Raw genomic sequence first — 57,671 nt, forward strand, 5'->3', positions numbered from 1 at the left:
ATATCCAGGCCAGTTTTGAATTTGTTCTGAGCACGCATGCGTGCAGCAGATTCTGGGTTGATTGCATCCCAAGGGCTACCCGCATCGGTTTTCAGCGCTGTGATGCTATCGATATCTTGATTCAGTGTAGACATGGTTTTTCCTTCCATATTTTTTCAGCAAGTTTTGGTTGCTGCTTAAAAGTTTCGCAATCGATTCTATTGTGCTTGTTGATATAATTGAAATAAATGAACTTTATTTGCGCTATTTATTCTATGAATAATCGTGTGTTACCATTCTGTAACCACAGTATTGATGCGGCATTGATATGAATCTCGATAAGATCGATCTCAACCTTTTGGTATACCTTGATGTATTGCTGCGGGAGCGAAATGTTACTCGATCGGCCAGCCTGCTTGGGATTACGCAGCCAGCAATGAGTAATGGATTGCGGCGACTGCGTGAAACCTTTGGCGACCCGCTTCTGGTGCGGACAAGTGATGGAATGATCCCTACAGAAAGGGCGCAGACTCTGCAACCGTTACTCCGCCAGATACTGGCTTCTGTTGAGCAAGTGATAGAGCCAAGTAGTGACTTTGATGCACGTTCAAGTGATCGTGTATTCCGTATCATGACCAGTGATTATGGTGAAGCAACGCTGATTCCCAAGCTTTTGAACCGATTGCGTAAGGAAGCACCTGATGTGGTTTTGGATATACTCACACCCAGTGATATGAGCTTTCTTGAGGTTGAACAGGGGCTAGTTGATCTTGTCATAAATCGCTTCGACACGATGCCGCAGTCGTTTCATCAAAAGACATTATGGAGAGACAGCTTTTCCTGCCTTTTTTCGGTTGATAATCCTATTTCACGTGATTTCAGTTTGGATAGCTATCTTATGGCGCGACACGTTTGGGTGAGCAAAACTGGTATGGGGGCGGGGATGGGAATTACTCCGAAAGACACCAAGCGGCTCGGCTGGGTGGATGAAGCGTTAGAAGCGATTGGAGTAAAGCGACATATCTCTGTATTTACCCGTCACTATCAATCTGCAGCCTTGTTGGCTGAGCAGAAAGGACTGGTAGCGACTATCCCAACTAAGGCGGCTGCACAATCAGATAACCCTCGCCTGGTTATGAAGAAGCCACCATTCGATGTGCCAGACTTTGAACTGAAAATGGCCTGGAGTCCGTTGCTGCAACATAATGCTGCCCATAAGTGGATTCGAGGTGTGATTACTGAGGTTGCGCAGAGTAGTGGTGGATGATCTGTTAATCGTGAACTCGATCAGATCAATAATCAAAAGGTGAGATCTCGATAGGGTTATCCAGTACTTCACTGCACGCTGAGCAGTGTTTTTCTGTATGAGGTTGTTTCGAACCGCAATGATTGCAGCTTACTTTGAGTGAGCTTCGTGCTGTTCGAGCGTCAATCACCTTAGCCATTTCTGCTTTCAGATCATCAGATAGTTTCAGTTTGTTAGCTTCGATAATAGTCCACAATGACTCAGTGATAATTGAAAGGGTTTCGAGTTTAAGTTCAAGTGCATTGATGCGCGCGGCATTGATCTCAGATTCAAGTGTTGGATTTGATTGAACTGTTATTTCGTTTTGTGTTGTGTTCATCGCCGTTGGATATCATCAGTTGAGTTTGTGTGAGAATTTTAACGCTCAGTTCTCACATGCTAAAGGAAATAATAACGAATCTAATGTTTCGATGAGCGAGTGCGCAAAACACAGGAGCGGTGTATTGAAGGTGATCACATCACCTGCAGTTAATAAGCAATAAGGGGCTATTTTATTCCTTGGTTGCTGGCTCATTGCAGTTGTGACCACCCTCGGGCATTTGAGGGATCTATTTTCCCCGGTAGCTGGCAGGGCGCTTTTCAACAAAAGCGGTGACCGCTTCCATGTGATCTTCGGTGTTATGACAGATTCCCTGCATCAGGGCGCACTGCTCCAGAAATTCAGGTAGGTCCATTTTCTGCGCGGTTTTCAATAAGCGTTTGCTCATGCGCAGGGCTTGGGGAGGTTTGGCAGCCATCTGTTGTGCTAGCTCATTGGCTCGATGAAGTAACTCATCAGGTTCTACTACATCTAGAAGGATGCCAAGTTCCTTTGCTTCCTGTGCGCCAAATACACGGCCAGTTAATGTAAGTTCGGCAGCCCTCTGATAACCGATCAGCCTTTGAAGGAAATACGCACCGCCATCTCCGGGTATGATGCCCAGATTGACAAATGTTTCACCCATTTGTGCTTTGCTTGAACCGATGCGGATATCGCACATGCAAGTCAGATCAAATCCAGCGCCAATTGCTGCACCATTGACGGCTGCTATGACAGGTATATCAAGTTTAGTCAGTGCGAGCGGAATGCGTTGTATGCCCTGGCGGTATTTATTCTGGACAGTGTATACATCGCCTCCGAATGCGCCATCCTGATGCTCACCGTAGCGTTCGGTCATCTCTTTAATGTTTCCTCCGGCGGAAAAAGCACTGCCTTCGCCAGTGATGATCAGTACGGATACGTCTGGGCAATAATTAGCCCATTCACAGACCTGAAGAATATCATCGATTAGTGCGGTGCCTGTGAGGGCGTTACGAACATCGTGACGTTTGAAAGTGAGGGTTGCGATCCTATCGATCAGTGTGAGACTGCTATCAATCAGCTGGGGTAAAGCGGCTATATCCGTCATAAAGAAGTCCGACTCTTGTTCTTGTTAGAAATGGTTCTCTAAGAGAGTAGGTTCAGTCTACCAGAAACGAGTTAAGATATAAGGGAAAGTACCTATTATGCGTTAATGTGATACGCATAATAGGTAACAGAGATCAGGATTCAACAGGAAAATAGAGAGAGCCTTGTAACAGTAGTGCCTTGATAAGGAGTAGGTTCTCTTCAGATGGAAGGATATCTGAATGGTATACACCGGCACAGAGTTTCTCGGCAAGCTCGGTCTGTTCCGGGCTGCAGGCGCAGCCTTTGCCATCGGCGAAGAGGATGAAATGCTGATCATGCCGATGAAAGGCAAAGCGTGCACCTTCAGTTCTGCATAAGGGCACACCTGAACAAATCAGGTTTTCTATCTCGCCTTCATCGAGTTCAATACTTTGCTCGCCTGCCAGATCGGGGTATTTAGGTTCTGTCATGAACTGACCAAACCAGTGTGATAGCAGTTCCGGGCAGTCGATATACTCATGCAGAATCGATTGCACGCGTTGAATAGCGTCTTCAGTAATCTCGCCTGGGTTGCTCTGAATCGATAGATCGGGGTCGGAGTAACGATCTTCAGCGCTGGTGATACTATCAAGGTAGGTTGTGAAACCCGTCAGGATCTCCTGATGGGAGGGGGCGCGGAAGCCGATAGAGTAGGTCATGCAGTCATCACCAATTGCATAGCCATTATGACCAAGCCGTGGGGGGAGATAGAGCATATCGCCGGGTTGAAGGTCCCAGCTCTGTTCTGTATCCCACTCCGGTAGAATCATCACAGGTACATCTGGCCTGCGAGGAGAGTCTTCTCCATAGATTCCACCAACTTCCCAGCGGCGTGTGCCTGATGCCTGAATCAGGAAAACGTCATAATTATCGTAGTGAGGCCCAACACCACCGCCATCAGCAGCATAACTGACCATGAGGTCATCAAGGCGCCAGTTAGGTGCAAAACGAAACTGTTCTACCAGCTCGCTGGCTTCAGGAACCCAGTGATCGACAGCTTGCACAAGAAGCGTCCAGTGGGAGTCAGGAAGGGATGCAAATATATCCTCCTGCAGAGGACCATGCTTCAGTTGCCACTCTTTTCCATCAGGGGATTGTATGATCAGGCGGGATTCTACATCTTCTTCAAGAGCCATTCCTGCCAATTCATCAGCTGTAACAGGCGGTTGGAAGTCCGGAAAAGCATCTCTTATAAGCAGTGGTTTTTTTTGCCAGTAATCCCGGAGGAACTCTTCTACACTGATATCACCGAAAGGGGAGTTCACTAGTCAATAAACTCCAGTAGCTGTTCAATCGCTTCTTCCATTTCGGCATACACTTTGCGTTTGTCTCTCGCTGCTAAAGCAGCCAGCTTGTTATTGCCCACTTTTTTGATGCACTTCTGCAAGGTTGTAGCGCATTCCCGGATGCCTACAGCGTTGTAGCCCATCATCTTGGATTCGTTGTGCATCTTTGCAATACCGGATCGGAGGTCATCGGCTTGTTTCAGCAGGACTGCTAAATTCTCTTCCATCGTAATAGGCCTTGTCGAAGGTTATTTTTTAAGTTTATCTACGGTTTCTTCAACGGATGTCAGGATGCCGCGAAGCATATTAAGTTCAGTCCGTTCAGGGCGTGAGCGATTGAAAAAACGGCGCAGTTTGTCGAGTACTTTACCCTCATGTTGAGGGATGATGAAATCGGTCAATCGTAGTACCTTTTCAAGATGCTCGAAAAACAGAGTCATCTCTTTCTGGCGGGGGTACTCCTCCTGGATTTCAGGGTAGCTCTTGCCCTCAGCAGTCATGAATACTTCATAACAAAGTAACTGAATGGCTTGTGAGACATTCAATACAGGGTATTCAGGGTTTGCTGGAATATAAACATGGAAGTTGCACTGCTGCAGTTCATGGTTATGAAGCCCCATCGTTTCACGTCCAAAAACAAGTGCAACTGGGGCTGACTCGGCTTCAGCAACTATGCGCTCAGAGCCTTTGCGGGCATCCAGAAGCGGAAGGTCAAAAGTGCGCTTTGTTCTGGCGCTGGTACCAATCACCAGTTGGCAATCGCTAATCGCTTCTTCCAGGGTATTTACGACAATGGCGGACTCAAGAAGATCTTTGGCGCCCGCTGCGCGAGAATAGGCTTCTTCACTGGGGAACTCTTCAGGCTCTACCAGATAGAGCTGAGTTAGTCCCATATTTTTCATTGCACGTGCTGCTGCGCCGATATTGCCGGGATGGAAGGTGTTGATGAGTACAACTCTGATGTTCGAAAGCATATCTGATATATCTCATAAAGAATCGACGAATCGATTCAGGTCGTAAATAAAACGTTCTTTATGCCACAAATGAGGGGAGTGGTCTGAGTTCTCGTAGATATGAAGCTCTGAGCCTTTGATCGCCTGGTTGATCCACTGTTGAAGCTCCGCGCTGTAAAATTGGCTTTCGTCGCCGTAGATCAATAGTGTCGGAAGGCTAATCCCTTTGACAGTTTCACGATAATCCTGCTGTGTAATGCTATCCCAGCAGCGGGTAAGCAGTGCAGCAGGCTGTTTTTCAAGGTAGCTTCGCATCTGTTGGAAGCCTCGAGAGTTCTGCTCATAGTTTTCACGAGATCGACGGTTTTTACCAAACGCGATTAGCTCAAGAACCGCTTCAGCAAAGTTTTCAGTTAAGCGCCCAAGAAAAGCGTGATTGGTATCTGAACAGAAGTTGCTGTACACGCCGTGCTGCCAGTCAGAATCCGTTACAAGCTTTGGTGATTGATCGACTACACAGAGACCTTTCAGGCGCTGGCAACCATGGCGGCGGATATACTCCCAGGAGGTCAATGCTCCCATCGAGTGGCCAATCAGCACGGCGTCGTTGATATCAAGCTGTGCCAACATAGCGTCAAGGTCGTCCGCCATTGAGGGAAGGCTGATCTCGTTCTCTGCAGAATACTCATGGGCACCATGGCCGCGCGCATCCCAGCTTACGACACGATGATTTTCAGCAAGTTCCGATGCGAAAGGAAGCCATTCACGTACACTGGCCGTCCAGCCGTGAAGAAAAACCAGTGTGGTCGATCCTTCGCCTAGAGAGATGTAATGGATTTCTGTTCCGTCAGGTCGCTTGAAATGTTCCATGTGAGTATCAGTTCCAGTATATGAAAAACGGGGCTATAGCCCCGTTTCAGTTAGATTGCTCAAAACAGCAGAGGCTTAGATCTTTTTTGCCTGCGCAACTGCATTACCGATGTAGGTATGCGGAGTCAGCTCTTTAAGTGCTTGTTTAGCTTCTTCTGGCATATCGAGTGTATCTACGAAAGCCAGGATCGTTTCTTTGCTCATATCCTGACCGCGTGTCAGCGCTTTAAGCTTCTCGTATGGCTCTTCAATTGCGTAGCGGCGCATCACTGTCTGAATCGGCTCTGCCAGTACTTCCCAGGCATTTTCCAGATCTTCATTCAGTTGAGTCGGATTGAGTTCCAGCTTGCTAATACCTTTTAAGCTGGACTGATAGGCGATCAGGCTATAGCCAAAACCAACACCCATGTTTCGAAGTACAGTAGAATCTGTGAGGTCACGCTGCCAGCGGGAGATCGGGAGCTTCTGGGCCAGGTGACTCATGATTGCATTCGCAATACCCAGGTTGCCTTCGGAGTTTTCAAAATCGATCGGATTGACTTTATGAGGCATTGTAGAGGAGCCTACTTCGCCTGCAATCGTTTTCTGTTTGAAGTACGCCTGTGAGATGTAGCCCCAGATATCGCGGTCAAAATCGATCAGGATTGTGTTAAAGCGGGCCACCGCATCAAATAGCTCAGCAATATAATCGTGAGGCTCAATCTGAGTGGTGTACGGGTTCCAGGAGAGCCCCAGGCTTTCGACGAAATCTTTCGCATTAATCTCCCAATCAACATCAGGGTATGCAGAAAGGTGCGCATTATAGTTGCCAACCGCACCGTTGATCTTGCCTAGGAGCTCAACGCTCTCAAGCTGTTTGATCTGGCGCTGCATGCGATAAGCAACATTTGCCATCTCTTTACCTACGGTGGTAGGGGAGGCAGTTTGACCGTGTGTGCGTGACAGCATTGGCTGTTCAGCGAAATCACGACCCAGCTGGGCGATCTCGTCTGTAACCTGCTGCATCTGTGGCAGTACAACATCTAATCCATTTTTCAGCATCAATGCGTGAGAAAGGTTATTGATGTCTTCAGAGGTACATGCGAAATGAACAAACTCATTGATCGCCATCAGCTCGGCATTATCTTTGAATTTGTCTTTGATGAAATACTCAACCGCTTTCACATCGTGGTTGGTGGTGCGTTCAATATCTTTAACTGCCTGAGCGTCTGCAGGGCCAAAGTTGTCGACGATCGAGTTCAGCAGAGCGTTTGCATCGGTACTCAGTGCTGGTACTTCAGTGATCTGAGAGTGAGAAGCAAGTTTCTGTAGCCAGCGGACTTCAACTTCAACGCGGAAGCGGATCAGGCCATATTCACTAAAAACATCGCGCAGGTCAGCAGTTTTGCTGCCATAGCGGCCATCAACCGGAGAAACGGCAGTCAGTGCGGAAAGCTCCATGAATCGATCTCTACCTTTATTAGGTTAAAAATTAGGCGCGCATTATACCTGAGTGAGTCGCTTTTTCGAAGTTTTACCGGGAGGTTATCCCATGATTTTTTTTAGCGATGGACGAATGCGAGACTTGAAAAACAGCAGTTGCCAGCGCTTGCCACCCTTTTGACGCCAAAGCATCGCACTACGGATGCCTGCGAGCAGAAGCGCCCTGACTTTGGCTGCATTCTCACTATTTTGCAGATGGCGAGGATCACCGGTTACCTGAATGCGAAAGCTAAAGCTGCTGATGGTGTCCTGATAGAGGCTGGCAATGTTTGCGATAACATTGGGATGACAAAATGTTGCCGGGTTGCTCATTGCATCCGGGTCATCAGGATTAAAATAGCGTGCTTGTTCTGAAACCTGCTTTAGTCGTTGGGCAATGGTTTGTAGCATCTCGGGGTTAGCACTTAGCTTACGTTCCAGATGCATCATGCTGAGTGCATAGCGGACCACATCTTTATTATGTTCAGCGCGCGGTTTCTCGACCATATCCTTGAGATTCTGCAATCCCAGATGGAGATTGTAGGGCAGTTCATCGGAACCTCCATAGATATCCTCTGACGTCTCAGGATCAAGCTGCATGATGCTGAAGATACTGGTTTCAAATGTGTTCTGCGAAACCATGCCGCGAGTTGCGATCTGTTCTACCAGAGCGGCTGCCTGAAAAAGGCCAGCTAATCCTAATGTTTGTTCATCATGAGCACGGGACACAGCGACAACCTCAGTTACTTAATTCTTTATGCTTACCGGTTTTTTCAATAACACCGCCACCGAGACAGATATCTTTAGTGTAGATAACGACAGATTGCCCGGGGGTGATGGCGCGCTGTGGTTCGCTAAAACTAATGCGATACCCGCTTTCACCATGACGCTCAATAATGCAGCTCTGATCGCTCTGGCGATACCGTACTTTCGCCTTACATTTGAAAGGTAGTTCGGGCTCTTCACCGTTAATCCAGAACAGCTCGTCAGCTGTAAGCCAGTCAGTAAAGAGCAGGTCATGTTGTTTGCCCTGTACAGCGATCAGGACGTTGCGTTCAAGGTCCTTTCCGGCGACAAACCAGGGTTCTTCGGGATAGTTTTTCAAACCGCCGATCTGCAACCCCTGGCGCTGGCCGATGGTGTAATACATTAAGCCTGTATGTTCACCAATAACATCACCGTCAGGAGTTTCGATCTTGCCCGGCTGAGCAGGTAGATACTGCTTAAGGAAATCACTGAAGCGGCGCTCGCCAATGAAGCAGATTCCGGTACTGTCCTTTTTGTTATGAGTTACAAGATCGTGTTGTTCTGCCAGTTTCCGAACCTCGGGTTTCTCCAGCTCGCCTACAGGAAAGAGGGTTTTCTCAATCTCTTTCTGTCCAACCTGGTGTAGGAAATAGCTTTGATCTTTATTGTTATCTATTCCTTTGAGCAGACATGTTTTGCCTGATCTATCACCACGGCGTACATAGTGGCCAGTTGCGATCAGATCTGCCCCAAGCTCTAAAGCGTATTCGAGAAAGGCTTTAAACTTAATCTCCCGGTTGCAGAGGATGTCAGGATTAGGAGTTCTGCCAGCCTTGTACTCTTCGAGGAAATGCTCGAAGACATTATCCCAATACTCAGCAGCAAAGTTTGCGGTATGCAGATGGATACCCAGTTTGTCACACACCGCCTGGGCATCCGCCAGATCATCTTTGGCTGTACAGTATTCAGTGCCATCATCCTCATCCCAGTTTTTCATAAACAGGCCTTCCACCTGATAGCCTTGTTGTTGTAAAAGCAGGGCAGAAACGGATGAGTCAACGCCGCCGGACATGCCGACGATCACTTTGGTATCAGTATGATCTGTCATAGGAACTTGATTCAGTTTAAGTATTCGGTTATCAGATTGAGAGGATATTGCTTGCCGGCCAGATAATCATCAATACAGCGCAACACCATTGGGCTTCTTAATTTTTCCTGTTGTGCAGCGATCTCATCCCGGCTCATCCAGATCGCTTGAATGATCCCTTTATCAAGTTGGCGCGCACTTTCATGCCGAATCGCTTCAGCATAGAAACAGGCCCGATGGTATGTCGTGTTGTTCAGCGCTGATTTATAAATATAGAGCCCGACAAGATACTTGGGGTCTATATGCCAGGCAGTTTCCTCAAGTGTTTCGCGGCAGACGGCTGTGATGAAGGTTTCATCCTCTTCAATGTGTCCTGCAGGTTGATTCAGAACAATCTGCCCGGATGAGTGTTCTTCGACCAGTAAAAACTTGCCCTCTTTTTCAACAATGGCAGCAACAGTAGCGTGAGGGTGCCAGCTCATTCTAATCCTCTATATTTCGTGTGTTAGCAGGGTTTTGTGGCCAAAATTATAGCGGATAACCTTATCATTATCGCCGGTTTTTAGATAGCCGTTTACCGTCAGTGTGGTTGAATAAAGTCGCCAGAAAAGTGCTATGATCACGATGACTGTCAATGGAGTATTTGTGTGATGTCTGTAACTGAAATCTTTGTGCAAACAGATGACTTTGATATTGGTGATCTGTCGGAACGGGTCAGGGCAAATGATGCGACCAGTGGTGCAATAGTGACATTCACAGGAATTGTCAGAGAGCTGGAAAACGGTAACGCCTCGCTCGAGGCTTTATTTCTTGAGCATTATCCTGGAATGACAGAGAAAGCCTTGGCTGCTATCGCTGTAAAAGCGAGAGAGCGTTGGGAGCTGGGAAATATCGTCATCAGTCATCGAGTTGGGCGTTTGTCTCTCAATGAAAATATCGTTTTTGTAGGTGTCGGAAGTGCTCACCGCAATAACGCATTTGAAGCGGCTCAGTTCATTATGGATTATCTTAAAAAGGATGCGCCTTTCTGGAAAAAAGAGATCTCCTCTGAGGGTGAACTGTGGGTTGAGCAGAAGGCGAGTGACCTTAAAGCCGCAGATAAATGGTAGGTTTTAACGTTTTACATAATTACTCATGTATTAGTTGACTGGTAATGACTCTGTTACGGCCTAGCTCTTTTGCCTTATAAAGTGCTTGGTCAGCCGATTCCATAAGACCGTCGCTGCTTGTGTGTATTGGCTGCCACTGAGCAACACCAAATGTGGCAGTTACCTTAAACGTGCAGTTGCCGTTATTGAACTGTTTTTCAGCAAATGACTTTCTAATACGTTCTATGATCTTACTGGCTTCCAATTGGGTTGTATTTGGAAAGCAGATCACAAATTCATCCCCGCCAAAGCGGCCCGCAAAGTCAGTATCACGAGTTTTCTCGCGCAAGAGTTGGGCGAATGTTGCTAGAACTTTGTCCCCGGCTTGGTGACCTAATGAATCATTAATTCCCTTGAAATGATCCAGATCGCAGACACATAAGCTGATGTGGTTCTCGTGACTCCTGGCGTCAGCAATGGCGAGGTCAAGACTGCTGAAGAACTGCCTGCGATTAAGTAGGTCAGTTAGGGGATCATAGCTAGCAAAATAGTTTATCTCCTCTATCGCATCGTCGCGACTACTCATCACCTGGCGAATAAGTAGCAGCATTATGGTACCGAGCGAGAAAACGAAAAGAGTAAACAGCACGACGCCTTTGATGACCCAGGCTTCGTGTCGCTCGACGGCGTGAGCAGAATCCTGAGTAAAGCGCTGGAGTTCATCTCGTAAAGTGATTAACTCCTTAGTGAGGTCGCTTTCCTCTTTGCTTAATAATGCGATGAAGTCCGAAGAGACGGTTATTTGATTAGATTTGATTGTCTCAATCAATTGGATGACTTGAGTCTGGTAGTGGGAATGCTCGGTAATGACCTGTTCAAGCAGGTGTTTAACCCTGCTCATTTTTTGGCGGGTTATTTCTCGCTGGGAAGTTAGTAAAGGTGTGAGAAGCAGATTCAGGCCTTCAGAAGCTTCGTTGAATTTCTCACCAGTACGAATGAAACTTTCTTCGAGTATGGTTATGACCGATAGCTTGTGAGCATCTTTAATATTATGCAGCTTCTCGATCAATAATGTTTGTTCAAACTGTCGATCGATCAGGGGAAGAAGTTGTGCAGCGAGGGGAAGGTCCCGATTTGCAACCTCATAAAACTCCGCTTTCACCTGTTGCATCTGCCAATAGGCAAAACCACCATTGACCAGAATGAGAAGGGCTATTACGAAAGCCAGGCTGAAAATATAACGATTGCTCTTTCTATGTTGCTTTAACGTCATCCTGGATTCTATTTATTTGGGTTATTTAGTAACTAATTGAAACTAATAGTTTATTTTATTGCAAGCTGAAACGGGGAAGGCGGGTTGTTTATTAATTAAGAGCGTCTTGATGAATGTTGAAGGGATCGAGTCTCTGTTTAGCCGTCATCGCCAGTGCCGATGTTAATTTGCGGTACATGTCTGAATTTAACCCCCAAACATGCCAGTAAAGGGGAACTGCGATGTACCGGCCCGGTGTCATATCTACGATTTTACCTGTGTCAATTAACATCTCGCTCTGTTGGTCCGGTACCATTCCGCAGGCATGCCCCTGCACAATCAATTGGAGGAAGGATTCAGTTGATGGGATTCTGTGTTTGGGATAATCGTTGGGTTTAAGATCAAAAAATCGTGACAGGTACCGGTTTTGGAGTTCATCTTTATTGCTAAATTCTGCAACTGGCGCTTGTGTAAACCCTTTCTTAGTGATGCCGGACGGAAAGTATTTTTTGATATAAGCCGGGCTGGCAATGCAGCGATAGGGCATCACACCTAAAGGGATGCAGTTACACCCCTGCATGGCGCTGTTACTTGAGCTAATGCATCCGGCGACCTGACCGCTGCGAAGGAGGTGGTGAGTTTGGTCCTGATCCTCAACCTTAAGATCTAAGAGAATTTTGTTACGTTCAAGAAGTGGGGTAACGGCATCCAGAAACCAGGTGGCAAGACTGTCAGCGTTCAGGCCAATTGCTATCTGGGTATAGTTATTGACTGCCTGCTTAGTCAGGGATTGGTCGAGCTCTACTTGCAGGAGCATGACCTGTCGATAATGCTTGAGTAAAAGCTGGCCAGCATCAGTGGCTTGTGGTGGGTTGGTTCTGATGACTAAAACTTTCCCGATCTGTTCCTCGAGCTGTCTAAGTCTCTGTGATATTGCCGACTGGGTCACATGGAGCTTTCTGGCAGCCTTATCAAAGCTTTCCTCTTCGAGTACCGCAGCGAGAGTTTGAAGTTGTTTGTAATCCAGCATTTATTAGTTCTACTTATAATTCATTAATAATATTAGTTTTACTTTTTCTCTCGGTTTGCGCAATCTTTCAGCCGAAATTAAGTAGAGCGAAATACATGACTTCATTATTCACTTCAGCTTATCTGGTTGCATTACTGAAAGGGCTGGCTACCAGTGCCGGACTGATCGTGGCTATCGGTGCACAAAATGCATTTGTACTCGCGCAAGGATTGAAGCGCGAGCATCACTGGCCGGTTGCCTGGTTATGCTTTCTGTTTGATGCGGTACTGATTACGGCGGGGACTGTTGGCGTTGGTGCGCTGGTTTCGCAATCCGATTTTTTAATGACAAGTTTTCGTTGGTTGGGTGCTTGTTTCCTCTTTGCTTTTGGTCTCCGCTCGTTCTATGCATCATATTCCCCAAAGCGGATAGAGGAGAGTGAAGATCGGACACTCAGCTTAAAGGCTGCACTGGTAACAACAGCCGTTGTGACACTGTTTAATCCGCATGCATATCTGGATACGCTGGTACTGATCGGGAGCATTGGTGGGCAGTATGCAGAGACCGAACGATACTGGTTTACCGGTGGGGCTATCAGCTTTTCGTTTATCTGGTTTTTTGGGATTGCATATGGTGCTCGATATCTTCGCCCGGTTTTTCAGAGCAGGAATGCGTGGCGAATATTGGATTTGATGATTGGCGTGATGATGTGGGCCATCGCGGTAAGTTTGCTCTGGCCCAGGTTTTAGTGTCAGTGTTGAGGATCGAGATCTTTGGGTCTTTCATTGGGCCAGTGTTGGTGGCGGTTAAATCGCTTCTCCAGAATGCGGAATAGCAAAATCAGGAGGGCGCTGATAATCAGATAGATCACTCCGGCGGCAAGGAAGATCTCTAGGGGGGTGTAGGTTCTTGCGATAATTGTTCGTGCCATACCGGTGAGGTCAAGGAGTGTAATAGTACTGGCCAGGGCGCTTCCCTTAAGCATCAAAATAACTTCGTTACCGTATGATGGCATCATAATGCCGAAGGCTCTTGGTAGAATGATGCGTCTCAGCATTAGTGGATAGCTCATGCCGAGTGCCCGAGCAGCCTCAATTTCCCCTTTGGGAATAGACTGTATTGCCCCTCTAAGGAGCTCAGCAATGTAGGCCGCTGTATGAAGTGCGAATGTGATGATGGCACACCAGTAAGGTTCTCGCAGTATTGGCCATAATGCAGACTCTTTGATAATGCTGAACTGTGATGCACCGTAGTAGATCAGAAAGATCTGGATCAGCAGAGGTGTGCCTCTGAAAAAAAAGATATAAGCAAAGGGAATCGCTTGTATCCATGGTCGATCTGAAACGCGCATCAACGCCAGTGGGATCGCCAGCATCAAGCCTACAAAGCCGGAAAAAAGGACCAGCTCCAGTGTCAGCCAGGCGCCCTGAAGGAGGCGGGGGTAGTGTTCGAGGATAACATCCCATTCCCAGCTCATGAGCGTGCCCCCTGATAGCCTTGATTGGCTTTGCGTTCAAGCAGGTGTAGCCCCGCCATTGAGATAGATGTCATCAGCAGGTAAACCATGGCTGCTGCAAAATAGAAGGTGAACGGCTCTTTGGTATTGCCAACTGCAACGGAAGCTTGTCGCATCAGTTCATTCAGGCCGATCACAGAGACCAGTGCCGTATCCTTTAGAAGAACCAGGAAAAGGTTTCCCAGTCCTGGGAGAGCTAATCTCCAGACCTGAGGTAGGGTGATGCGTCTGAAAGTCTGGAAACGTGACATTCCCAAAGCCACGGCTGCTTCTCTTTGACCTTTAGGGATCTCTTGCATCGCGCTGCGGAACACCTCGGTAGCATACGCACCGAATGCAATGCTGAGAGCCGTGACACCCGCAACAAAAGGGCTTAACTCAATATACTCGTCATATCCAAACAGGCTCGCGATAGCCATCAATACAGCAGAAGAGCCGAAATAGATAGTCAAAACGAGCAGCAGTTCAGGCATACCCCGTACGAAGAGGGTATAGCTGTTTCCCAGCAGATTAGCTGTTTTGGATGAGGACAGCTTTGCCGAAGCGCCGATGATTCCAAACAGGAGCCCGACAAAGAGACTGCATACCGCTAACTGAATTGTGATCCAGGCGCCGCTTATTAAGAGGTGCCCAAAGCCCTGAAGATCCATAAAGGTTACCTGATAAAAGGGATCGCTTACTTAAGTCAACCGATCCCCTTTGAATGTCAGCTTAGTAGATAGAGAACGGGAAGTACTTAGCGTTAATTTTTTCGTATGTCCCGTTTTCAATAATCGCTTGAAGAGCCTGATTGATACGCTGTTTTAGCTGCTTGTCCTGTTTCCGGACAGCGATCGCTATCTTGTCATCAATATCAATTTTGTCACCACGAAATTCAAATGCCTGGCCCTCTTCAGATTGAAGCCAGTCGTATGCTGGAAGCTTATCAGACAGAATTGCATCAAGGCGGCCGCTGGATAGATCCAGGTAAGCATTATCCTGTGTATCGTAGAGTTTAACCGTCGCTACATCACCCAGGTGATCTTCAAGGTACTGTCCTGCGATTGTGGCACGTTGAGCGCCAATCACTTTGCCTTTAAGTGCTTTGGGATCAAAGGTACTCCCTTTACCACTGACAAATGTCAGAGAGTTTGAGTAGTAGTGGTCAGTGAAAGCTACGACGCGACTACGTTCAGGAGTGATCGACAGGCTGGCAATAATCGCATCATATTTTCGAGCCTTAAGGCCTGGAATAATTCCGTCCCAATCCTGGGCAACAATTTTGCAATCCGCCTTCATCTGTTCACAGAGCGCATTGGCGATATCTACATCAAAACCGGCTAGTTCACCGTCTGCATTAATCATATTGAAAGGAGCGTAGGCACCTTCAGTCGCAATGCGAATCTTATCGCCTGCTATAGCCGGTGTTACGATTGTCGCAGCAATCAATGTTGCAGCAGAGATAAATTTTTTAAAGCTCATCGATCTATCCTCGCGGAATAATTATTGTAGTTAAGTGCAAGTTAAAAGTGGGTACTTAAGAAAGCACGGCAGCGATCTGAGTCTGGATTGGTAAATACCTTTTCTGGTTCACCTATCTCCTCTATCTGGCCTTGATGCAGGAAAACGATCTGGCTGGAAACTTCACGTGCGAAACGCATCTCATGCGTTACGATCAGCATTGTTCTGCCTTCAGCGGCAAGATCACGCATGACGTTGAGTACTTCGTTGACTAATTCCGGATCGAGAGCTGAAGTCGGTTCATCAAAGAGCAGTACTCTTGGCTCCATAGCCAGGGTTCGAGCAATGGCGATACGTTGTTGCTGACCACCCGACAACTGGTTGGGGTAACTATCCTTTTTATCGAAAAGGCCAACTTTACGCAGATAGGATTCAGCTTTTTCACGCGCCGTTGCCTTATCCTGCTTAAGCACATGGACGGGAGCTTCCATAATGTTTTCAATCACGGTCATGTGTGGCCAGAGATTGAAGTTTTGGAAGACAAAACCGATAGAAGCACGCATTCTCTCTAGCTGTTTCTGATCAGCTGATTCAAGGTTACCCTCTTTGGAGGGCTTAAGTTTGAATGCCTCACCGGCAAAACTGATCTGTCCAGAGGAGGGGGCTTCGAGTAGGTTCAGGCAGCGAAGGAAAGTACTTTTTCCTGAGCCACTGGAGCCCAGGATAGAGATGACATCTCCTTCATGTGCTGTTAACGAGATCCCTTTCAAAACCTCGAGGGAACCGTAGCTTTTATGGAGATCACTTATTTCCAGTGCGACGGTAGCATCTGTCATAAAGGGCATTTCCCTGTGCTTCTGTTCGTAATAAAACGGCGCATTACAGCAAAAAGGAAAATGTAACGCAAACCTATCTTGAATGATTGTTCCGGTGTTTGCTGACCTCGCTAGAGGCCTTTATTTACATAGGTTGCAGCGAAATGGGTGATTATTCTGTATCTTCCAGCTGGGCGCTTTTATCTACTGTTTAGTGTGTGAAATTCAGTGGGATCAACTTTATTGAGTGGTGATCGATAATACTCAGAAAAAATTGATCCTCATTAACTTTAGCAGGCTAAATCAGATTAGAAAGATCGGAGGATGAGAGAGGTCTAACGCTCTGGATCGAATCGATAGCCCACGCCATGCACTGTTTTGATAATGCTCGGTTGTCTCGGATCTGTTTCAATCAACTTTCTGAGTTTTGATATGTGTTGATCGAGTGTACGGCTACTTGGCAGGTAATCACGTCCCCAACCTCGATTAAATAGCGTATCCCGGTCAACGACTTTACCGCTTTGTTCATAGAGAAGATGCAGAATCTTTACATCCCTTACGCTCAGTTCAAATGTTTCTGACAAGCGCTGAGCTCTGAGTTCATTTGTATATACTGTTAGATCACCGAGTTGGAACTGCTCCAGAGTGTTTTTTTCTGTGGCAATGATGGGTGAGGATATACGCCGGGTAACGGCTTTTATTCTTGCGATAACTTCGCGTGTTCCAAATGGTTTTTTAATATAATCATCTGCACCCAGTTCTAAACCGAGGACCTGATCGATCTCTTCAGATTTTGCGGTGATGAAGATCACCGGTACGGTTTCATCTAGCTGTCGAATTTTTCTGCAAACAGAATACCCATCCAGCTTAGGCATCATAATATCCAGCAGAATAAGATCGGGCTGAGCGGCACTATACAGTGTAACTGCCTGCTCACCATCCACGGCTTCGATACACTCGTACCCTTCATCGCTGAGGAGGTCAGAAAGGCCAAGGCGGATATTGAGATCATCTTCTGCGATCAGTACTTTCATGACAAAACACCTTTATCTTCATGGGGTGTATAAAGCTGCAGCAAAAAACAAGCACCCGTAGACGTGTTTTCCAGGCTTAAGTTCCCCCCATGTTTCTGGGCGAGTTCCCGAGCGATGCTTAAGCCGATACCGGTTCCGCTGATACCGTCGGTCAACCGGTTACTAGCTCTGTAGAAGGGTTCAAAAATGGCTTCACTCAGATCAGAGGGGATGCCCGGTCCATTGTCAGTGACCTGTATGTAGCTGTATTGACTCTCTTCCCAACAACGAATCACTATCTCGCCGCTCTCTGGAGCATATTTCTCACAGTTACTCAGCAGATTATTAAGAATCTGTTCGATGCAGTGCTCATCAATATACACGTCTGACTGGCAGAGGTTGTCAATCGTGACGGAGAGTCCTTTCTGCTGTAATGACGGTGTAAAAACTTCAACGGTATGAGACACAACATCGCATAGATGAGAGTGTGAATAGTTGAGAGAGCTCCTGTTTTTACCCAAACGGGAGAAGGTCAAAACATTATCGATCAGGCGGGTCAGGCGCTGACTCTCATTGTTGATGACTGTTATGTACCGAAACTCGGTACTGTCACGCTCGTCAACCTTTCCACTCAATAATTCAGCGTAGAGCCGAACATTGGTTAACGGTGTCTTCAGTTCATGTGAAACCTGATTAACAAAATTGACACGTTGTTCTGCCAGACGGGTTGAGCGGGTCTGTTCTCTGTATATCAACCAGCCCATAATGATTAGGGCGAGAAATGTAATGCCTAAAATAATCAGTTTCTCAAACCACTTCGCTCCGGATGCAAGTGGTGGGGCGAAATACTCTAACTTCCAGCTCCCAAGTGGGTGACTTAGCAGAGTGTTAGAGACGGGTGGATTGTCTGTGTTTTGTTCACTTCCCCAGGCGTAGAGGGTTTCACTTCGATTGTTAATCAGTGAGATCAACATATTATCGCTGGGATCAGTCTTGGCCGCGTAGGGGCTGTCAGGAAGTAAGTTGATCAGATCAGATAAAAGCCGGGATCGATTTAATACAAAGCCAATGGTGCTGCCATCAGCGCCACGACGCCAATAGATCTGATGAAGGTCGGTATTATTGAACCAGGCAATCCAGCCTGAACTTTGAAAAAAAACAGATTCTTGCTCTCTGATCTCTTCGGAGGCTGGTGCGTTTGACGGCTCGGGCTGATATGACTGAGGTGCTCGGGAAAGTGTCAGCTTTTCTTCAGAGGGTAACGAGTTGAGTCGTGAGCTAAAGGCATCAAGTGACGGTTGACGACCCACTGGAGTCAACGGCTTTGACTCTTCTGGTTCTAAGTTAAATAAATGGTCGTTTTGGCGAAGGGAAACTGTCTGGTCCAAGAAACTAAGTTCGCGTTGGGAGGCAGTTGTCCGTGAAGGATAAATAGTATCGCCATCCGGCGAGATTAAGAACACATGCTCCAGATAGGGACTACCACCCTTCAATTGCGTGATTTTATTAAGATCATACTGCTGGGTTTTGATGTTAATTAGCAGGTCGGATTGTTGATCGATTGCGTGCTCGAGTCGACGAAAATGGTTCTGAAACTGCTGGTCGATACTCTTCAGTTTTGATTCGGCTAGTGCTGAAAACTGAAGTTGTATAAGGGCTTGCTGGTGGGATTCTAGTTGTATTGAAAACCAGCCCAATAGTGAAAGAGGGAGAAGGATAAGGCTGATCAGCAAAAATATTGTTTTTTTCAAAACCGGTCCCGACTCTGGCCCCTGATCACAGGGGCCTGTTAGTGAACTATTAGTAACTTTGCTGAGTAGCTCGTTTGTACTGACGCTCTCTCAACTCTTTCCTTTTCTTGCTCCACTCTTGTTCATTTTCAAGTTCGTCTGCATCCTGCAATGCCTCCTCTCGCTGCTCGAGTAGTTTAGGAGAGGCTAGTGATTGTCCCAGTGTATCGAGGTATTGAGCACTTTTTTGCAGGATGTTTTTGGCGCCTTCAATGTCACCTTGGTCACGTTTTTTGACCGCTTCTTTGTTGTACTCATTCGCGACCTGTTCGGCTGCTGCTTCATAGGTCGTCATATCAACCGCTTGGTTTATGGCTTCCTCAGAGCGTGTAAAGTGAGCGATGGCGCTGTCAGTTATTCGATCATTTTGTTGATTGATGAGATCAATATAGTTAACTTCAACATCGACCAATGCTAAATCTGTCTGGTCCTGCTGTGAAGGGATCTCAACCTCAAGAATGATAAACTTTTCCTGTTTACTATAAAGCTGGTTTAATCGTGTCTGTACCTGATTCCCTCGAATATTGGCTTCACGGCCCAGAACACGTAGTGGTTTAACACCATCACGGCATTGGATTGTGATCTCAACTCCCTGTGCTACTACGGATAGAACATCACCGAATTCATATTGAAAAATGCGGCTCAGATCAGTGGCGTTCTCGACAAAAGCATGGTTTCCATCGCTGAAGCCTGCAAGCTGGGTCATAAGATCCTCATTGTAGCCAAGTCCAAGGCCAATGGTGGTGACACTGATACCCTCTTTAGCCAGTGACAATCCGAGCTGACCAAGGTCATGAGGGGTGCTGGGGCCTACATTTGCAAGCCCATCGGATAAAAGAATGACCCGGTTGACCTTATTGCGCTCAAGGAATTTACGCAGTTCGTAAGCTCCTTTACTGACACCGGCAAAGAGAGCCGTATTCCCATCTGCTTGGATACGTTCAATCGCACGGGCGATGCTCTGCCTGTCACGAACTTTTGTCGCTGGTACGACAACATTGACGCGGCTGTCATAACTAACCACTGAGATAATGTCATTATCATCCAGGCGATTGATAGCCATGATGGCAGCTTCCTTAGCACGAAACAGTTTCTCCCCCTGCATTGAACCTGATTTATCCAGCACGATTGCGATATTGGCAGCGATACGTTGCTGAACCTGTTCACGTCTGATCCCTTCCAGGGATATTTTGATGAAGGCTTTAGAGATGGTCTCTGCAGGCATAACGGGTGTGGCAAGATTAACTTTCAGATCAACCTGCTTGGCATACGAAAGGGGACTGATAAGTAGAATGAGTGCTATAGCGAGTACAAGTATGACAGCGTGATTTAGGCGGTTAATGTTCATAATAACTTTCCTTCAGCAAACCGGATGGGTTAATGCAAATTTAGGGGAATACCGCCTTGTAAAGGTGAGATAAGTTTATAAATGTTGTAAAAAAATTGTAAATTTGTACCACCCTGAAACTCGTCCCAGACTATCTTAACTCCTGACTGTTTAAAATGGAGTCAATAATCAGTGATATAGGTCAGTTACAATGGATCTGAAAAATTGAGAATAGAGGATAGTTGCGGTCATTATCACAATCAGGAGCATCACATGACGCTAACAAGTGAACTTATCTGGCAGGATCAACAGCATCAGGTTTTGTTTGAACTGATCGATGAGATTAAAGCAGATAATGTGGATGTTTCGATATTCGTACGGCTCAATGATTATGCTGAGCACCATTTCTGTCTGGAAGAGGCGTATATGAAAGCGTTAGATTATCCAGATTATGAAGCCCACCTCAGTGCTCACAACAAGTTCCGTAGTGAATTGCAGAAGATGCTGGATGATCATCACAATTACGATCAACAATTGAGAGATATGTTGTCTGATTTTTTAGGGGAGTGGTTGAAGCGGCATATCTTTGGTGTTGATAAAAAACTGGAAGCTTATATTCTAAATTCCTCAGTTAAATAAGTAGTTACTGATTCTTTGTCTACACTGTCAGTTCTGGCAGACGAAATAGTCTGTTACTTGTGTTGCGGCAGTTTTTGTTTTAATTTTCAATAATTCAGGGAATCAGTCGAGAGCTTATATGCCTTTAATCTGTATTAAGTCGTTACCGTTTGAAGATGAGTGTGACACGCCTGCGATTATCAAAGGGATCACTGAAGATGTGTCACGGGCCTCGGATATTGGCATTGAGCATATCACTGTTATCTGGGAATATATTCCGTCCAGGCACTATGCAGTTGCAGGGCTGATGCCCGCAACCCAGCCCCACTGTGGAAGTCATCCAATATTGGTGGATATCCACGCCCCCAGTTTCTATTCATCGAGTGGTATTGAGGTGATGATGGAAACCATTGCGTTTTCAATCTCAAAACGAACCGGTGTTTCCCATAGCAATATCTTTATCAACTACCGTAAAGTTAGCTCAGGTCACGTATTTGATCAGGGTAAAGTGATGCGCTGGAAATAAGCTGCTTTCTTGATAGAAGGTTTAGTCTAACCATTCTGTGTGAATCAAACGTTCTTACATATATATTTCATTGTGCTTATAAAAGAATAGTTGCTGCTGATGGTCTGACAAGCACAGGGTTGGCTATTCATTGTGGTTGATATGCTACAGAGATCTGCCTGCTCTGTAGCGTATCAGTTATTTTCAGTGAAGTTTCATTTTTGGCCGTACAACCTTACTGATTTTTTCAGCCGTATAAACCAGCATCGCCTTAAAGAAACCGTGGATGGCAATTTGGTGCATCCTGTAAAGGGATATATAGACGATTCTGGCAACCTTTCCTTCGATGAACATAGAGTTCTGAGTCAGGTTTCCCATCAGGCTACCAACGGTGCTGTATCGACTGAGGTTTACCAGTGAACCATGGTCTTTATAGATGAACGGCTTAAGCGGATTCTCTTGTAGTCTGGCCTGAACGTTCCGCTTGACCAGTGATGCCATCTGGTGTGCTGACTGTGCTCGGGGAGGTACCCAGCTGCCATCCTCCTGCGCGCATGCACAACAATCACCAATCACAAAGATGTTCTCATCAATGCTGGACTGCAGCGTTGGTTTTACAAGAATCTGATTGCTTCGTGTAAGTTCAAATTTGTACAGATCCGCCAGAAAATCAGGAGCTTTCACACCGGCAGCCCAGATCATCATATCTGCAGGGATCAGTTCATTCTCAGCGGTTATGAATCCCTCATCACTGGCAGAGGCGATGAGTGTATTCTCTTTCACCTCGACCCCGAGTGCAGTAAGTTCCTTTCGGGCAGCGTCTGAGATACGTGGAGGTAGGGCTGGCAGTATTCTGGGTCCTGCTTCTATCAGAGTGACCTTTAACTGGGCGGCTGTCATCTTCGGCAAGCCATAGGATTTGAGCATATCTGTAACGTTATATAACTCCGCAGACAGCTCAACACCAGTGGCTCCAGCCCCGACGATGGCGATATTCAATACCCCGGATTCCTGCTGGTTCACCCGCATGAAGTTATTGATTAGCGCGTGATGGAAGCGTTCGGCCTGCTTTGCTGTATCTAAGAAAAAGCAGTGGTCGCTGACGCCTGGCGTATTAAAATCATTGCTGACGCTGCCGATCGCAAGGACGAGTGTGTCATATCTTATGGTGCGCTCAGGTAAAATCTGCTGGCCGGAGTCGTCGGTTATCTCATTGAGCGTCACTGTATTGTTTATATTATCCAGCGCACAAAAGGTTCCGAGCTGAAATTCATAATGATGCTTGGCAGCATGTGCATGGTAGATCACTGCATCGGTACTGGGGTCCAGAGATCCCGTAGCGACTTCGTGTAGAAGCGGTTTCCAGATGTGTGAGCGCTTTTGATCGATTAAGGTAACCTGTACCTGGTCATCTTTACGGTATTTGTGAGCGAGTTGGGTGACCAGTTCAAGCCCTCCGGCGCCCCCGCCTATAACTAATATTTTATGAATCTCATTCTGCATGTTCATCAAACAATCCTCAAAAAGTATGGGATTGCTGATTCGGCTAAACGCAACAATTCCATACTGTCTGGAAATCAAATTGTTAACACCAGGCAGACAAAGTAAAGCGCTGCTAATCAAAACAGCGCTAAAGAAGGAGTAATTTGCCCCTTAAGGCGGGCTTATTTATAAGACCTAAAGGCCGAAGGCGGCAGAAAGCAGTTTCTGTGTATAGGGGTGTTGGGGAGATGTGAAAATATCAGTTGCCGGACCCTGCTCAACGACATTACCGTGATGCATAACCAACAGTCTGTGGCTGAGAGCTTTGACAACCGCCAGGTCATGGCTGATGAAAAGATAGCTTAAGCCATATTTAAGCTGGAGATTCCGAAGAAGCTCAACGATCTGCTTCTGGACCGTTCGATCAAGGGCTGATGTGGGTTCATCCAGAATGATAAGCTCAGGTTTTAGTACCAGAGCACGAGCAATCGCAATACGTTGTCTTTGTCCACCAGAAAACTCATGAGGGTAACGATGCCTGCTCTCAGGGTTTATTCCCACTTCGCGTAAAGCTTCAATAATCAGCATATCATGCTGATCCCGGCTCTCAGGATGATGAATCTGTAACCCTTCAGCGATGATTTCTGAAACAGACATTCTTGGGCTCAGGCTACCGAAAGGGTCCTGGAAAACAATCTGTAGTTTACGCCGAAAAGGTTTAACACTTTTCTGGTCAAGGTCCTTCAGTTCCTGCCCTGCGAAACGGATACTACCTTCACTACTGATCAGCTTGAGGATAGCTAAACCAAGCGTGGTTTTGCCCGAACCGGATTCCCCCACGACCCCCAGTGTCTCACCTTGTAGGAGGGTAAGGTCAAGTTGATTGACTGCCTTGATATGGTCAACGGTTCGTTGGAAAAAACCTTGTTTGACGGGAAACCATATTTTGAGGTCAGTCGTTTCCAGGATGGGGGAGGTATCGTGATTTGTAGGTGTAGGCATACCAGAAGGCTCTGCATTGATAAGCTTCTGGGTATAAGGGTGTTCTGGCTGAGCAAAAAGTTGCTGGGTGGCGGCGGTTTCTACCAGTTCACCCTGATACATAACACAAACGTGATGGGCATAACGCCGGACGATATTAAGATCATGTGTGATTAGTAGGATCGCCATGCCCAATTTATTCTGCAGGTCTTGAAGAAGTGTCAGAATCTGCTCTTGAATTGTGACATCCAGCGCGGTTGTGGGTTCATCGGCAATCAACAGTTCAGGATCGTTTGCTAATGCCATGGCGATCATGACCCGCTGGCGCTGGCCGCCTGAAAGCTCATGAGGATAACTGTTGAGCCGGCTTTCCGGATTTGGGATTCCTACCAGATCGAGTAGCTCCAAAATTCGGGAGCGAGCTTGTTTCCCGGTCAGGCCGCGATGCAGAAGCAAAGTTTCACCAATCTGCTTCTGTATCGTATGCAGTGGGTTCAGTGAGGTCATCGGTTCCTGAAAGATCACACTGATCTTATCGCCCCGAAGTTGCCGCATCTGATTTTCAGTATAATTAAGCAGGTTATTCCCATCGTAGAAAATCTCCCCTGTTGGATGACTGGCCTTAGGGTAGGGAAGTAGCTTCAAAACCGACATCGCAGATACGGACTTACCTGAGCCTGACTCACCGACCAGAGCAAGGGTCTGACCACGACCGATCTCAAAACTGATATTTTTGACCGCTTCCACAGGTTCTTCTTCGCCCTGAGAGAAATGGACTGAGAGATTATGTACGCTCAGCAAAGGATCGGTCATGAAACTTTCCTTGAATCAAATGCATCACGGACCGCTTCGCCGATGAAAATAAGCAGAGTCAACATGATAGAAAGAGTAAGAAATGCGGTAATCCCCAGCCAGGGGGCGTGAAGGTTTGCCTTACCTTGAGCAACAAGTTCGCCGAGTGAGGGGCTGCCAGGTGGTAGGCCAAAGCCAAGGAAATCAAGTGCTGTCAGGGTGACCACGGAGCCATTAAAGATAAATGGCATGAACGTCAGTGTCGCAACCATCGCATTTGGTAGGATGTGTCGGAACATGATCATCCTATTATTTAGGCCTAATGCGCGTGCAGCACGGACATACTCCAGATTTCTCCCTCGCAGAAACTCTGCCCGGACCACATCAACGAGCTGCATCCAGGAAAACAGAAGCATAATACCCAATAGCCACCAGAAGTTAGGCTCGACAATACTCGCTAGTATGATCAGCAGGAAAAGTACCGGAAGACCAGACCAGATTTCAATAAAGCGCTGAAAGAAAAGGTCAATTTTGCCGCCATAAAAACCCTGAATCGCACCCGCTATTACACCGATAACCGAGCTGGCGAGTGTGAGCACAACTGCGAACAGAATTGAAATCCGGAAGCCATAGATCACGCGCGCCAGCACATCTCTGGCCTGGTCATCCGTACCCAGTGGGTTTTCCATGGATGGAGGGGAGGGAGCCGGTACTGGCAGATCATAATTGATAGTGTTGAAGCTATATCGAATCAACGGCCAGAGAATCCAACCGTCACCATCTTCCTGAATAAGGGCCTGAATATAGGGATCTTTGAAGTCGGCGGGGCTCTCAAACTCGCCTCCAAAAGTTAGTTCCGTATATTCGTTAGCTACCGGGAAATAAAGATCTCCCTGATAAGAGACAATGAGTGGATCATCATTTGCGATCAATTCGGCAAACAGTGAGAGTGTAAAAAGCAACAGAAAGATCCACAGAGACCAGTATCCACGTCTATTATTACGGAAATTATCTATACGACGTTGATTTAGGGGACTCATTCTTGCAGTGATAAAAGCCATATCAGTGCTCCCTGCTTTCAAAATCAATACGGGGGTCAACTAGTACATAGGTGATATCGCTGATGAGTTTGAGAATGAGACCGATCAACGTGAAGATAAACAGCGTGCCGAATATCACAGGGTAATCACGATTAATAACAGCTTCGTAACCAAGTAAGCCAATACCATCAAGGGAGAAGATAACTTCAATCAGCATGGAGCCCGTAAAAAAGATTGAGATGAGCGCAGCAGGCATCCCGGCAATAATAATTAGCATCGCATTACGGAACACATGGCCATATAGGACGTTATTTTCTGATAAACCTTTAGCGCGGGCGGTAAGTACATACTGCTTGTTAATCTCATCGAGAAATGAGTTTTTAGTCAGCATAGTCAGCGTGGCAAAACTACCTATCACTGAGGCAAGAACCGGCAGAGTGATATGCCAGAAATAGTCCTTTATCTGCCCCCATAGGCTGAGCTCGTCAAAATTGGGTGAGGTCAATCCGCGCAGGGGGAACCAATCGAGCCAGGTACCCCCGGCGAAGATTACGATCAGCAGGATAGCAAAAAGGAAGTTGGGGATCGCGTAGCCGATGATGATGGCGCTGCTGGTCCAGATGTCAAAAGGGGTACCATCCCTTACCGCTTTCCTGATCCCAAGTGGTATTGATACAGCATAGGTGATCAAAGTCGCCCAAAGGCCAAGAGAGATCGAGACCGGTAGTTTTTGAATAATCAGATCGATAACCGATTTATCACTAAACAGGCTGTTGCCGAAATCAAAGACGGCATAGTTTTTCAGCATCTGCCAGAAGCGTTCATGGGCTGGTTTGTCAAAGCCGTAGAGCTCCTCAATCTCTTTAACAAGCGCAGGATCAAGACCACGGCCGCCGCGATAGCTACTCTCATTACCGCCGTTCACAGCAGTGGATTGCTGGTTTGACAGGTCTGACTGTGCGCCGCTAATACGTGCGGTGGCCCCTATGTTAATCCCTTCAAGTTGAGCGATCGTCTGCTCAACAGGACCGCCAGGTGCGGCCTGAACAATGATAAAATTGATGGTCAAAATGCCGATCAGCGTTGGGATGATCAGGAGCAGTCTGCGGAGAATATAGGCGCCCATTATTTATCCTCCGTAGGTTTGATCCACCAGGTATTGAATCCAAGATCATACTTCGGATGAGTTGCAGGCATTTGGAGTTTATTCCAGTACGCTACCCGATATTTGTTGATGTGATATTGTGGGATGACATAGTGATTCCACTGCAGGACTCTGTCCAGTGCCCGTGTTCTGAGAACCAATTGTTCACGATCAGGTGCCTGAATGAGTTGCTCAACAAGATAATCTACAGCGGGGTTTTTTACACCGATTAAATTGCGGCTACCCTCAGCATCAGCGCCCGATGAGTGCCAATAGTCACGCTGTTCATTTCCGGGCGATGAGGATTGACCAAAACTGCCTACGATGACATCGAAGTCGTAGCTGCGGAGACGGCTGATATACTGTGAAACATCGATTAGACGGATGTTTGATTGGACTCCAAGGCGCTCCAGGTTACGAATAAAGGGTGCTACAACACGCTCAAATGCGGGAGAGTAGAGCAGCATCTCAATTTTCAGGGGCTGGCCATCAGATTTATTAATCAGCTTACCCTCTTTAAAAGACCAGCCCGCTTGTTGTAACAGGCGTTTAGCTTGGCGAAGTTCTTTATAAATTTTGCCATCGCCCCGGGTTTCAGGAGCTCGGTAGACTTGAGTGAACACTTCGGTAGGAACCTGATCCCTTATCGGCTCGAGAATCTCCAACTCGGCTTTGCTGGGTAATGAGGTGGCGGCCATCTCAGAGTTCGAAAAAAAACTATGCGTACGCTTGTAGGCGCTATAAAAGATATTTTTGTTGGTCCACTCAAAGTCAAAGGCGAGTGCTAATGCTTGTCGTACGCGTGGATCGGAGAACTTTTCCCTACGTGTATTGAGTACAAATGCCTGCATGCCAGTAGGATTTTGGTGTTCAATCTCTTGAACAATTATCTTGCCATCTTCAAAAGCAGATCCGGTATAACTAGTCGCCCAGCGTTTAGATGAGTTCTCCTGACGGAAGTCGTACTCACCCGCTTTGAACGCTTCCATCGCGACGGTATTGTCGCGGTAGTAATCATATATCTGGAAGTCAAAATTAAAGTAACCAATGCGTGTTGGTAGGTTTTTCGCCCAGTAATCTTTATTGCGTTTATAGCTAACGCTGCGACCCGCTTCATAACTATCGATGAGGTAGGGACCTGAACCAATTGGGATATCGAGAGAGGGCTTTTGGAAGTCCCGCTCCTCCCAGTAGTGTTTAGGAAGTATCGGAACTTCACCCACGATAAGTGCAAGCTCACGGTTTTGATTGTTCTTAAATGTAAATTTAACTCGCTTAGGTGAGAGTGCTTCGACCTTTGTGATATCTGCGTAGTATGCTTTGTAAAACGGAGCGCCTTTAGATCGCAGGATCTCGAAACTGAAAACAACATCCTCTGCAGTAAGTGGATGACCATCACTAAATTGAGCATCAGAGCGTAGATTGAATATGATCCAGCTACGGTCAGAAGGTACCTCAAGAGATTCTGCAACCAAACCGTATAGTGAGAAGGGTTCATCCAGTGCCCGGGCAAGGAGGGAGTCGTAAATTAATCCAAGGCCGTCGGCCGGATTTCCTTTGATAATAAAGTTATTAAAACTATCAAAAGTACCCAGCGCTGAATGTTTGACAGTACCGCCTTTCGGTGCCTGAGGATTGACGTATTGAAAATGCTTAAAATCAGATGCGTAATTAAGATCCCCATGCATCGCAATACCATGTTTAACCAAGAGAGCATCTGCCATGGATAGCGGTGCATTCAGTAGGGTAAATAATATCGAGAACGATACCAAAGCGAAGTGGCGTAATGGGCGTAAAGTATACAGATTAAACAATCGTCAGGTTCCTTCTTCGCGCTGATCTTATTATCTATTTATATCAGTGACACAACCTAACAGCCAGAAGAAAAAGGTCGTGAACAGTAAGACAATTAGCTATCTGTTTTGTTCAAATTGATCTGCAAAATCAGTGAGTTGCTGATGGTAGTGTTTGCGCTTTACTTTGTTGGCAACCAACTCGTCATATTTTTGATTGAGAAATTCCTGTTTGTCTTTGTCATCGCCGGAAAGGCCCTTAATAAGATCCTGATCCATCCACGACTGTATCCGCTTGAACAGGAACAGTTTGAAAGCGATAGCAAGTACAACCGAAACCACAATGATAAAAATGCTAAGAGCATCCATAAGAGTAACCTGATCAGTTAATAGTACGCGTGACGTCAACGTAAAGAGTCAATCTTTGTCCCGGTTGTAAATAACGGGATTTAGAAAGCTTATTCCAGCGTAGTATGTCGGATACGTTGACATTGAATTTGCTCGCAATTCGTGAAAGTGAATCACCGTTACGGACCTTATAACCGACTTTACGAATAATCTGGCGGTCTGCCTCCGACAGCATTTTTTGTTGTGGTGCCGTCCAGATAACGAGGCGTTTTCCAATATTAAGCGGGTCGCCAGGCGCCATGCTATTCCATCGTGCCAGTTGGCGAACGCCAACACGGTATTTTTTGGCGATACTCCAAAAACTATCACCTGATTTTACGATGTGGTGAGATTGCTGTTTGTTAGTTTTGCGTGAAATTGATTTTTGACGCTCAAGGTGTCGTTGATGCTGGCTGAGGGCATATTCATTTGAGCGTTTGCTGGCAGTGGGTATCAGTAGAGTACTACCCGCACGAATATTATTACCGCTGATATTGTTGGTTGAACGGATCAACTGAACCGTTGTTTCATGTTTTTTCGCAATTGAGATCAGAGAATCACCGGATTTGATCTTATAGCGAGCCCATTTAACGCGCTCGCTATCAGGCAGATCAACTAGCGCCTGTCTCAATTGCGTTGCGTTGGCATGAGGGACCAGTAATCGGTGAGGGCCGGAAGGTGAGGTGGCCCAACGGTTAAATCCTGGATTAAGAAGATAGAGCTCTTTAGTTGAGATGCCTGCCAGACTTGCTGCTTGAGCCATATCGATCTGACTGTGGGTGTCTACAACGGCAAAATGAACTTCATTTGGGATCTCTTTTAACTGCAGGTTATAGCGGTCTGAATGCTTAATCAGTTCAGAAATTGCCAGTAGCTTTGGTACATAGGCCATTGTTTCCTTAGGCAGATCAAGCGACCAGTAATCCGTGTTCAACCCTTTGCGCCGGTTACGTTTGATCGCTTTAGAAATATTTCCGCCACCTGCATTATATGCCGCTAATGCCAGCAGCCAATCACCATCAAAACGCTTTTGGAGCTGTTCAAGATAGTTATATGCTGCCTGTGTTGAGCTGATAATGTCACGGCGGCCGTCATACCACCAATCCTGACGTAGGCCGAAATGCTTGCCTGTAGAGGGGATGAACTGCCATGGACCTGCGGCGCGGCCATGGGAGTATGCAAAAGGATCGTAGGCGCTTTCAACAATAGGCAGAAGGGCTAATTCAACCGGAATATCCCGGCGAATCGCTTCGTTGAGGATGTAATAGTAATACGGAGTGGCGCGCTTAACGATGCGGTCGAAATACTGAGGATGTTTTTTATACCAGTTAAGCTGAGACTTGACTCGCGGCTTATCAATATGTAACGCCAGCTGCATCTCTGAACGGGTGAGTTGCCACAAGTCGGAATGGTTAACCTTAGTTTTCTGAGTGCTCTTGTTTCCAGTGAGAGAGTGGCCTTGAGAGAGCGAGGGAGTCTCGGTGTTATTTATCTCGCGCTGAGCTGTTTGCGTTTTTTCTGATACGGTCTGACAACCGGTTAAAACTACGCCTGCCAAAACCCCTAACAGGACCGATTTATAAGAAAGCATATAGCTCCAGAATACTGAGAATAAAAATCGGTCCATTCTATCAGTGGCAACAGGGGGGTCAATAGATGATCTATAGCTGTTATTGCCGTTAAAACTGGTTTTTCCACTCCCTGATGGATGCGAATATCTCAATTTCAGAGTCAAGTTGCGTGGCACTAAATTCATTGGCTGCGGTAATGACATCCTGGTGTTGTGTACGCATAAATGGATTGATCTTTTTCTCCTGTTGAATAGTACTGGGGAGTGTGGGTTTATCATCGGCTCTTAAGGCGTTACAACTCGAGATCGCCTCTTTTATATCGTTATTATCAGGTTCGACTGCCAGGGCGAAATTAAGGTTAGCCAGGGAGTATTCATGAGTGCAAAAAATCTGAGTGTCGTCAGGTAGGTCAGCGAAGTATTTCATAGCCTGCAACATCTGTTCGGCTGTGCCTTCGAATAGGCGACCGCAGCCAGCAAGGAAAAGTGTATCGCCGCAGAATATCTGGGGTCTAATCTGTGCAGAGAAATAGCTGATATGGTCCAGTGTATGCCCTGGGATCTCACGGATCTCAAAATTAGAGCCCAGAAGTTCCACCGAATCGCCATCCTTGAGAGGATGGGTAATGCCATCGAAAGGTGATGAAGCGGGTCCATACACCGGTACATTGTGTGTTTCTACCAGATCGTTCACACCACCGGTATGGTCATTGTGGTGATGAGTGATGAGAATGGCTGTCAAATTAAGCTGATTTGAGATCAGGTATTCGTTAACCGGTTGAGCGTCGCCCGGATCTACAACGGCAACGTTGCTATTGCCAGGTAGAGAGATTACCCAGATGTAGTTATCTGAAAAAGCGGGTATAGGCGTGACGGTAAACATTTTAAACCTCAAGTGAGCTGTGTGATTGCAGTAACTGAAAAGAAATATAATACTGCTTATATATTTGTCGGCCAGTGCTAATTTAGGTAATTCATGAGTTTTCATAAGCAACCACCTCTTGAGTCGCTTCTGCCACAGTTGAAAACCTGGTTTGATTCGGAACTTGGAGCTGAGCTTCTACAGGCTGAAATGGAGATGGTTGAACGTGTTATATCAACCCTGTTTGGAGTGCATCTGGCGCAATTTTCGGTCGATAGCCGGATACAGCTTTTCAAAGAGAGTCCGGTTTCTCACTGCTTCTCCGTTATCCCTAAGATTGAGTTGGGTATCCCGGAGAATACTATTGTTGCAGATAATGCAGCAATACCGCTCGCTCATGAGAGTGTGGATGTGGTTGTACTTCATCACGCTCTGGATTTTACACACTCCCCACATCAGGTTTTGCGAGAAGCCTCACGCATTCTTCGCCCTGGAGGGCATGTCATTATCGTTGGCTTTAACCCATTAAGTTACTGGGGTGCCTATAAATGGCTATGGCGTAAAAAAGAGGGGGCCCCCTGGTGTGGTCATTTTATTAGTCACAAACGCCTTTCTGATTGGTTGAAATTACTAGAGCTAACTGAATTAAAGCATCTTTCAGGGTATTATCGCCTGCCATTAGAAAACAGTAAGTGGCGTAGACGTTTCTCCTATTTTGGGGGAGGAGCACGAAGATGGCCTGGGCATAATGGGGCGTTTTCGGTTTTATTAGCCCGTAAAGATATTGCCGGTATGACCCCTATCCGTTCTGGGTGGGGGTTGCGCCGCCTGATTACACTGCCTGTGGCGGAGCCATCCACCAGAGGTTCTTTAAGGAAGTCGCGTGAAAGTAGTTGAGATTTACACTGATGGAGCTTGCAAAGGAAACCCTGGTCCAGGTGGTTGGGGGGTTCTTATGAGATACGGTGAGGCTGAAAAGCAGCTTTATGGTGGTGAGAATAATACGACAAACAATCGTATGGAGTTGATGGCAGCCATTCAGGCACTTGAAGCGTTAAATCGTCCGAGCGAGGTCATACTGACTACTGATTCACAATATGTACGTCAGGGTATTACCGAGTGGCTGGAGGGTTGGAAGCGCAAGGGTTGGAAAAATTCACAAAAGAAACCGGTTAAAAATGCCGATCTCTGGAAACGACTTGATACTGCAACCCTACCACACACAATCGATTGGCGCTGGGTGAAGGGGCATAGCGGTCACCCTGAAAATGAATTGGCAGATGAATTGGCGAATAAAGGTGTTGAGGAGTTTGGAAGAGCATGAGACAGATCGTATTAGATACGGAGACAACAGGTCTGGAACCATCTGAAGGACACAACATCATCGAGATAGGCTGTGTGGAGATGTTTAATCGTCGCCTGACAGGAAAAACCTACCACCAATATATCAAACCAGACAGGGAGGTAGATGCCGAAGCGATGCAGGTGCATGGCATCACTAATGAGTTCCTTGAAGATAAGCCTAAGTTCCATGAGGTGATGGATGAATTTATAGAATTTGTCCGTGGCGCAGAGCTGATCATTCATAATGCGGCGTTTGATATTGGCTTTCTTGATACGGAACTGGAGAGAAATAATTATCCAGAGATGATGGAGAATTTCTGTCTGGTAACTGACTCCTTGCAATTGGCGAGAAAGAAACATCCAGGTCAGAAAAATAACCTGGATGCGCTCTGTAATCGCTACGGGATTAATAACTCCCATCGCGAGCTTCACGGAGCGCTGCTTGACTCAGAGATCCTTGCAGATGTGTATCTGGCGCTGACGGGTGGGCAGACGGATCTGTCACTGAATGCTGATGGTGATCATGATGGGGATGGAGAGGGGACAATACGCCGTGTAATGGGAGCTGATAGCTTACCACTCGTTACGGTTCCTGAAGAGGATTTAGAGGAGCATCAGCGCTTTTTGCAACGACTGGATAAGAGCAGTGGTGAGTGCTTATGGAACTCTGATTCAAATTGAATAAAAGCCAGAAATAAAAAAGCTCCGCTGATGCGGAGCTTTTTTATTTTACTGTAGGTTACAGGTACATCTGCAGCGAGGTGTACGCAACGATGCTCATTACGATGGTGTATGGCAGAGCCATCAATACCATCTTTCCATACGACAGTCGGATAAGAGGTGCCAGTGCTGATGTTAGCAAGAACAGGAATGCTGCCTGGCCGTTAGGGGTGGCAACACTCGGAATATTGGTGCCGGTGTTAATCGCGATTGCCAGTGCATCAAAGTGGTCGCGTGTAATTGCGCCCGAATTAAGCGCAGCAACGACCTCATTGATATATACAGTTGCGACAAACACATTATCACTGATTGCGGATAGCACCCCGTTAGCTATGAAAAACAGACCCGGCTGAGTGGCTGTATCCATCGCCAGTACGGCTTCAATAATTGGTTGGAACAGGTGTTGTTCATGAATAACCGAAACAATAGAGAAGAAAACAACCAAGAGTGCAGTGAAAGGAAGCGCTTCTTCAAATGCTTTACCGATCTGGTGTTCTTCAACAATGCCATTGAAAGCGGTCAGAAGAATGATGATGGTCAATCCAATCAGGCCGACAGCTGCGAGGTGCATTGCTAGAGCAATCACCAGGAAGACAGCTACAACCGCCTGAATCATCAGCATCGCCTTATCACGATTGGTGCGTTTAGCATCTTGCTCACCGGCATAGTCGATCAGGACATTCTTAACATTCTCTGGAATTGTTGAGCCGTAGCCAAAGATCTTAGCTTTCTCAAGTAGAGCGCAGGTGATCAGGCCGGCAATAAGCACAGGCATCGTGATCGGTGCCATCAGTACGAAGAATTGAATGAAATCCCATCCAGCTTTCTCAGCAATCAGCAGGTTTTGAGGCTCACCTACCAGTGTGCATACACCACCAAGTGCGGTGCCCACAGCGCCATGCATTAGAAGGCTTCGAAGGAAGGCTCGAAACTGCTCAAGATCATCCTGATGGTTCTGTTGAACAGACTTATCATCGGCATGGTCGTGATCCGGGTGATGGTATGTCTTACCTGATGCGACCTTATGATATACCGCATAGAAGCCAACGCCGACACTGATCAATACTGCTGTGACGGTTAGGGCGTCTAAGAATGCAGAGAGAACCGCTGCAAAGAATGAGAAGAGAAGAGAGAGCGCAATCTTAGATTCTACTTTGAGCAGTATTTTGGTAAAGACCCAAAGCAGCATGCTCTTCATAAAGTAGATGCCTGCAACCATAAACATCAGCAGCAGAATAACTTCAAGGTTGGCTTCAATCTCATGAGAGACGGATTCAGGGCTTGCCAATCCAATGACAATAGCCTCAATTGCCAGCAGCCCCCCTGGTTGAAGGGGATAACATTTCAGGGCAAGAGCAAGAGTGAAGATGAATTCGAAAATGAGTAACCAGCCGGTTACTACGGGTCCAAGTGTAAACAAGATAATAGGGTTAAGAATCAGAAATCCTATTATCGCCTGCTTATACCAAACCGGCGAATTGCCGAGAAAGTTTCGAACTAGTGCTTGTGATAAAGTGTTGGTCATTGATTGTTCTTCCTATGCCAGAACAGCCAGTTAATTTTTTATGTAGTTATAGTTGTTGTATTGCCGAGTTCATCGAAGGCGCATTAGACTAACAGCTGAGAGGTTAAATCAGAAGTCTAAACTACTGTCTTGGAGCAGGTTTTTGCGTAATAGTCCTGGGAAGTAGTAAGTTATCTTCCTTTTTTGCTGCAGTTTGGCAGCGGCCTTGTCAGGCCAGACCTGTGCTTAATATGTTAACTTATGATCGCAGGTCTAAACGGTATAAATGAAGGTTCATATGAAAAGAGTGTTGTTGGCATTTCAGGAGCGTCTGCTGGGGACGAGCAAGGGTGCGCTTGTTTGCTCACAAGAGGAGCTTAATCACCTTGATGTTGAGTTGATCTTCGACCTCAATGATGACAGCTATCAGTTAGCAATTTTAAGTAGCAATCGACTGCCTGATGGGATGGTTGAAAATGACCTTGTAGGTCTGCGTGCTATGTTGGCGACGGTTAGCAATGAGCGGGACTACGTTTTGCTGTCATCTGCTGCGCAAATAGCTACCTGGCATGCATCCTTTCGATACTGTCCGCGATGCGCAGCTGAGTTAACGGTCCATCAACATGAATTTGCAAAGGTGTGCTCGGGATGTGGGCACCACCAGTACCCAAGAATATCCCCCTGTATTATCGTATTGGTTCGAAAGGGAGAGCAGTGTTTACTGGCTCATGCGAGTAAGTTTCAGTCTGGTCGTTACAGTACGCTAGCTGGCTTTATTGAAGCAGGAGAAAGTGCAGAGCATGCGGTTGGTCGTGAAGTCATGGAGGAGGTGGGTATTCGGGTGAAAAATATTGAATATTGCTTCAGCCAGTCCTGGCCCTTTCCGCACTCTTTAATGTTGGGTTATATGGCTGACTTTGAGAGTGGTGAAATTACGCCGGATGGCGTTGAAATTCTCGATGCAGATTGGTTTAGTCCGAATGAGCTGCCGATGCTGCCCCCGCCATTTACCATTGCGCGAAGATTGATAGACAAATTTCTACAAAGTCAGGGGGCTGAAGTTGATATCTCTTCAGCGCTGTTTTTCCCGACTGAATAGCTTGCTCAATTTTGTCGCCAGCATCACATTGCCTTCAGCTCGAAGCCTGCCGGTCATAAACGCACTCATACCATCTTTCTGTCCGGTTATGACATCTACCATTGTTTCTGAGTCCATAATAAGTGTCACATTTGGGTCGGGATGTTCACCTGATTCAATCGTGCATTGCATCTCGGCAATTGAGATATAGAAATCCTGTTCATCTTCCAGCACAAACTGGAAAGTGATCGTTAGATCTTTAGCGTTGTCAGCAATGAAACGACTGGGAAGCTTTTCGATAACTTTTGCGACAGAAATCTGCTGGCTCATGCGTGGTAAATCTCAAACTAGGTGGGCAATAGAGCGAATTATGATACATTAGCGGCCCTTCTTCTTATAGTTAAATTCGGAGTTTTCTCAGTGATTGAGTTTCTCAGTGATTATGGTCTGTTTCTCGCTAAATCAGTAACTGTTGTCTTTGCAATTATCGCTGTCGTGGCAGGTATTGCTGTTGTCTCATCGCGCTCACGTAAAGATACAAAGCACGGTGATATTGAAGTTACTCATTACAATGATGAGCTGCTGGAGATGAAAGAGTCGCTTGAGGATGCGATTCTGGATAAAGAGGAGCTTAAAGAGCTTCATAAAGCTGAAAAGAAAAAGGAGAAAGAGGAGAGGAAGGCGCGTAAAAAGAACCCTCCTAAGAGCGATGAGCCAAGACGTAAACGTATCTTCGTGCTGGACTTCGATGGTGATGTTAAAGCAAGTGAAGTGGAGCCGTTTCGTCAGGAGATTTCAGCCGTGCTACTGATGGCAGAAAAAGAAGATGAAGTTGTGATCCGCTTAGAAAGTCCGGGTGGGATGGTACATGAATATGGTCTGGCATCATCACAGATTGAGCGTATTAAGCGCAAGGAGATACCTTTGACCATCTGCGTGGATCGGGTTGCAGCCAGTGGGGGTTATATGATGGCCTGCCTTGCTGATAAGTTACTTGCTGCGCCATTTGCGATTGTCGGTTCTATCGGTGTGATTGCACAGCTGCCGAATTTTCATCGTCTTCTTAAGAAAAATGAGATCGATTATGAGGTGCTTACCGCAGGTGAGTATAAGCGCACACTGACTGTGTTCGGTGAAAACACAGAAAAGGGACGTGAAAAATTTGTTGAGGAGCTAGAGGAAACGCATGAGCTCTTTAAGAATTTTGTCAGTGAGTATCGTGAATCTGTTGATATCGATAAAGTGGCTACGGGTGAGATCTGGTTTGGAAAGCAGGCACTGGAGGTTAATCTGGTTGATGAGTTGACGACCTCTGATCAGTATCTAATGGATGCTGCGGATGAAGCCGATATCTTCGAGGTTTGTTATGAAGAGAAGAAAACGCTTCAGGATAAAATTTCAGATATGACTGTAAGCTCGGGTGAGCGCTTGCTGAATAAAGTCTGGGGGCAGCTCATAAATAATCGCTTCTGGATGAAGTAGAGCTGGTGTTGCGTTGAATAGGACGAGTAGGAGTAGGCCTTAAGTCTGGTAATAATAACTTGATTTATAACCGGATAATGCCGTTATAATCTACCGTTAACTGTTTGAAACGCTGGTTTGGAGTTCTGATGCAACATAAAGGTACATCTGCAAGTATTGTTAAAGCCGCAGAAGCACTATTTGCTGAACAGGGCTTCACAGAAACCACGGTTCGTCAGATAACAAGCCGGGCTGATGTGAATTTAGCTGCGATCAACTACCATTTTGGTTCAAAGAAGGGGTTGATACAGGCTGTTGCAGAAAAATTTCTCACGCCTCTGTGTATTGAGCTGGAGAGTATGCTGGATCAGCGGCTATCAGTTTCTGATGCCGGGCAGATTACGCTTGAGGAGCTCCTGGAGATGTTGATGCGGGCGTTGTTGATTGTTAATCGGGACAACGATAATGCTCTCTCTGTCTTTATGAGGTTACTAGAACTCTCCTATATGAAAAACCAGGAGGAGCTGCGTAGCTTCCTGATGAGTCGTTATCAAAGTAAGTTGCAGCCTTTTATTCAATCGCTACGACAGGACTCCGCGCCGATGGAAGATGATGAATTCTTTTGGCGGCTGCATTTTTTACTTGGTTCAATCACATTTACGTTATCCAATTTCAATACCCTTCATGCGATTGAAAAGCGTGAGTTCCATAGTGGAGCGGAGGTGGAGAATATTCTTCACCGTATGATCCCTGTTTTGTCTGCAGGTCTTCAGGCAAGGGCAGATAAGACCTATTTCTGCCGACTCTAGAACTATGATCCATCTTATAGTTTCCATCACCGATCAATCGCTGAGCGTATTTGACGGAAAGGATCTTATACAGCGTTTGACTATCTCTACCGCTTTGAATGGGCCCGGCCAGCAGAAAAATAGTGGCTGTACTCCTCTGGGGTTGCATATCATTCGTGCCAAAATTGGTGAAGGTTACCCTGAAAATGCAGTCTTCCGGGGAAGGCGTTTTACGGGTGAAATCTATTCTTCAGCTCTTTCTGATCAATTTCCAAGACGTGACTGGATTTTGACCAGAATCCTCTGGTTGTCAGGCCTTGAGAAAGGTGTAAATCGTCTAGGGGATGTTGATACAATGCAGCGATATATCTATATCCATGGCACTCCCGATTCAGAGCCTATGGGAGTTGCCAGATCCCATGGTTGTATCCGGATGCGGAATAAAGATCTGTTATGGTTGTTCAGTCGTGTCCCGGTCGGGACAAAAATTCTTATTAAAGATTAATCACTATGTCAGAAGTAACGCTTTTTCTGGATCTAGAAGGCACTGAATTAACCGTGGAGGAGCGTCAGTTGCTGAAAAATCCTCTCATTGGCGGTGTTATTCTTTTTGGGCGAAATACACTGGATGCTCAGCAGGTTGCTCGGCTTGTTATGGATATTCGTCAAGTATCGCCTGAAATTATTATCAGTCTGGATCAGGAGGGGGGGCGTGTTCAGCGTCTAAAAGATGGAGTAACGCGTCTGCCCGCAGTTAAGGCTCTGGCAAGTAAGTACGAGCATGATCCAGAGCAGGGGTTGAGTGCAGCCAAGAAGATGGGTTATCTGATGGCTGCTGAACTTCGGGCGCTAGGTATAGATCTGAGTTTTGCGCCAGTACTCGATATAGATTACGGAAGAAATAGTGTTATCGGTGATCGGGCATTTGCGTGCCACTTTGAAGCCGTTTCCGCTTTGAGTCATGCCTATATTAAAGGGATGAGAGATGCAGGTATGGTGGCAACAGGCAAGCATTTTCCCGGGCATGGTTGGGCGAACGCAGATACCCATCTGCATGATGCGATCGATGATCGTACCTTTGAAGAGATCTGGACGACGGATCTTGTACCATTTCGTGATGCTGTCGAAAATGGGGTTGAAGCTATGATGTTCGCCCATGTTGTCTATCCGCAGTGTGATCCTTCTCCGGCTGGCTTTTCGCGATTCTGGATTGATGAAGTATTGCGTAAACAGATCGGTTTTTCAGGTGTCGTGTTTAGCGATGACCTCAGTATGAAGGCTGCACAGAGTGCTGGTAGCTATGCCAGCAGGGCTGAACAGGCGATAGCATCGGGCTGTCAGGCGCTTTTATGTTGCAATGAGCGTCGGGGTACATTGGATATATTGGCTTATCTTGAAGCAGAGAATCTAAAGCCATTAAAACAGTTGGAATCTTTGCGGGGGCGTGCTGCCACAGTTGAATCGCTGCAGCTGGAAAGTGCACGTTCGCTCGCTAATGAGATGTTGGATGTTTAATTATGATTGAAACCTTGAATCAAATAGTCGCTGAATACCTGCCTGAGTATGATCAGTCTTCCTGGTTGATTTTGTCTGCTGTGATCTGTGCGCTCTCAGTTGTCATCGACCTCGTTATCAGGGCGTTTTTTGCACAACTAATTGTTCAGGCGGATAAAACGAAAAACCTCTGGGACGATGTTTTTTTAGCAGCCTTAACCCGACCGGTTCTGATGTTTGTCTGGTTAACAGCAGGCTACCTGTTGCTTCAGGTGCTACAAGAGCATTTCCAACTCACGATAATTGGAGAAAACAATCCACTTCCTGGGTTAGTACCTGTCGTCCTTCTTGCTTGGTTTCTGATCCGTTTTCTGCGCAAGATGGAGCGTGTTTTAGTCATGCCGGATCGCATGAAAAAACCGATGGACCCAACTACTGTAGGTGCTTTGGGGAGACTTCTTAGGCTCATTGTTACCGTGGTGATTGTTCTGATCATTATGCAGAGCTACGGGTACAGTATTTCTGGCATTCTTGCCTTTGGCGGTATTGGGGGCATTGCTGTTGGTTTTGCCGCCAAAGACCTATTGGCCAATTTCTTTGGCGGGTTAATGATCTATCTGGATCGTCCTTTTAAGGTGGGTGACTGGATTCGTTCTCCTGATAAGCAGATTGAGGGGACAGTTGAGGATATCGGCTGGCGTCAGACTCGAATCCGCACATTTGATAAGCGTCCTCTGTATGTCCCCAATGCAACTTTTGCAAATATCTCAGTTGAGAATCCATCAAGAATGACTAATCGTCGAATCTATGAATATATCGGCATTCGATATGATGATGCAGGGCAGGTGACTCGGGTTATTGATGAAGTTAAAGCTATGCTTCAATCTCATCCAGAGATCGATACAAACCAGACGTTGATCGTGAATCTTGATAAGTTTGGTCCCTCTTCGCTAGATTTTTTTGTCTATACCTTTACGAAAACCACTGATTGGATCAAATACCACGAGATCAAACAGGATGTGATGGTCAAAATTATGGCAATTATTGAGTCGCAGGGGGCTGAGTTTGCGTTCCCGACCACTACGGTGCATCTGGCAGGGATTCCTGAAAAGCCCGAGTTAGAAAATGAGCTAGCTAAGATTTAAAAGAAGCCCCGCAAAGGGGGGGATTTAATACCATACTGAATGCGCCCTACCTGTGTTTGTAGTTAAACTTTAGGATGACATCCTGTCTTTCAGTTTGGTAATCTTTGCGCAATTCACGCCGCCGTGTTGGGCGGCGTTTCTGTATCTGTTTTTGAGGTATTTATGAGCGTACACGAGATTACTCACCCCCTGGTAAAACATAAAATCGGTTTGATGCGTGCACGCGATATGAGTACCCGCAGTTTCCGTCAGCTTGCTGCCGAGGTTGGTTGCTTGCTCACGTATGAGGCCACTAAGGATCTTGAGGTTGAAGAGTATCGGTTGGATGGCTGGTGTGGCGATGTAACGGTTGAGCGTATCAAAGGGAAGAAAATTACAGTTGTTCCTATCCTGCGTGCAGGAATTGGGATGCTTGACGGTGTCTTAGATCTGCTGCCGACTGCGAGAATCAGCGTTGTCGGTTTGTACCGTGATGAGGAGACGCTTGAGCCGGTTGCCTATTTTGAGAAGTTGGCCAATGACATCGATGAGCGTATGTCATTAATTATTGACCCGATGCTTGCGACAGGAGGCTCGATGAATGCAACGATCGATATGCTTAAGAAAGCAGGTTGTGATTCTATTCGTGCGCTAGTGTTGGTTGCAGCACCTGAAGGTATAAAAGCGGTTCAGGAAGCTCATCCCGATGTTGAGTTGTATACAGCAGCGATTGATAGTCACCTGAATGAGCAGGGGTATATTATTCCTGGACTGGGCGATGCTGGCGACAAGATTTTTGGTACTAAATAGGCTGGTAGGGAATATGATGAACTCCAATTTTAATCCCCGTACCGTACTGGCAGGATCACAAATGCTCTTTGTTGCATTTGGTGCGCTAGTGCTTATGCCGTTGTTAACAGGGCTGGATCCCAGTGTGGCGCTGTTTACGGCGGGAATCGGGACTTTGCTTTTTCAATTTGTGACCAGGTGCAGTGTTCCTGTTTTTCTGGCGTCCTCTTTCGTTTTTATCGCGCCCATTACCTATAGCACCCAAACGTGGGGGATCGCAGCCACTATGGGAGCTTTATTTACGGCGGGTGTTGTTTATATGGTCCTGGCGGTTCTCGTCAAGATCAAAGGTTCAGGCTTTCTACACCGTATCATGCCGCCCGTGGTTACAGGTCCAGTCATTATGGTGATCGGCCTAGGGCTGGCACCGATCGCTGTGAACATGGCGATGGGTAAGGCTGGAGATGGTTCCATTGAGCTGTTTCCCTATCAGGATGCGATGATCGTATCCATGATAGCGCTGATTACCACGCTATTGGTTGCCACGCTGGCAAAAGGGATCTTTCGGTTGGTGCCTATCTTGTCAGGTGTGTTGGTTGGTTATGCCGCAGCGTATTTTATGGGGATGGTGGATCTTACAAAGGCAGCGGAAGCACCAATGATCGCAGTGCCAAATTTCGTGTTGCCTGAATTCCATCTGGCAGCAATATTGTTCATGTTGCCGGTCGCGATTGCACCTGCGATTGAGCATGTGGGTGATGTATTGGCGATTAGTAATGTGACGGGTAAGGATTACCTAAAGAAACCGGGTTTGCATCGCACCCTGTTTGGCGATGGTATAGCAACATCAGCAGCCTCACTGTTCGGTGGTCCGCCTAACACGACCTATTCAGAGGTAACAGGTGCAGTGATGTTAACAAAATCATTCAATCCGGTTGTCATGGTGTGGGCCGCTGTCTTTGCCATTCTTCTGGCCTTTATCTCCAAATTTGGTGTGCTTCTGCAGACAATCCCATCCCCGGTTATGGGGGGGATATTAATTCTTCTGTTTGGATCTATAGCGTCTGTCGGTCTGAACGCGTTGGTTAAGGCACGTGTGGATATGGCGCAACAACGTAATCTGGTGATTGTATCTACTACGTTGGTTTTTGGGATCGGTGGTATGGCGGTTGGTAGTGGTGACCTGAATCTGCAAGGGGTCAGTTTATGTGGCCTGGTGGCGATTGTGTTAAATCTAATATTGCCGATACCTCCAGAGGATAAGCATGATGATCTTGCTGATGAGCAAGCGGTTGTTGATGATCTGGTAGAACATGGTCGTAGTTAAAAAAAGCCCGGGTTATCCCGGGCTTTTTTTATTCTGAGGGGGTTATCTTTACGATGATCCCAAGCAGCGGATGGTCGATATAATGAACCTCGTCTGAGCGCATGCGACGCGCTTGATCAAGGTTGATTGTGAGAATCTCAGGTATAGCAGGGAAGTGGTTAATTGTATTGGTGGCTGCGCTAGCGCTCTCAATCGGTTGATTGTTTGTTGTGTCTGATTGAAGAGTGTTTAGCTCATTAGGGTTCAGATACTGGCTGAAGAAAATATTTGGACGAAAATGAAGGTATCGGCCGCGGCCGACACCGATGTAACCGTCTAATTCATGCATCCCATTATCCAGTACTTCACCTGCTCTGATATGCACCGGGCGAGGGGTCTGGGTGTGATAAACCGGTTGAATCCAGCCGCCGTGATACAAAACACGATAGTTACTGGATCGCTTCAGTCTGCTTGCTTCATTTTTAAGGCTAAGATCGCTTAGTGCTTGAAAGGGAAGCTGCTCTGTAGTGGCTCTCTGTATCTGCGCTGCTTTAGGGTTTTCAGGGATTTCCTGAATTGTTGGCCAGTGCTCTTCTGAAATAGCTGTACGATCCTGGTTCGCAAATATGATCAGCTCGACCTGATACCAGTCTGTTGCGGACGCGGCTAATGAGGTTGTCAGCAAGAGCGTGCTTGCTATTACTTTGAGTAATCTCTTCATGATGTTTTTACTGCCAAGTCATTCAGAAGGTTCTCTACCGCACTGAATCTATGCTCGGTCTTCTCCATATTAAGACTGAAGCGCAGTTTGTCTGCGCCCTCTAGTTTATATTTTTGTGGTTGGTTTTGAACCATTTTTACCAGGGTTAATGGATCAACCTTTGCGTCAGTCGCAAATTCTATACGGCCCAGTTCTGTTCCGGCCTCTATTTTGACAATATTCATTGTTTCAGCCCTGAGCTTGAGCTCAGTAACCTGGAACAGGTTTTTGACCTGATCAGGTAATAATCCGAACCGGTCAATCATCTCAATCTGAAGCTCCTTAAGAGCCTTAGTGGAGGAGGCATTGGCAATTCGCTTATACATAATCAAACGACTGTGAACATCGGGCAGGTATTCATCAGGGATAAGCGCAGATAGATGCAGGTTTACTTCCGGACCATGTTGTATCGGCTGCTCCATATTAGGTGTTTTGCCCTCTTTAATCGATTCCACTGCTTGTTCGAGCATCTCCATAAAGAGCGAGAAGCCAACGGTCTGCATCTGACCGCTTTGCTCTTCACCCAGAAGCTCACCGGCACCACGAATCTCGAGATCATGAGTTGCCAGAGTGAAGCCGGCTCCCAGATCATCTGCTGCCTGAATCGCTTCCAGGCGCTTAATGGCGTCTTTGGTCATCGACTTTTTATGAGGTGTCAGTAAATAGGCATAGGCCTGGTGGTGTGAGCGTCCCACACGGCCACGGAGCTGATGGAGTTGAGCCAGACCAAATTTATCTGCTCTGTCGATGATAATGGTATTGGCGTTAGGTACATCGATACCGGTTTCGATGATTGTTGTGCAGAGTAAGATGTTGAACCGTTTGTGATAGAAGTCCGACATCACTTGCTCAAGTTCGCGTTCGCGCATCTGACCATGGCCGATACCAATACGTGCTTCGGGTACCAGCTCTCGGAGTTCGGCTGCGGTCTGCTCGATCGTTTTGACCTCGTTATGAAGGTAGTAAACCTGACCGCCACGAAGTAGCTCACGAAGAATCGACTCTTTAACCAGTGTAGTGTCACTGTAGCGAACAAAAGTTTTAACAGAGAGACGCCTGGCTGGTGGTGTTGCGATGATTGAAAGGTCGCGTATTCCAGACATGGCCATATTTAGTGTGCGTGGTATGGGTGTTGCTGTCAGGGTCAGAATATCAACTTCGGCGCGCAGTGATTTGAGTCGCTCTTTCTGTTGGACCCCAAAACGGTGCTCTTCGTCGATGATGACAAGCCCAAGGTTATGAAAATCGATATCACCTGCTAAGAGCTTGTGTGTGCCTACCACGATGTCGAGTTGGCCGGATTCAAGCTTATCGATGATGCTGTTCTGTTGTTTTCCTGAACGAAAACGAGAGATCAGTTCGACATTGACGGGCCAGTCTGCAAATCGGTCAAGAAAGTTTTGATAGTGTTGCTGGGCGAGCAGTGTTGTTGGAACGAGAATAGCAACCTGCTTACCGCTTTGGACTGCTACAAAAGCTGCGCGCATAGCCACTTCAGTCTTGCCGAAGCCTACATCACCACACACGAGTCTATCCATCGGTTGAGGTGCCGTCATATCACGTATCACATTACCGATGGCTGCGGCTTGATCGGGTGTCTCTTCAAACGGGAAGCTTGATGAAAATTGCAGGTACTGTTCATCAGGATCTGAAAACCTGAACCCTTTGCGAGCGGCTCTTCGTGCATAGATGTCGAGTAGTTCGGCTGCTGCATCACGCGCTTTTTCAGCTGCTTTGCGTTTGGCTTTGGTCCATTGTTCGGTCCCAAGCCTGTGCAGTGGTGCATGATCGTCACCTGCTCCTGTATAGCGGCTGATTAAGTGCAGTGATGAAACGGGTACGTATAACTTAGCTCTATCTGCGTATTCCAGAGTTAAAAATTCATTGTCCTGACCTTCGAGTGAAATGGTTTGTAAGCCCAGATAGCGCCCTACACCATGATCTAGGTGGACGACAGGGGAGCCGGTTGTGAGTTCAGACAGATTCTTTATAACCTGATCACTCTGCTCCTGCTCTTTAGAGCGGCGCCGGCGCTGGAAAACCTGATGCCCGAATAGCTGTGTCTCTGTAATGAGATGTACGTCGCCGGGTATGGACAGGCCCTGTTCCAGCGGGTACTCGGTAATGGCAATATCCAGATCGGAATGCAGGAAGCTACGCCAGTTATCAATCTGAGTCGGTTGAATGTTGATGCGCAGGAGGAGCTCCAGAAGCGCTTCGCGGCGACCTGCGGATTCAGCGCAGAACAGAATTGGCCCATCACGTTCAGCCAGGAAGTGTTTGAGTGCTGAGAGTGGTTCTTTGAGTTTAGAGTCTACCGGTAGCTCTGGTGGCGGAGTGCAGGGCAGGTTTGTGTGACCCGATCTGTTTTCCAGCTCTTTGTCAGATAACACGAACCTGCCGTACTTTTTGAGTGCGGCAAATAGCTCATTTGTTGATAGAAAGAGGTCCGCAGGAGGTAACACCGGGTTAGTAATATCGTGTCTGCGTTGTTCGTATCGATTGGCAACCTCGAGACTGAACTGATCAGCAGCGTCCTCTAGACCTCCATTGATAATAATTTGAGTTTGTTTCGGCAGGGCTTCAAACAGTGAGCTGCACTCCTCAAAAAAGAGAGGGAGGTAGTATTCAATTCCGGGCGAAGTCAGCCCGTCGGAGATATTGGTATAGACAGGGCATTGGCGGTAATCGACATCAAATTTTTCACGCCATCTGGATTTGAAGGCGCTGATAGCAAGGGAATCAAACGGGAACTCTTTTGCTGGAAGCAGATTGATCGCATCAATCGAATCAATAGAGCGCTGGGTTTCAGGATTGAATGTACGCAGCGTTTCGATTTCATCATCAAACAGGTCAATGCGGAATGGGTGCTCGCTCCCTGTCGGATAGAGGTCAATAATTGAGCCTCTGAATGCAAACTCACCATGTTCAAGCACGGTGTCAACGGCATGGTAACCTGCATCAATAAGCTGTTTACGCAGGTTCTCAGCATTGATCTGATCCCCGGGCTTGAGATCAAAACAATGGCCAGAGATGAATTTAGCAGGTGCAGTACGGTGCATCAGGGTGCTGAGCGGTACGATCAGAATGCCCTGCTTGAGATGGGGGAGCCTGTTCAGGGTTGTGATGCGCTCAGAAATAATATCCTGGTGTGGTGAGAACGTATCGTAAGGAAGTGTTTCCCAGTCAGGAAATGAGAGTGTTTCTAACTGATTGCCATTAAAAAAGACAACCTCATCAAGTAGGCGGTTGGCCTGATTTGTATCGTTGGTGATAACCAGAGTAAATCCATCATACCTCTGTGCTGCGTCAGCTATAAATAGTCCTGATGCGGATCCGGTTACATTACCAACCTGTTTCCGATCGCCGGCACCTTGTGTTAAAGAGTAATTCAACTGCAGCACTGCGTGACTCCTGTACGCATAAATGTTTTGTTTCGAGTGGTGTAGTTTAACGGGTGGGGCGGTAAATGGTAGGTCGTAGGTGTCTATCAAACCGCCAGATTATAGGCAAAAACCATGGTTCGAAAGTATATCATGCTGCATTTGCTCAATGGGGGGGAAAAGAGGATAATGCGCCCACCAAAAATTTTAGGTTCTGCTAACTGGGCTAGGGTAATACGTCTTCGTTAGTGGGTACCAACGAGTTTACACAACTTTTTGGAGTTTCAAGTGAGCCAAGATCAAGTATTTTCAGACTGGAAAGAGCGCGAAGCCCTAGCTGAAGCTATGGTACCACTGGTAGGCGGTTTGTACCGCGATCAGAACATCGAATCATCTGTATTCGGTCGCCTGATCATCAAACGTTCTGTTATCGACATTCTTAAAGCACACCGTTTTGTGCGTCAGGTTGAAGAGCAGGAGTTGACTGTTGTTGATACCTACCCTGTACTGGAAGCAGTTAAAAACCTGAATGTGCGTAATGCGCACATTGATGCAGGTAAACTGGCAGTTAAGTATCGTGAACAGGGCAATGGCCAGGATCTTGAATCCTTCCTGAAAGCAGAACTTTCTGATGCAATCGGTACTGAAGAACGTGAACCTACAGATGTGGTTTTGTACGGTTTTGGTCGCATTGGTCGTCTGCTAGCTCGACTTCTGATTGAGCGTACAGGCGGCGGTCAGGCGCTGCGTCTGCGTGCGATTGTTGTACGTAAAGGTGCAGCAGCTAAAGATCTTGAAAAGCGTGCGAGCTTGCTACGTCGTGACTCAGTACACGGTTCCTTTAAAGGAACGATCACAGTAGATGAAGAGAACAATACCATTACTGCTAACGGTAATGTTATTCAGGTCATTTTTGCGAACTCACCAGATGAGATCGATTACACCGCTTATGGCATCAACAATGCGATGGTGATCGACAATACAGGTAAGTGGCGCGATAAAGAGGGCTTGTCTCTGCACTTGGAGGCTAAAGGTGCGAGCAAAGCAGTACTGACTGCACCGGGTAAAGGCGTTAAGAACATCGTAATGGGTGTTAATGATGCTGATATCACGCCGGAAGATACCATTCTTTCTGCTGCTTCTTGTACTACCAATGCAATCACGCCGGTTCTTAAAGCTGTATACGATAAATTTGGTATCGAGAATGGTCATGTAGAAACGGTACATGCGTACACGAATGACCAGAACCTGATCGATAACTATCACAAGGGTGATCGTCGCGGTCGTGCAGCTGGTCTGAACATGGTTATCACCGAGACGGGTGCGGCTAAAGCAGTGTCTAAAGCACTTCCTGCAATGGAAGGAAAGCTGACTGGCAATGCTATTCGTGTGCCTACACCAAATGTATCAATGGCGATTCTTAATCTGAACCTTGAATCAGAGGCTGAAAAAGATCAGTTGAATGCATACCTTCGCGAGGCTGCGCTTCACGGACCGATGCAGAAGCAGATCGATTACAGCAACTCACCCGAAGCAGTATCGACTGACTTTGTAGGTTCTCGTGCAGCGGGTGTTGTTGATGCATTGGCGACAATTGCTGGTGGTAAGCGTTGCGTTCTTTATGTTTGGTACGATAACGAGTTTGGCTATAGCTGCCAGGTTATCCGTATGATGCAGAAGATGGCTCAGTGCACTTTGCCAGCTTTCCCTAAAGAGGGTTAAGCTTTACCACTGCTGTTCAAAAAGCCACCAATGTGTGGCTTTTTGTTTATCAAATGCTCTATATGCCAATTAGTAATATGTATATAGATAATGAATCTATCCATAAGTACCTACTTTAGTTCGGGGAAGGCACTGATATGCAAGGGTGTTTGTAGAAAAAGGTTGTAACGCTCAGGTATACTTAATCGGATTTTTGGGTGGGGTAATTCTATTTCCGTAATAACTATAACGGCATCACATCTGTTCGGGGACAGGTCAGAAGTGATACGGAAATCGGAAATGGAATCCTGAAAGAGTTTAACGTAATTGGGTGAGGCGTATGATCAAGATCAACAAAGGTCTGGATCTACCGATCACGGGCGCTCCTGAGCAATCTATTACAGATGGCCCAGCAGTCAGCTCCGTTGCCGTTGTCGGCCTGGATTATGTAGGTATGAAACCTACAATGGCTGTCAAGGTAGGTGATCGAGTGAAACTCGGTCAAGTGATCTTTTCCGATAAAAAAACAGAAGGCGTTAAGTACACAGCACCGGGTGCGGGTGTAGTTAAAGCCGTTAACCGTGGCGACCGTCGTGTTCTTCAATCCGTTGTGATTGAGCTGGACGGTGACGAAGCGGTTGAATTCAATAAATATAGTGCTGGTGAGTTGTCAGGCCTGACTCGCGAACAGGTTCAGGAGAACCTAGTCGAATCAGGTATGTGGACTGCACTGCGTACCCGACCTTTCAGTCGTGTGCCGCAGCCGGGTACAGCACCTAACTCTATCTTCGTAACAGCAATGGATACTAATCCATTATCTGGCGATCCAGCGGTAGTAATTGCTGATCAGGCTGAAGCGTTTACTCAGGGGCTTACGATTCTTACTAAGCTTTCTGAAACTACAGTTTATCTGTGTAAAGCGCCTGGTGCTGAAATTCCAACTGCCGACGGTGTCACTGTTGAAGAGTTTGAAGGCGGCCATCCTGCAGGCAACGCAGGAACGCATATCCATTTCCTTGATCCAGTGTCACAGAAAAAGTCTGTATGGACCATTGGATACCAGGATGTGATTGCGGTCGGCAAGCTGTTTACTGAAGGTAAACTGTTTACTGATCGTGTTGTTGCTGTTGGTGGTCCTACGGCATATCGTCCAGGTCTGGTGCGTACTCGTATGGGTGCAAGTTTTGATGACCTGCTTGTTGGTGCTCAAAAGGGTGATCACAATCGTGTGATCAGCGGTTCAGTTTGGAACGGTCGTACAGCTACGGGGCCGTTTGCATACCTGGGTCGTTATGCCAACCAGATCAGCATTCTGGAAGAGGGAGATGAACGTGAGCTGTTAGGCTGGATTGTTCCTGGTGCTAATAAGTTCTCTGTTCTCAATGTGTTTGCCTCATTCCTGAATCCTTCCAAGAAATTCAACTTTACAACAACCACAAATGGTTCTGAGCGAGCTATGGTTCCTGTTGGTCAGTTTGAAGAGCTGATGCCAATGGATATCCTGCCAACTCAGCTGCTACGTGCGCTGGTTACCGGTGATATCGTGCATGCCATGGAGCTGGGTTGTCTTGAATTGGACGAAGAAGACCTCGCGCTGTGCACATTTGCCTGTCCTGGTAAATATGAGTACGGCCCAATCCTTCGCGACAATCTGACGCGTATCGAGAAAGAGGCCTGATCATGAGTTTGAGAAATATTCTAGATAAGATGGAGCCGCACTTTCATAAGGGCGGCAAGTACGAAAACTGGTACGCGCTGTATGAAGCGGCTGATACCATTTTCTACACTCCGGGCCATGTGACTAAAACAGCAGCACACGTACGCGACGCAGTTGATCTGAAGCGTATGATGATTCTGGTGTGGATGTGTACCTTTCCGGCTATTTTCTTCGGTATGTGGAATGTGGGCTTGCAGGCTAATACTGCAATGGCTCAGATGGGCATTACTGAACCATCCACCTGGCAGGGCGCTATTGCTGGTGCATTAACCAGTTTTAACCCTGATAGTTTGTGGGACAACATTATTCATGGTGCTGCGTACTGGCTACCAATCTACATCGTAACCTTCGTTGTAGGTGGTTTCTGGGAAGTGCTGTTCGCCATGAAACGTGGCCATGAAGTTAACGAAGGCTTCTTCGTAACCTCCATTCTGTTCGCGCTGATTCTACCGCCATCTATCCCTTTGTGGCAGGTGGCACTGGGTATCAGTTTTGGCGTGGTTATCGGTAAAGAGGTTTTTGGTGGTACAGGTAAAAACTTCCTTAACCCGGCTCTGACTGGCCGTGCATTCCTGTTCTTTGCGTATCCTGCGCAGATGTCAGGTGATGCAATCTGGACAGCGGTTGATGGCTTCTCCGGTGCAACGCCTCTGAGTCTTGCAGCTGCAGGTGGTGTAGACGCTATCCTGGCGCAGAACATCACTTGGTTTGATGCCTTTATCGGTAACATTCAGGGTTCTGTGGGTGAAGTATCAACATTGGCAATTGCTGCTGGTGGCCTGGTGCTACTGATTGCCAAGGTGGCTGCATGGCGAATTGTCGCTGGTGTCTTCCTCGGCATGGTTGCGACCTCGACACTGTTTAATATGATTGGCTCCGATACCAACCCTATGTTTGACCTGCCGTTCTACTGGCATCTGGTATTGGGTGGTTTTGCCTTTGGTATGTTCTTCATGGCAACAGATCCTGTATCTGCATCCATGACGAATAAAGGTAAGTTGTACTTCGGTGCGCTGATCGGTGTGATGGTGGTTCTGATTCGTGTGGTTAACCCAGCATTCCCTGAGGGTATGATGCTGGCGATCCTGTTCGCGAACCTGTTCGCACCACTGATTGATAACTTTGTCGTTCAGGCAAACATTAAACGGAGGAAGGCGCGCGATGTCAGCTAATAATGACACTATCGGTAAGACGATTACCGTTACTGTTCTGCTTTGTGTTGTCTGTTCGGTAATCGTATCTGCGGCTGCAGTTCTGCTGAAGCCAAAACAGATTGCTAACAAAGATCAGGACCGTAAAAGTAATATCCTTGCGGCTGCGGGTATCAATGACCCAAGCAAATCAGTAGATGAACTGTTCGCTCAGATCACGACTAAGTACGTTGATCTGGAAACCGGCAAATTCACTACTGATGTTCCAGCTAAATATGACGCTAAGAAAGCAGCTAAAGACCCACAGTTGGGTAAGGCGCTGTCAAAAGATGCAGATATTGCTTCTATCAAGTATCAGGCAAAAGTAATGCCGGTATACATGATAGAGAACAATGGCCAGATCGAAAAACTGATCCTGCCAGTTCATGGCTATGGTCTGTGGTCTACGCTGTATGGCTTTCTGGCGCTTGAGGGCGACCTGAACACCGTTGTTGGTTTTGGTTTCTATTCACATGCTGAGACTCCGGGTCTGGGTGGTGAGGTTGATAACCCTAACTGGAAAGCGCTGTGGCCAGGTAAAGAGGTATATCCTCAGGGCTCTATGGAGCCAGCTCTGGGACTGATCAAAGGCACTGTTGACTCTTCGAACCCTAAAGCTAAGCATCAGATTGATGGTTTGGCGGGTGCGACGTTAACGGCTAATGGTGTAACCAACCTCGTTCATTTCTGGATGGGGTCCAATGGTTATGCACCATTCCTGTCCAATCTGAAAGCGGGAGGGGCGTAAGCGATGTCACAAGCTAAAGAAGTACTGAGTAATCCAGTATTTAAGAACAACCCGATCGGTCTTCAGATCCTGGGTGTATGTTCTGCGCTGGCGGTTACATCAAATCTGAATACGGCGATGGTTATGACCATGGCGGTAATCGCGGTAACTGCTTTCTCTAACCTGTTTGTATCGATCATTCGAAACCACATTCCGGGTAACGTACGTATCATCTGTCAGATGACTATCATTGCGTCACTGGTAATCGTGGTGGACCAGATCCTGAAAGCGTTTGCATACGATGTATCTAAGCAGCTTTCTGTATTCGTTGGTCTGATCATTACCAACTGTATCGTAATGGGTCGTGCTGAAGCCTTCGCCATGAAGAATCCTCCGGGAATCTCTTTCATGGACGGTATCGGTAACGGTCTGGGTTACGGTGTGGTCCTGATCTTCGTTGGTTTCCTGCGTGAGCTGTTTGGCGCGGGTAAACTGTTCGGTTATGAAGTCCTGCCTCTGATTAATGATGGCGGTTGGTATATGGGTAACGGCCTTATGCTGTTGCCACCAAGCGCATTCTTCATTATCGGCATGTTCATCTGGCTGGTGCGTACCTTCCACAAGGATCAGGTAGAAGCGCCAGACTTTGAGCTGGCTAAGAACACTAAGAAGGAGGCTGTGTAATGGAAGCGTATATCAGCCTTGCCGTTAAGGCGATTTTCGTTGAAAACATGGCGCTGGCATTCTTCCTGGGCATGTGTACTTTCCTGGCTATTTCCAAGAAGGTTCAGACATCCCTGGGTTTGGGTATTGCCGTAGTCGTAGTACTGGCAATCACGACGCCAGTTAATAATCTGATCTATAACCTGCTGCTGCGTGAAGGCGCACTGGCGTGGGCTGGCTATCCTGAAGTGGATCTCAGCTTTCTGGGTTATATCTCTTACATCGGTGTAATCGCGGCGATGGTGCAGATCCTGGAGATGTTCCTGGATAAATATGTACCGGCGCTATATAACTCTCTGGGCGTGTTCCTACCATTGATCACAGTAAACTGTGCAATCATGGGGGCGGCACTGTTCATGGTTGAGCGTGATTATAACTTTGGTGAATCCGTAGTTTACGGAGTGAGTGCAGGTATCGGTTGGGCGCTGGCGATTACAGCCCTGGCAGGTATCCGTGAAAAACTAAAATACAGCGACGTGCCGGAAGGATTGCGTGGCCTGGGTATCACCTTCATTACTGTTGGTCTGATGTCCCTGGGCTTCATGTCTTTCTCTGGCGTATCGCTTTAATGCCAACATGGTCAACGAAGGAAGGATTAGCCAATGAATGCTGAAATCGTTCTCGGCGTTGTCATGTTTACCGCTGTCGTACTTGTACTTGTAGCGGTAATTCTGGCAGCCCGTTCAAAGCTGGTTAGCTCCGGCAATGTAACAATTAGTATTAACAACGACCCTGAGAAATCAGTGACCGTTCCTGCAGGTGGTAAGCTACTTCAGACTCTTGCTGATCAGGGAATCTTCATCCCTTCAGCTTGTGGTGGTGGTGGTACCTGTGCGCAGTGTGCTTGTGAAGTTCATAGTGGTGGTGGCTCTATGTTGCCAACCGAGGAATCTCACTTCACTATGCGTCAAGCAAAAGAAGGCTGGCGTCTATCTTGTCAGGTTGCTGTTAAGCAGGACATGGAGATTGAGCTGGAAGAGGAGATCTTTGGTGTTAAGAAGTGGGAGTGTACTGTTGAATCTAACCCGAACGTGGCTACGTTCATCAAAGAGCTGACTTTGCGTCTGCCTGAAGGTGAAAACGTAGATTTCCGTGCAGGTGGTTATGTTCAGTTAGAATGTCCACCTCATGTCGTTAACTATAAAGACTTCGAAATCCAGGAAGAGTATCGCGGTGATTGGGATCAGTTCAATATGTGGAAATATGTTTCTACTGTTACTGAGCCGACCATCCGTGCATATTCCATGGCGAACTATCCGGAAGAGCGGGGTGTTGTGAAGTTTAATATTCGTATTGCTTCTCCGCCTCCAGGGACTGATTTTCCGCCAGGAATCATGTCTTCGTACGTGTTTAACCTGAAAGAAGGTGACAAGATCACTGTTTATGGGCCATTTGGTGAGTTCTTCGCGACAGACACCGATAATGAAATGGTCTTTATCGGTGGTGGTGCTGGTATGGCACCAATGCGTTCTCATATCTTCGATCAGCTCAAGCGTTTGAATTCAACACGTAAGATCTCGTTCTGGTATGGTGCACGTTCTATGCGTGAGTCGTTCTATAACGAAGAATACGACATGCTTGCAGCTGAGAATGAAAATTTTGACTGGCACCTAGCTTTGTCAGATCCGCAGCCGGAAGATAACTGGGATGGACTGACCGGCTTCATTCACAATGTATTGTATGAAAATTATCTAAAGGACCATGAAGCGCCTGAAGATTGTGAATACTATATGTGTGGACCGCCAATGATGAACTCGGCTGTTATCCAGATGCTTCTGGACCTGGGTGTTGAGCGTGAGAATATCTTCCTCGACGACTTTGGTGGCTGATAGCTGATGTTTGTCTATATCAGACAAAAACCCAAATGGCCGGCAGCGTTGCTGTCGGCCATTTTGTTTTTATGTATTACCCTTCTTCAGGGTTGCGGCGAGAAAGAACCGCAACTGCATACCCATAGCGGTATGACCATGGGAACTACCTTTACCGTCAAATGGTTTTCCCGTGATTCCAATCATGCAGCAGTAAGTACACGTATCAATAGGTTGCTGGCTGATGTTAATCAGTCAATGTCTACCTATATTCCTGATTCAGAGCTGTCACGTTTTAATCGACTACCCGCAAACCAGAAAGCGGAAGTATCGCCAGCGCTTTCCTTTGTCGTAGGTCTTGGTCTTAATATCAGTGAGCGCACGTCCGGTGCCTTTGATATAACGGTTGGTCCTTTGGTCAACCTCTGGGGGTTTGGGCCAGATGGTCGTGTAGTAAAAGCACCGTCAGAGCAGGAGATTGAGGCTGTGCGTCACAGGATTGGTTATCAATCTATCCAACTAAATAATAACCTGCTATCAAAAAACGTGAATAGCTATGTGGATCTGTCAGCTATCGCAAAAGGGTATGGGGTGGACGTGATTGCTGAGTTTCTTGAAAAGAGTGGTATTGATAGTTACCTGGTGGAGATTGGTGGTGAACTCAGGGCTAAAGGTTTAAAGCCTGATGGGCAGAATTGGCGCATCGCTATAGAGTCTCCTGTTAGTGGTCCTGGCCGGGAGATCCAAAAGATTATAGCGGTTAAAGATGTGGGTATTGCTACATCAGGTGATTATCGAAACTACTTTGAAGAGAATGGTGTGCGTTTTTCGCATACAATAGACCCTAATACGGCGCGGCCGATAACACATCGATTGGCGTCGGTCACTGTTCTGGCAGAAACCTGCGCAGAGGCTGATGCACTGGCGACCGCAATGATGGTTATGGGCGCTGATAAAGCAAGAGTATTTGCTGAGACTGAAGCAATTGAGGCATTATTTCTTGTTAAGAGTGACAAGGGTTTTGAAGAATTTATGACGTCAGGTTTCAAGCAATACCTGGTGAACTGAGGATATATCATGGCTACGATGTTTTTTGCATTTATTTTCTTGCTGATTGTTGTTGTGGCAATGTCAGTTGGTGTCATTATGGGTAGGAAGCCAATCTCTGGTTCCTGCGGCGGTCTCGCTAACGTTGGTATTGAAGGTAAATGTAGTATCTGCGGGGATGATCCCCAAAAATGCGATGAAGAGCAGGAGCGCCAGCATGCTGAGAAAAATAAAACTCAGCTTGCATACGAAGTAAAAAAGACCAAATAGCATAACCTGTTTGAGCTCACATAAGAGTTCTAACTCCTTAAGTCTAAAGAATAATTGAGCGTTTTTTGCAACTGCGTAAGCTGGAGTAAGCGCGAATAATAATATGATAATGTATAGGGGAAAGTGATGGCGGTATATGACTATGATGTCATTGTGATCGGTTCTGGTCCAGCTGGTGAAGGTGCGGCGATGAATGCAGCCAAAAAAGGCCGCAAAGTAGCCGTAATTGAAGAGCAGGAGTCAGTGGGTGGTAACTGTACCCACAAAGGGACAATCCCTTCTAAAGCGTTACGTCATTCTGTAAAGCAGATTATCGAATTCAACACCAATCCGATGTTTAGGGATATTGGTGAGCCCCGCTGGTTTTCTTTTCCTAAGGTTCTTAAGCGTGCTGAAAAGGTAATCTCTAGTCAGGTGGTGTTGCGTACCAATTTTTACGCCCGCAACCGTATTGATGTCTTCTTTGGTTCTGCTGAATTTGAAGATAAAAATACAGTTCTGGTTAAAGGGACTGTTACAGGCGACGAAACTCTGAAAGCTAAGAATATCGTCATCGCTACAGGTTCGCGTCCCTATACTCCAGCTGATATAGATTTTACTCACCCGCGTATCTATAACTCCGATACCATCCTAAAACTGAGCCATACACCACGTACACTGATTATCTACGGTGCGGGTGTCATTGGTTCTGAATATGCGTCTATTTTCAGTGGCCTAGGTGTAAAGGTTGATCTTATTGATAATCAGAGCCGCTTGCTTTCATTCTTGGATGCAGAGATCTCTGATGCGCTCAGTTATCACTTGCGGAACAACGCTGTGAAGATTCGTCATAATGAGACATATGAAAGTGTTGTTGCAGATGATCGTGGTGTCATTATGACAACCCAATCTGGCAAGAAAGTTCGGGCTGATGCATTTCTATGGTGTAACGGAAGAACCGGTAATACGGATACACTTAAGTTGGAAAATATTGACCTAGAGGCGAATGGTCGAGGTCAGCTTGAGGTTGATGAACATTACCGTACCTCCTGTGATGGGATCTATGCGGCAGGAGATGTTGTGGGTTGGCCAAGCTTAGCGTCCGCTGCCCTTGATCAGGGTCGTGCAGCGGCAGCGGATATGCTCTCTGCAGAGGATTTCCGTTATATCAATGAAGTGCCTACAGGTATCTACACGATTCCGGAGATCAGCTCAGTCGGTAAAACTGAAGAGGAGC

General features: G+C 46.8%; 57 protein-coding genes (1 of these 57 running past the window's edge). 26 read left to right on the plus strand and 31 right to left on the minus strand.

What is annotated here, in order from left to right; all coding sequences use genetic code 11:
* Positions 1-307 precede the first annotated feature (307 nt).
* Positions 308-1,246, plus strand: coding sequence for a LysR family transcriptional regulator (locus Q0882_RS04180; protein ID WP_299178416.1), 939 nt, complete (start codon positions 308-310; stop codon positions 1,244-1,246).
* Positions 1,247-1,271: 25 nt separating this feature from the next.
* Here Q0882_RS04180 and Q0882_RS04185 read toward each other — a convergent pair whose 3' ends face one another.
* The 10 genes from Q0882_RS04185 to Q0882_RS04230 all read right to left on the minus strand — a co-directional run bounded on the left by Q0882_RS04185 (position 1,272) and on the right by Q0882_RS04230 (position 9,579).
* The gene (locus Q0882_RS04185; RefSeq protein ID WP_299178417.1) at positions 1,272-1,604 is read right to left on the minus strand and encodes a hypothetical protein; all 333 of its coding nucleotides are present in this window, start codon (positions 1,602-1,604) and stop codon (positions 1,272-1,274) included.
* Between the two features lie 229 nt (positions 1,605-1,833).
* Entirely contained in the window at positions 1,834-2,673 is an 840-nt protein-coding gene (locus Q0882_RS04190) for an enoyl-CoA hydratase-related protein (protein WP_299178418.1), read from the minus strand.
* A gap of 133 nt (positions 2,674-2,806) precedes the next feature.
* The gene (locus tag Q0882_RS04195) at positions 2,807-3,958 is read right to left on the minus strand and encodes a cupin domain-containing protein (RefSeq protein WP_299178419.1); all 1,152 of its coding nucleotides are present in this window, start codon (positions 3,956-3,958) and stop codon (positions 2,807-2,809) included.
* Complete coding sequence (locus Q0882_RS04200; protein ID WP_299178420.1) at positions 3,958-4,206, minus strand: hypothetical protein; 249 nt, start codon at positions 4,204-4,206, stop codon at positions 3,958-3,960. Before Q0882_RS04200 ends, Q0882_RS04195 begins: the two co-directional genes overlap by 1 nt.
* 21 nt (positions 4,207-4,227) lie before the next feature.
* The gene (trmJ, locus tag Q0882_RS04205; RefSeq protein ID WP_299178421.1) at positions 4,228-4,953 is read right to left on the minus strand and encodes a tRNA (cytosine(32)/uridine(32)-2'-O)-methyltransferase TrmJ; all 726 of its coding nucleotides are present in this window, start codon (positions 4,951-4,953) and stop codon (positions 4,228-4,230) included.
* A gap of 12 nt (positions 4,954-4,965) precedes the next feature.
* Complete coding sequence (locus Q0882_RS04210; RefSeq protein WP_299178423.1) at positions 4,966-5,802, minus strand: alpha/beta hydrolase; 837 nt, start codon at positions 5,800-5,802, stop codon at positions 4,966-4,968.
* A gap of 75 nt (positions 5,803-5,877) precedes the next feature.
* Positions 5,878-7,242: an adenylosuccinate lyase gene (gene purB / locus Q0882_RS04215; protein WP_299178425.1), complete on the minus strand. Its 1,365-nt coding sequence runs from the start codon at positions 7,240-7,242 to the stop codon at positions 5,878-5,880.
* An 84-nt stretch (positions 7,243-7,326) separates the two neighbouring features.
* The gene (gene hflD / locus Q0882_RS04220; RefSeq protein WP_299178427.1) at positions 7,327-7,992 is read right to left on the minus strand and encodes a high frequency lysogenization protein HflD; all 666 of its coding nucleotides are present in this window, start codon (positions 7,990-7,992) and stop codon (positions 7,327-7,329) included.
* Positions 7,993-8,002: 10 nt separating this feature from the next.
* On the minus strand, positions 8,003-9,118 hold the full coding sequence (gene mnmA / locus Q0882_RS04225) for a tRNA 2-thiouridine(34) synthase MnmA (RefSeq protein ID WP_299178429.1): 1,116 nt from the start codon (positions 9,116-9,118) through the stop codon (positions 8,003-8,005).
* 11 nt (positions 9,119-9,129) lie between these two features.
* Positions 9,130-9,579 carry an NUDIX hydrolase gene (locus tag Q0882_RS04230; protein ID WP_299178431.1) on the minus strand — a complete coding sequence of 150 codons (450 nt, stop codon included), beginning with the start codon at positions 9,577-9,579 and terminating at the stop codon, positions 9,130-9,132.
* A 168-nt stretch (positions 9,580-9,747) separates the two neighbouring features.
* On the opposite strand from Q0882_RS04230, the gene moaE reads away from it, so the two are divergent.
* Complete coding sequence (gene moaE, locus Q0882_RS04235; protein WP_299178433.1) at positions 9,748-10,206, plus strand: molybdopterin synthase catalytic subunit MoaE; 459 nt, start codon at positions 9,748-9,750, stop codon at positions 10,204-10,206.
* Positions 10,207-10,225: 19 nt separating this feature from the next.
* On the opposite strand, the gene Q0882_RS04240 is transcribed toward moaE, so the two are convergent.
* Together Q0882_RS04240 and Q0882_RS04245 are read right to left on the minus strand one after the other, a co-directional pair.
* Complete coding sequence (locus tag Q0882_RS04240) at positions 10,226-11,458, minus strand: GGDEF domain-containing protein (RefSeq protein WP_299178435.1); 1,233 nt, start codon at positions 11,456-11,458, stop codon at positions 10,226-10,228.
* A gap of 91 nt (positions 11,459-11,549) precedes the next feature.
* The gene (locus Q0882_RS04245) at positions 11,550-12,467 is read right to left on the minus strand and encodes a LysR family transcriptional regulator ArgP (RefSeq protein WP_299178437.1); all 918 of its coding nucleotides are present in this window, start codon (positions 12,465-12,467) and stop codon (positions 11,550-11,552) included.
* Positions 12,468-12,562: 95 nt separating this feature from the next.
* Here Q0882_RS04245 and Q0882_RS04250 point away from each other — a divergent pair, with 95 nt between their 5' ends.
* A complete protein-coding gene (locus Q0882_RS04250) occupies positions 12,563-13,195 on the plus strand; it encodes a LysE/ArgO family amino acid transporter (protein WP_299178439.1) in 633 nt (210 codons plus the stop codon).
* Positions 13,196-13,197: 2 nt separating this feature from the next.
* Here Q0882_RS04250 and Q0882_RS04255 read toward each other — a convergent pair whose 3' ends face one another.
* From Q0882_RS04255 to Q0882_RS04285, 7 genes are all read right to left on the minus strand, one after another.
* Complete coding sequence (locus tag Q0882_RS04255; RefSeq protein ID WP_299178441.1) at positions 13,198-13,923, minus strand: ABC transporter permease; 726 nt, start codon at positions 13,921-13,923, stop codon at positions 13,198-13,200.
* Positions 13,920-14,612, minus strand: a complete 693-nt coding sequence (locus Q0882_RS04260; protein ID WP_299178443.1) for an ABC transporter permease — start codon at positions 14,610-14,612, stop codon at positions 13,920-13,922. The genes Q0882_RS04255 and Q0882_RS04260 overlap by 4 nt, the downstream gene beginning before the upstream one ends.
* A gap of 61 nt (positions 14,613-14,673) precedes the next feature.
* The gene (locus Q0882_RS04265) at positions 14,674-15,423 is read right to left on the minus strand and encodes an ABC transporter substrate-binding protein (RefSeq protein WP_299178445.1); all 750 of its coding nucleotides are present in this window, start codon (positions 15,421-15,423) and stop codon (positions 14,674-14,676) included.
* A gap of 41 nt (positions 15,424-15,464) precedes the next feature.
* Positions 15,465-16,238 carry an ABC transporter ATP-binding protein gene (locus Q0882_RS04270; RefSeq protein ID WP_299178447.1) on the minus strand — a complete coding sequence of 258 codons (774 nt, stop codon included), beginning with the start codon at positions 16,236-16,238 and terminating at the stop codon, positions 15,465-15,467.
* 314 nt (positions 16,239-16,552) lie between these two features.
* Positions 16,553-17,251, minus strand: coding sequence for a response regulator transcription factor (locus Q0882_RS04275; protein WP_299178449.1), 699 nt, complete (start codon positions 17,249-17,251; stop codon positions 16,553-16,555).
* The gene (locus Q0882_RS04280; protein ID WP_299178451.1) at positions 17,248-18,981 is read right to left on the minus strand and encodes a sensor histidine kinase KdpD; all 1,734 of its coding nucleotides are present in this window, start codon (positions 18,979-18,981) and stop codon (positions 17,248-17,250) included. The genes Q0882_RS04275 and Q0882_RS04280 overlap by 4 nt, the downstream gene beginning before the upstream one ends.
* A gap of 49 nt (positions 18,982-19,030) precedes the next feature.
* Complete coding sequence (locus Q0882_RS04285; protein ID WP_299178453.1) at positions 19,031-20,368, minus strand: VWA domain-containing protein; 1,338 nt, start codon at positions 20,366-20,368, stop codon at positions 19,031-19,033.
* 252 nt (positions 20,369-20,620) lie between these two features.
* Between Q0882_RS04285 and Q0882_RS04290 the strand changes: the two genes are divergently transcribed.
* Positions 20,621-20,986: a hemerythrin family protein gene (locus Q0882_RS04290; protein WP_299178455.1), complete on the plus strand. Its 366-nt coding sequence runs from the start codon at positions 20,621-20,623 to the stop codon at positions 20,984-20,986.
* A 118-nt stretch (positions 20,987-21,104) separates the two neighbouring features.
* Complete coding sequence (locus Q0882_RS04295; RefSeq protein WP_299178457.1) at positions 21,105-21,491, plus strand: hypothetical protein; 387 nt, start codon at positions 21,105-21,107, stop codon at positions 21,489-21,491.
* A gap of 183 nt (positions 21,492-21,674) precedes the next feature.
* Here Q0882_RS04295 and Q0882_RS04300 read toward each other — a convergent pair whose 3' ends face one another.
* The 8 genes from Q0882_RS04300 to gloB all read right to left on the minus strand — a co-directional run bounded on the left by Q0882_RS04300 (position 21,675) and on the right by gloB (position 31,542).
* Positions 21,675-22,979, minus strand: a complete 1,305-nt coding sequence (locus tag Q0882_RS04300) for an NAD(P)/FAD-dependent oxidoreductase (protein WP_299178459.1) — start codon at positions 22,977-22,979, stop codon at positions 21,675-21,677.
* A 168-nt stretch (positions 22,980-23,147) separates the two neighbouring features.
* A complete protein-coding gene (locus Q0882_RS04305) occupies positions 23,148-24,746 on the minus strand; it encodes an ABC transporter ATP-binding protein (protein WP_299178461.1) in 1,599 nt (532 codons plus the stop codon).
* Positions 24,743-25,786: an ABC transporter permease gene (locus tag Q0882_RS04310; protein ID WP_299178463.1), complete on the minus strand. Its 1,044-nt coding sequence runs from the start codon at positions 25,784-25,786 to the stop codon at positions 24,743-24,745. Before Q0882_RS04310 ends, Q0882_RS04305 begins: the two co-directional genes overlap by 4 nt.
* Before the next feature lies 1 nt (position 25,787).
* Complete coding sequence (locus tag Q0882_RS04315) at positions 25,788-26,891, minus strand: microcin C ABC transporter permease YejB (RefSeq protein WP_299178464.1); 1,104 nt, start codon at positions 26,889-26,891, stop codon at positions 25,788-25,790.
* Positions 26,891-28,723, minus strand: coding sequence for an extracellular solute-binding protein (locus tag Q0882_RS04320; RefSeq protein ID WP_299178466.1), 1,833 nt, complete (start codon positions 28,721-28,723; stop codon positions 26,891-26,893). Before Q0882_RS04320 ends, Q0882_RS04315 begins: the two co-directional genes overlap by 1 nt.
* 99 nt (positions 28,724-28,822) lie before the next feature.
* Complete coding sequence (locus tag Q0882_RS04325) at positions 28,823-29,071, minus strand: hypothetical protein (RefSeq protein ID WP_299178468.1); 249 nt, start codon at positions 29,069-29,071, stop codon at positions 28,823-28,825.
* Positions 29,072-29,084: 13 nt separating this feature from the next.
* Positions 29,085-30,680: a LysM peptidoglycan-binding domain-containing protein gene (locus Q0882_RS04330; RefSeq protein ID WP_299178470.1), complete on the minus strand. Its 1,596-nt coding sequence runs from the start codon at positions 30,678-30,680 to the stop codon at positions 29,085-29,087.
* Between the two features lie 88 nt (positions 30,681-30,768).
* A complete protein-coding gene (gene gloB, locus Q0882_RS04335; RefSeq protein ID WP_299178472.1) occupies positions 30,769-31,542 on the minus strand; it encodes a hydroxyacylglutathione hydrolase in 774 nt (257 codons plus the stop codon).
* Between the two features lie 93 nt (positions 31,543-31,635).
* Here gloB and Q0882_RS04340 point away from each other — a divergent pair, with 93 nt between their 5' ends.
* From Q0882_RS04340 to dnaQ, 3 genes are read left to right on the plus strand one after another with little or no spacing between them, the layout of a single operon-like run.
* Positions 31,636-32,418, plus strand: a complete 783-nt coding sequence (locus tag Q0882_RS04340) for a class I SAM-dependent methyltransferase (RefSeq protein ID WP_299178474.1) — start codon at positions 31,636-31,638, stop codon at positions 32,416-32,418.
* Positions 32,405-32,845, plus strand: coding sequence for a ribonuclease HI (rnhA, locus tag Q0882_RS04345; RefSeq protein ID WP_299178476.1), 441 nt, complete (start codon positions 32,405-32,407; stop codon positions 32,843-32,845). The genes Q0882_RS04340 and rnhA overlap by 14 nt, the downstream gene beginning before the upstream one ends.
* Positions 32,842-33,546: a DNA polymerase III subunit epsilon gene (dnaQ, locus tag Q0882_RS04350; RefSeq protein ID WP_299178478.1), complete on the plus strand. Its 705-nt coding sequence runs from the start codon at positions 32,842-32,844 to the stop codon at positions 33,544-33,546. Before rnhA ends, dnaQ begins: the two co-directional genes overlap by 4 nt.
* Positions 33,547-33,604: 58 nt before the next feature.
* On the opposite strand, the gene nhaB is transcribed toward dnaQ, so the two are convergent.
* A complete protein-coding gene (gene nhaB, locus Q0882_RS04355) occupies positions 33,605-35,110 on the minus strand; it encodes a sodium/proton antiporter NhaB (protein WP_299178480.1) in 1,506 nt (501 codons plus the stop codon).
* A 277-nt stretch (positions 35,111-35,387) separates the two neighbouring features.
* Here nhaB and nudC point away from each other — a divergent pair, with 277 nt between their 5' ends.
* Positions 35,388-36,188, plus strand: coding sequence for an NAD(+) diphosphatase (gene nudC, locus Q0882_RS04360; protein ID WP_299178482.1), 801 nt, complete (start codon positions 35,388-35,390; stop codon positions 36,186-36,188).
* Here nudC and Q0882_RS04365 read toward each other — a convergent pair.
* Positions 36,162-36,497 (minus strand): SCP2 sterol-binding domain-containing protein, encoded by a 336-nt coding sequence (locus Q0882_RS04365; RefSeq protein ID WP_299178484.1) that lies wholly within the window; start codon positions 36,495-36,497, stop codon positions 36,162-36,164. The two genes, nudC and Q0882_RS04365, sit on opposite strands and share 27 nt — an antisense overlap.
* A 90-nt stretch (positions 36,498-36,587) precedes the next feature.
* Between Q0882_RS04365 and sohB the strand changes: the two genes are divergently transcribed.
* The 7 genes from sohB to Q0882_RS04400 all read left to right on the plus strand — a co-directional run bounded on the left by sohB (position 36,588) and on the right by Q0882_RS04400 (position 43,150).
* On the plus strand, positions 36,588-37,649 hold the full coding sequence (sohB, locus tag Q0882_RS04370; protein ID WP_299178486.1) for a protease SohB: 1,062 nt from the start codon (positions 36,588-36,590) through the stop codon (positions 37,647-37,649).
* A 128-nt stretch (positions 37,650-37,777) separates the two neighbouring features.
* Positions 37,778-38,437: a TetR/AcrR family transcriptional regulator gene (locus tag Q0882_RS04375; RefSeq protein ID WP_299178487.1), complete on the plus strand. Its 660-nt coding sequence runs from the start codon at positions 37,778-37,780 to the stop codon at positions 38,435-38,437.
* A 4-nt stretch (positions 38,438-38,441) separates the two neighbouring features.
* Positions 38,442-38,921, plus strand: a complete 480-nt coding sequence (locus tag Q0882_RS04380) for a L,D-transpeptidase (RefSeq protein WP_299178488.1) — start codon at positions 38,442-38,444, stop codon at positions 38,919-38,921.
* A 5-nt stretch (positions 38,922-38,926) separates the two neighbouring features.
* Complete coding sequence (gene nagZ, locus Q0882_RS04385) at positions 38,927-39,931, plus strand: beta-N-acetylhexosaminidase (RefSeq protein ID WP_299178489.1); 1,005 nt, start codon at positions 38,927-38,929, stop codon at positions 39,929-39,931.
* Positions 39,932-39,933: 2 nt separating this feature from the next.
* On the plus strand, positions 39,934-41,055 hold the full coding sequence (locus tag Q0882_RS04390) for a mechanosensitive ion channel family protein (RefSeq protein ID WP_299178491.1): 1,122 nt from the start codon (positions 39,934-39,936) through the stop codon (positions 41,053-41,055).
* A 162-nt stretch (positions 41,056-41,217) separates the two neighbouring features.
* Positions 41,218-41,844 carry a uracil phosphoribosyltransferase gene (gene upp / locus Q0882_RS04395; RefSeq protein ID WP_299178493.1) on the plus strand — a complete coding sequence of 209 codons (627 nt, stop codon included), beginning with the start codon at positions 41,218-41,220 and terminating at the stop codon, positions 41,842-41,844.
* A 13-nt stretch (positions 41,845-41,857) separates the two neighbouring features.
* The gene (locus Q0882_RS04400) at positions 41,858-43,150 is read left to right on the plus strand and encodes a uracil-xanthine permease family protein (RefSeq protein ID WP_299178495.1); all 1,293 of its coding nucleotides are present in this window, start codon (positions 41,858-41,860) and stop codon (positions 43,148-43,150) included.
* A gap of 28 nt (positions 43,151-43,178) precedes the next feature.
* On the opposite strand, the gene Q0882_RS04405 is transcribed toward Q0882_RS04400, so the two are convergent.
* Both Q0882_RS04405 and mfd read right to left on the minus strand, forming a co-directional pair.
* Complete coding sequence (locus tag Q0882_RS04405; RefSeq protein ID WP_299178497.1) at positions 43,179-43,850, minus strand: CsiV family protein; 672 nt, start codon at positions 43,848-43,850, stop codon at positions 43,179-43,181.
* Positions 43,847-47,293, minus strand: coding sequence for a transcription-repair coupling factor (mfd, locus tag Q0882_RS04410; protein WP_299178499.1), 3,447 nt, complete (start codon positions 47,291-47,293; stop codon positions 43,847-43,849). The genes Q0882_RS04405 and mfd overlap by 4 nt, the downstream gene beginning before the upstream one ends.
* Before the next feature lie 267 nt (positions 47,294-47,560).
* On the opposite strand from mfd, the gene Q0882_RS04415 reads away from it, so the two are divergent.
* The 10 genes from Q0882_RS04415 to sthA form a co-directional block, all read left to right on the plus strand.
* Positions 47,561-48,994 carry a glyceraldehyde-3-phosphate dehydrogenase gene (locus tag Q0882_RS04415; protein ID WP_299178501.1) on the plus strand — a complete coding sequence of 478 codons (1,434 nt, stop codon included), beginning with the start codon at positions 47,561-47,563 and terminating at the stop codon, positions 48,992-48,994.
* 319 nt (positions 48,995-49,313) lie between these two features.
* Positions 49,314-50,651, plus strand: coding sequence for a Na(+)-translocating NADH-quinone reductase subunit A (locus Q0882_RS04420; RefSeq protein ID WP_299178503.1), 1,338 nt, complete (start codon positions 49,314-49,316; stop codon positions 50,649-50,651).
* Positions 50,652-50,653: 2 nt separating this feature from the next.
* Positions 50,654-51,862: an NADH:ubiquinone reductase (Na(+)-transporting) subunit B gene (locus tag Q0882_RS04425; RefSeq protein WP_299178505.1), complete on the plus strand. Its 1,209-nt coding sequence runs from the start codon at positions 50,654-50,656 to the stop codon at positions 51,860-51,862.
* The gene (locus Q0882_RS04430; RefSeq protein ID WP_299178507.1) at positions 51,852-52,628 is read left to right on the plus strand and encodes a Na(+)-translocating NADH-quinone reductase subunit C; all 777 of its coding nucleotides are present in this window, start codon (positions 51,852-51,854) and stop codon (positions 52,626-52,628) included. The genes Q0882_RS04425 and Q0882_RS04430 overlap by 11 nt, the downstream gene beginning before the upstream one ends.
* A gap of 3 nt (positions 52,629-52,631) precedes the next feature.
* A complete protein-coding gene (locus Q0882_RS04435; protein ID WP_299178509.1) occupies positions 52,632-53,291 on the plus strand; it encodes an NADH:ubiquinone reductase (Na(+)-transporting) subunit D in 660 nt (219 codons plus the stop codon).
* Positions 53,291-53,899 (plus strand): NADH:ubiquinone reductase (Na(+)-transporting) subunit E, encoded by a 609-nt coding sequence (gene nqrE, locus Q0882_RS04440; RefSeq protein ID WP_299178511.1) that lies wholly within the window; start codon positions 53,291-53,293, stop codon positions 53,897-53,899. Before Q0882_RS04435 ends, nqrE begins: the two co-directional genes overlap by 1 nt.
* Positions 53,900-53,932: 33 nt before the next feature.
* Complete coding sequence (gene nqrF, locus Q0882_RS04445) at positions 53,933-55,159, plus strand: NADH:ubiquinone reductase (Na(+)-transporting) subunit F (protein WP_299178513.1); 1,227 nt, start codon at positions 53,933-53,935, stop codon at positions 55,157-55,159.
* Positions 55,160-55,165: 6 nt separating this feature from the next.
* The gene (locus Q0882_RS04450) at positions 55,166-56,206 is read left to right on the plus strand and encodes an FAD:protein FMN transferase (protein ID WP_299178515.1); all 1,041 of its coding nucleotides are present in this window, start codon (positions 55,166-55,168) and stop codon (positions 56,204-56,206) included.
* A gap of 9 nt (positions 56,207-56,215) precedes the next feature.
* Positions 56,216-56,455 carry a (Na+)-NQR maturation NqrM gene (gene nqrM / locus Q0882_RS04455; protein WP_299178517.1) on the plus strand — a complete coding sequence of 80 codons (240 nt, stop codon included), beginning with the start codon at positions 56,216-56,218 and terminating at the stop codon, positions 56,453-56,455.
* Positions 56,456-56,581: 126 nt separating this feature from the next.
* Positions 56,582-57,671, plus strand: partial view of a Si-specific NAD(P)(+) transhydrogenase gene (sthA, locus tag Q0882_RS04460; RefSeq protein ID WP_299178519.1) — the 5' portion only. It continues 311 nt past the right edge of the window; only the first 1,090 of its 1,401 coding nucleotides appear in the window; the start codon lies at positions 56,582-56,584; the stop codon falls past the right edge of the window.

It is taken from the genome of uncultured Neptuniibacter sp. (assembly GCF_947498015.1).
Lineage (GTDB): Bacteria > Pseudomonadota > Gammaproteobacteria > Pseudomonadales > Balneatricaceae > Neptuniibacter.

Bases quoted from the DNA above. Each gene is read 5' to 3' on its own strand.
- Q0882_RS04340 (WP_299178474.1), top strand. From the start codon at position 31,636: ATGAGTTTTCATAAGCAACCACCTCTTGAGTCGCTTCTGCCACAGTTG.
- Q0882_RS04310 (WP_299178463.1), bottom strand. From the start codon at position 25,786: ATGGCTTTTATCACTGCAAGAATGAGTCCCCTAAATCAACGTCGTATA.
- Q0882_RS04300 (WP_299178459.1), bottom strand. From the start codon at position 22,979: ATGAACATGCAGAATGAGATTCATAAAATATTAGTTATAGGCGGGGGC.
- moaE (WP_299178433.1), top strand. From the start codon at position 9,748: ATGTCTGTAACTGAAATCTTTGTGCAAACAGATGACTTTGATATTGGT.
- Q0882_RS04315 (WP_299178464.1), bottom strand. From the start codon at position 26,891: ATGGGCGCCTATATTCTCCGCAGACTGCTCCTGATCATCCCAACGCTG.
- Q0882_RS04435 (WP_299178509.1), top strand. From the start codon at position 52,632: ATGTCACAAGCTAAAGAAGTACTGAGTAATCCAGTATTTAAGAACAAC.
- nhaB (WP_299178480.1), bottom strand. From the start codon at position 35,110: ATGACCAACACTTTATCACAAGCACTAGTTCGAAACTTTCTCGGCAAT.
- Q0882_RS04295 (WP_299178457.1), top strand. From the start codon at position 21,105: ATGCCTTTAATCTGTATTAAGTCGTTACCGTTTGAAGATGAGTGTGAC.
- Q0882_RS04200 (WP_299178420.1), bottom strand. From the start codon at position 4,206: ATGGAAGAGAATTTAGCAGTCCTGCTGAAACAAGCCGATGACCTCCGA.
- Q0882_RS04420 (WP_299178503.1), top strand. From the start codon at position 49,314: ATGATCAAGATCAACAAAGGTCTGGATCTACCGATCACGGGCGCTCCT.
- mnmA (WP_299178429.1), bottom strand. From the start codon at position 9,118: ATGACAGATCATACTGATACCAAAGTGATCGTCGGCATGTCCGGCGGC.
- purB (WP_299178425.1), bottom strand. From the start codon at position 7,242: ATGGAGCTTTCCGCACTGACTGCCGTTTCTCCGGTTGATGGCCGCTAT.
- Q0882_RS04390 (WP_299178491.1), top strand. From the start codon at position 39,934: ATGATTGAAACCTTGAATCAAATAGTCGCTGAATACCTGCCTGAGTAT.
- nqrM (WP_299178517.1), top strand. From the start codon at position 56,216: ATGGCTACGATGTTTTTTGCATTTATTTTCTTGCTGATTGTTGTTGTG.
- Q0882_RS04375 (WP_299178487.1), top strand. From the start codon at position 37,778: ATGCAACATAAAGGTACATCTGCAAGTATTGTTAAAGCCGCAGAAGCA.
- Q0882_RS04190 (WP_299178418.1), bottom strand. From the start codon at position 2,673: ATGACGGATATAGCCGCTTTACCCCAGCTGATTGATAGCAGTCTCACA.
- Q0882_RS04450 (WP_299178515.1), top strand. From the start codon at position 55,166: ATGTTTGTCTATATCAGACAAAAACCCAAATGGCCGGCAGCGTTGCTG.
- Q0882_RS04430 (WP_299178507.1), top strand. From the start codon at position 51,852: ATGTCAGCTAATAATGACACTATCGGTAAGACGATTACCGTTACTGTT.
- Q0882_RS04210 (WP_299178423.1), bottom strand. From the start codon at position 5,802: ATGGAACATTTCAAGCGACCTGACGGAACAGAAATCCATTACATCTCT.
- Q0882_RS04230 (WP_299178431.1), bottom strand. From the start codon at position 9,579: ATGAGCTGGCACCCTCACGCTACTGTTGCTGCCATTGTTGAAAAAGAG.
- trmJ (WP_299178421.1), bottom strand. From the start codon at position 4,953: ATGCTTTCGAACATCAGAGTTGTACTCATCAACACCTTCCATCCCGGC.
- Q0882_RS04365 (WP_299178484.1), bottom strand. From the start codon at position 36,497: ATGAGCCAGCAGATTTCTGTCGCAAAAGTTATCGAAAAGCTTCCCAGT.
- Q0882_RS04330 (WP_299178470.1), bottom strand. From the start codon at position 30,680: ATGCTTTCTTATAAATCGGTCCTGTTAGGGGTTTTGGCAGGCGTAGTT.
- nudC (WP_299178482.1), top strand. From the start codon at position 35,388: ATGAAAAGAGTGTTGTTGGCATTTCAGGAGCGTCTGCTGGGGACGAGC.
- Q0882_RS04325 (WP_299178468.1), bottom strand. From the start codon at position 29,071: ATGGATGCTCTTAGCATTTTTATCATTGTGGTTTCGGTTGTACTTGCT.
- Q0882_RS04245 (WP_299178437.1), bottom strand. From the start codon at position 12,467: ATGCTGGATTACAAACAACTTCAAACTCTCGCTGCGGTACTCGAAGAG.
- Q0882_RS04405 (WP_299178497.1), bottom strand. From the start codon at position 43,850: ATGAAGAGATTACTCAAAGTAATAGCAAGCACGCTCTTGCTGACAACC.
- nqrF (WP_299178513.1), top strand. From the start codon at position 53,933: ATGAATGCTGAAATCGTTCTCGGCGTTGTCATGTTTACCGCTGTCGTA.
- nqrE (WP_299178511.1), top strand. From the start codon at position 53,291: ATGGAAGCGTATATCAGCCTTGCCGTTAAGGCGATTTTCGTTGAAAAC.
- Q0882_RS04270 (WP_299178447.1), bottom strand. From the start codon at position 16,238: ATGACAGATGCTACCGTCGCACTGGAAATAAGTGATCTCCATAAAAGC.
- dnaQ (WP_299178478.1), top strand. From the start codon at position 32,842: ATGAGACAGATCGTATTAGATACGGAGACAACAGGTCTGGAACCATCT.
- Q0882_RS04180 (WP_299178416.1), top strand. From the start codon at position 308: ATGAATCTCGATAAGATCGATCTCAACCTTTTGGTATACCTTGATGTA.
- upp (WP_299178493.1), top strand. From the start codon at position 41,218: ATGAGCGTACACGAGATTACTCACCCCCTGGTAAAACATAAAATCGGT.
- Q0882_RS04240 (WP_299178435.1), bottom strand. From the start codon at position 11,458: ATGACGTTAAAGCAACATAGAAAGAGCAATCGTTATATTTTCAGCCTG.
- Q0882_RS04250 (WP_299178439.1), top strand. From the start codon at position 12,563: ATGACTTCATTATTCACTTCAGCTTATCTGGTTGCATTACTGAAAGGG.
- Q0882_RS04425 (WP_299178505.1), top strand. From the start codon at position 50,654: ATGAGTTTGAGAAATATTCTAGATAAGATGGAGCCGCACTTTCATAAG.
- Q0882_RS04400 (WP_299178495.1), top strand. From the start codon at position 41,858: ATGATGAACTCCAATTTTAATCCCCGTACCGTACTGGCAGGATCACAA.
- Q0882_RS04275 (WP_299178449.1), bottom strand. From the start codon at position 17,251: ATGAAAGTACTGATCGCAGAAGATGATCTCAATATCCGCCTTGGCCTT.
- Q0882_RS04255 (WP_299178441.1), bottom strand. From the start codon at position 13,923: ATGAGCTGGGAATGGGATGTTATCCTCGAACACTACCCCCGCCTCCTT.
- Q0882_RS04305 (WP_299178461.1), bottom strand. From the start codon at position 24,746: ATGACCGATCCTTTGCTGAGCGTACATAATCTCTCAGTCCATTTCTCT.
- Q0882_RS04260 (WP_299178443.1), bottom strand. From the start codon at position 14,612: ATGGATCTTCAGGGCTTTGGGCACCTCTTAATAAGCGGCGCCTGGATC.
- Q0882_RS04185 (WP_299178417.1), bottom strand. From the start codon at position 1,604: ATGAACACAACACAAAACGAAATAACAGTTCAATCAAATCCAACACTT.
- Q0882_RS04265 (WP_299178445.1), bottom strand. From the start codon at position 15,423: ATGAGCTTTAAAAAATTTATCTCTGCTGCAACATTGATTGCTGCGACA.
- gloB (WP_299178472.1), bottom strand. From the start codon at position 31,542: ATGTTTACCGTCACGCCTATACCCGCTTTTTCAGATAACTACATCTGG.
- Q0882_RS04285 (WP_299178453.1), bottom strand. From the start codon at position 20,368: ATGAACATTAACCGCCTAAATCACGCTGTCATACTTGTACTCGCTATA.
- Q0882_RS04290 (WP_299178455.1), top strand. From the start codon at position 20,621: ATGACGCTAACAAGTGAACTTATCTGGCAGGATCAACAGCATCAGGTT.
- nagZ (WP_299178489.1), top strand. From the start codon at position 38,927: ATGTCAGAAGTAACGCTTTTTCTGGATCTAGAAGGCACTGAATTAACC.
- Q0882_RS04380 (WP_299178488.1), top strand. From the start codon at position 38,442: ATGATCCATCTTATAGTTTCCATCACCGATCAATCGCTGAGCGTATTT.